Source organism: Helcococcus sueciensis DSM 17243, from assembly GCF_000423145.1.
Classification (GTDB): domain Bacteria; phylum Bacillota; class Clostridia; order Tissierellales; family Peptoniphilaceae; genus Helcococcus; species Helcococcus sueciensis.
This window is the reverse complement of sequence record NZ_AUHK01000006.1, coordinates 1-57,671: the sequence shown is the minus strand read 5'-3', so window position 1 is coordinate 57,671 and position 57,671 is coordinate 1. Positions and strand designations below refer to the sequence as shown.

Here is a 57,671-nt window from a genome sequence, read left to right as displayed (position 1 = left end):
TACTTCTTAAATCTTCTGGTTCTAAATTTGAAGAAATAAGTATAGGAACTCTATTTACAAGTCTATTGTTTATAGTCTCAAATATTGCAGTTCTAGATTGATCATTCATATTTACTGTTCCCATGTCATCAATAATCAACAAATCTGCATCATATATCATATCTACCTTATCTTTAAGTTTTTCCTTATTTTCAGAAAATGCAAATCTATGATCTAATATTATATCTACAAGTTCAGATTCAGTTAAATATACTACTGAATGACCTCCATCCATAACTTCTTTTGCAATAGAATTTAATAAAAATGTTTTTCCTGTACCAACAGGACCATAAATAAATAAATTAATCGAATCTCTTTCAAAATTTTCTGCATATGCTTGAAGCTCTTCTTTAACTTCTTTCATATTTTCATATGGACTCACTTCTTCATCATCCATTTTTGATTTTCTAAATAAATTAATATTGAAATTATCAAAATTTTCTTGTTGTATTACATATTGAATTCTACTATTTTTATATGCTTCATCAGTCATTAACTTTTTCTTACATCTGCATATACGAGTTTTATCGATTCCAGTATCTTTACAAATATCACAATGATATTTTTTTTCCATATAATCAATTGTAAACCCATTTGAAATCAATAAATCATCCTTTTCTTTATAGAGTTTGTTAATTCCTATTTCAATATTTGAAATATCTCCCCCTACAATACCTTTTTGAATCATTTCTATATTAAGTTGTCTTATTTCTTTGTCTATTTCTGAAATTCTAGGTACTTTTTGATATACTTCGTGAATTCTCTCTTGCTGAAGTCTATCATTTTCTCTACGTCTTTCTTCTAATATTTGTTCAACTTTTAGCATTAATTACCTCTTTTCTTTATTGGTAATTTTTGATTCAATTTTTTCTCTATAAAACTATTTCTTTCTTCCTTAGTCATTCTATTATCTTTTTTATATAATTCTTGTTTCGAAGATTTATTTGATTTATTAGATTTTTCTTCAGAATTCTTTGATTTTTTACTTGTATTATCTTTATCTTCTAGATATTTATCCAGACTTTCCATATCTTTTGCACCATCTATTATCCAATTTCTAATAGTTGCAACAATAGTATCTACTGATTTTTTACCCCTTACACTGCTTGCCATCATATATGCATAAGATATAAAATTAGGATCAGAATCAAAATCATTTCTTAATTCTATTAATTTTCTTATTTCTCTGGCATCAAGTTTTACAGGTAATGTCGTGTCTTGGGAAATAAATGCTTCGATTGAATCTATCATTTGTTTTGTATCTGGCTCATCAGAAATAGAAAAATCTTGTTCAAAACTAGCTGGTAATTCAGTGTTTGATTTATTTTCATTGATATTAACTGAACTCAAATCATCTTCTTCTACTCCAAATAATTGAGCTCTCATAGATTTAAATATATATCCATTATTCGATTTTTCGACGATCCCTTGTTCAACCCAATAATTCCACGCATCATGAACTTGTCCTTCACTCATATTCATTTCTCTTGCAATATTCTCATTTGTTATATCTTCAATATTCGAATAAGCAAGCGAAAGCGCATATAGATAAACCTTTATTTGACTTTCGTTAGCATTTGCCATAAGAGTATTTATAAACATATTTTCGACCGGTGTAGTACCAAGATCTAATTTACTTCTTTCTAGTTCTACTCTCATTTCTATACTCCTGTCTGTTTAAACTCATATGAATTACTTTAGAATAAATAACTCCATCTTCTATAATAAAGCTATCTCTTATATCTTCATATCTTTCATCATTTAAATCCAATAACTGATTTTCAAATTCTTGATAATCATATTTATATTCTTTGAAATTGAATCTTTTATATAGATTAATTGCTCTAGTATTCCACTCATTAACTTCCAAATTTATTTTTCTAAATTTAAATTCATCAAAGCACATAGCGATAAATTCTTCCATCACGCTGGTACCTAATCCATTTGAAACAAAACTTGGAGCTATTACAATTCCAAGTTTCGCAGTATTTAATATATTATTTATTTCTTTTAGACCTATAAATCCAAGCAAATTACCTTCTTCATCTTTTATAGAAAAATAACTAGATCTGTATTTTTTTTGTTTCATTAAAAACCAAATTTCTTCTTGATTTTCATTTAGATTATTATAATTATATCCATAAAAAATTGGATCTGAAAATTCATCCCAGGATTTTAATAATTTAGCATCTTCTCTTACTAAAGGTTCTAATCTATATGACATTTTCATCTTCTTTACCAAAATCGTGGAAACTTGTATTTTCTTTTTTGAAATATAATTTATTAGTTCCAGTTGGACCATTTCTATGTTTTGCTGTAATTACTTCAATTATATTTTGTTCTTCTGAATCTTCATCATAATAGTCTTCTCTATATAACATCATTACAACATCGGCATCTTGTTCTATGGCCCCAGATTCTCTTAAATCTGAAAGCATTGGTCTTTTATTTGATCTCTCTTCAGATTTTCTTGAAAGCTGAGATAATGCTAGCACCGGAATGTTTAACTCTTTAGCAAGAGCCTTTAATCCTCTAGAAATATTTGATATTTCTTGCTGTCTATTATCATTTCTTCCCATATCTGCAGTCATCAACTGCAAGTAGTCAATAACTATTAAGTCTAATCCTTTTTCTATTTTCATTCTCTTAGACTTAGCTCTAAGTTCTGTAATTGAGATACTTGCTGTATCATCAATATACATATCTAATTCCTGGAACTTAGAAATACTCTTATATAATAATGGCCAGTCTTCTTTTTTAATATTTCCTGAAATTATATCTTGAAGTTCTACTCTGGTAATTATAGATAGAATTCTTTGAAATATTTGTCTTCTACTCATTTCTAGTGAAAAAACTGCAACTTTTTTACCTACAAGTGCTGCATTTAGTCCCATATTAATACCTAATGCTGTTTTCCCTACAGATGGTCTTGCTGCAAGTAATAAGAAATCTGAATTTTGGAATCCTGATAACTGTCTATCTATATCTCTAAACCCGGTAGTAATCCCTGTAATATCAGATTGATTACTTGCCATTTCAGTCATATAATTAAACGCTTCTTCTATTGTGTCACTTAATCTAACAAGACCTTCTTTATTGTCATATTCACTTAGATTAAATAATTGAGTTGAAAAATTGGCTATAAGTTCTTCAGATTTCTCTTGTGAAGTTGAAACTTTATTTAATACATCATCACCAAATTTTAATAACTTTCTTCTCATAGACTTTTCTTTTACTATTTCAAGATAGCTATCGTAATTGGCTCTAAAATATGTTGGATCTGTAAGTTCCATCACATAAGTTTCTCCACCTATATCTGAAAGTTTGCCCATCAATTCTAATTGATTATTCACCATATTAAAATCAATAGAATCATGATCCATATTTAATTGTGTTATAGCATTAAACACCAAGGCATTTCTTAAATCTTGAAAATCTTCACTCTTAATTTTTTCCATAAGATTATTTATTAAGTCATTGTGAACTATTGCAAGTCCTAAAATCGCCTTTTCTGTTTTAATATCACTTGTGGAGAAATTATTTTCCATTATATCCTCTTTATTGTGGTTTTACTTCTACTTTTAGTTTAGCTACCATTTCTGGGAATACTCTAATATTTACTGTATAAACTCCTTGAGTTTTTAAATTATCTGAAAGTTCAACTTTCTTCTTATCTATGTCGAAACCTTTTTCACTTAAAGCATCTGCTATATCTCCACTTGTCACTGAACCAAATAATTTCCCATCAGCTCCAGCTTTCTTCTCTACAACAACAGAAGATTCTTCAAGTTTATTTTTTAATTCTTCTGCTTCTTTTTTATTTTGTTCGAATTCTTCTTTTTGTCTTTTCTTTTCAGCTTCCCACTGCTTTTTATTTGCTGGTGTAGCTTCTATTGCATGTCCATTTGGTAATAGGAAATTTCTAGCATATCCTGTCTTTGCATTTACTAAATCTCCCTCTTTACCTAAACCTTTAACATCTGTTTTTAAAATTACTTTCACTTTTCATCCTCCGATTCATATTCTTTTATAGCTTTCTTCAATAAATCTATAGCTTCTGGTATACTAACATCTAACTGTGTAGCTGCCATATTTTGATGACCACCACCATCTAGCTTTTCCATTATAAGTTGTACCGATATCTCACCGTAAGACCTTGCTGAAATATGTGTCTTATTTTTTGATTTTGTTAGCACAAATGAAGCTTTAATATTTTCAATATTCATCATCTCATCTGCAGACTGCGATGCAATCAATGTCGATTCTTCAATATCTTTATCAAAAGTCCCAATAATATATTTGTCTTTATAAATAATTGAGTCCGAAATAATTTGAGATCTGAATTTTAACGTTTGAAAATCATCTCTAAATAATTTTGTAACTACAGTTGAATCTGCACCATTTTGCTTTAATATTGCTGCTGCTTCAAATGTTCTTATACCTGTTTGTTGATTAAAGTTCTTTGTATCAACTGTTATACCAGCAAGTAAGGCATCTGATATAAACTTATTAATACTTACTTTTTCATCCATATACATAAGCATCTCTGTTACAAGTTCTGAAGCTGATGATGAAGATGGTTCTACATAACTTAATATCGCATTTTCAATATAGTCATTTCCTCTTCTATGATGATCAATGACTACTATTGAATCCGTTTTTTCAAATAATCTTGGTTCTTCAATAGATTGCTTTCTATGATTATCTGTAACTATTACTAAAGATGAAGCTTTAGCTCTTTCATACGCTTCTTCTGGTGATATTATACAATCTTTAAGTTCTTTTATATTAGTTGTTGAATAATTGTATATATTTTTAATTGCAGGAGTTACCTCATTTAATACAATATATGCCGATTTATTTTTCTTTTTAACAGCATACCAAAGTCCAAGAGCAGACCCAAATGAGTCCATATCAGGATTTATATGTCCTGATATATAAACATCCGTTGATTTTTCTATTAATTGAGAAAGTGCATGTGCAATTACCCTTGCTTTAACCTTTGTTCTCTTTTCTGTGGCTTGACTCTTACCACCGAAATATTGTAAATTATCTTTTGCTTTTAATACAATCTGATCTCCACCTCTACCAAGAGCTATATCTAAAGCGGCATTTGCTGATTTTTCATTATCTCTAACACTTTCCTCATCTATACCTATACCTATTGATAAAGTAGGCACAATCGTATTGCCGGTATTAATATTTCTTACTTTATCTATAAATGAAAATTTTTCAATTATCATTTGATTAAGTGTAGCTTTATATAAAACTGCAAAATATCTACCATTTTCATTTTTCTTAATAAATGATCCATGCTCATGGAAATATGAAGTTATAGTACTATCTATTTCCGCATATAAAATAGGTCTTTTTTCCGATGAAACATCTGAATTTAACTCTTCATAATTATCAATTCTAATATTCATAAGTGCTAGACGCTCTTCTTGATATTTCTTTCGAGTTTGTTCCCTATCAGTAGAATCAATAAAGTAAAGAAGAGTCATTTTTTGATCATCTAATGTAGTTTTATGAACTTCATAATCTTTAAATAGGTAGTTTATCATAAATGAATCTTGTTCAATCTTCAAGAGTTCATCAGTTATCTCAGGAAAAACTTCATGTATATTATCATCTACTACTGATTCCTTTTCATTTATCAATTGTTTGAATTTTGAATTATACCAAACAATGTCTTTTTTATTATCAATCACAACAATTGAAAATGGCATATTAAATATAGTTTTTTTTGAAAATCCATCAAGAGCTAAATCTAGACTATCAGCATATTTTTTAAATTGTTCATTTTTATTTTGAATTGTATCATATGCATTATATATAGAAATAATAGTTAAAATTAAAGCTCCAATTCCTATATATACATTCAACACCATTAAGATAATGGTCAACACAATATTTATTAATGGGCTAATTAATATTGGCATATTTTCTTTTCTAAAAATTTTATTCATTATTAACCTTACCTTTTCTAATGTTATATCTCATATTGGTAAACAAATCTAAAAATCCAAAAAACATTATAAATATATACATTCTTAATATCACAAGTAAAATTATCCAATATATTACTCTTGTAATTTTTCCAAATCTCATTTCTAAAAAATAATCTATATATGATAATCCATTGAAAAAAAGAAGAGCTTTAGATACTGTAGAAATATTTTCTGCCGCAAGTTCAAGTCCAGAACCTGGTATATAAGCTATTACGATAAATATTATATAAATCAGTAATAGATATCTAAAATTTTTATTTAATGTTAATCTATTAATTTTTGTGCTATAAAATATATTAACACCTGTTTTTTTCATAATAAATATTGAAATTATTAAATTTGTAAAACTAATCACTAATGAATATATTAAAAAAATTGCTGGAAGGACTCTAAATAAATCATTTACCGTCTTTTTAAAATATACTATATATTCTTTAACCATCTCTGGTGTAAAATTGATATCATTTGAAATAACTTTTTCAATATTATCGATAGAGGCCATAATAGTATTGTTCATTGCTTGAATTGGATTTTCATTTGTTATTAAATAATAAGCTAATAAGCTGAGCAATATAATCCCAAAACTTACAAGTCCACTAATACCAACTATCTTTCCTATTGGCATTCTTTTCTTCATACAATAAGCTGAAATAGAAGAAATTGCCACTATCATAATCATTTGTAAAATTAAACCTTCTAGTCCAACTATAAAATAAGCTGGAATAGCGGTAATTATTAAAGATAAAATATATTCTTTAATTCCATACTTATATAGCACTACGATAAACGGCGCCGCAATCAATATATTTTCAAATCCTGACATTTTAAAAAAGAAAAGTATAATATTTGCTATAACCGCTGTCATAACTATATTTAGTATATCTTCAATCTTTTGTTTATTAAACATACTTACTCCATTCTATTAGATTATTATATCAAAACTGGAGCAAAAATTCATTATAACACGCCATTATCATCACTTTTTTTAATATTTTCTTCTATATATCTATTCATGAAAAATGATAGCAATGATTTATTTTCACAATTTTTAATTTCAAAATTATTAGATTCTATATTCTTAACAATTTCATCAATCATATCTAAAACTTTTTTATTAATTTCTTCATCAAACTTATAAGTAAATATCCTTTGTTTAGCATCCAAATCCGTAAAATATAAGCTCATAGTATCTATCTCTTCTCCTTTTGTTATATTATACAAATATGCATACAAATTAATTTGATTAAAATAATCATTCAATGATGGATGCTTTCCATCTTCATCAGGTGGATTTCCTGTTTTAAAGTCCATTATATGAGTTTTCCCATCTTTTTCATAAATCATATCGATATTACCATTTATTAGATAGTCTTTTGTAGCAAAAGTAATAGCAAGTTCAGACTCTTTTGGCATACCGATATCACGAAGATTTTCAATATAAAGATTAACTTCTTTTATAGCTCTATCTACATCTTCTTGTGTAAATTCAATAGCACCTTCTCTAAACTTTTGTCTAGCTTTTACCGTCACCAAATCCCTAATATCTTCTATTTCTATATTTTCAATTTTATTTTTATTTATAGATTCAATACTTTCATGAACCAAACTACCATAAAACAACGCCTTTGTCTTAGGAAATGTAAATTTTAATCTTCTTCTATAATAGTAGTCCATTGGACATTTATTATATACTGAAATATCAGTCGTATATGAATATTGTGATTTTACAGTATTTTCTTTTTCCTCGTCTGCTTCAATATTTAATTCACTTATTTTAGTTTCATTGACATCATCTAACAAATATTCTAAATAATTTTCTTTATTTTTATTAAATTTCGCACTCTTATCATTAGTGAGTATCAACAAATCTTTAGCTCTTGAAAAGCCTGTATAAAATTTTCTAGAAAAATCTAAAATATTAATTAATTTCACTGGTTCATAATCACTATTTATACCAAACTCTTCACTCAAATTATTTAATATTCTATCTAGTGGACTAATATATTGCTTATATGGTTCATCTCCCATAGAGCCCATAAATACAATGGGATATTCCATACCCTTTGAAGCATGAATAGTCAACATAGAAATACTATTAGTATCCGGAATCTTTGTTTCCTCTTCAAATTCGGATATTTTTTGATTCCTTATAAAATCTATAAAATCGTAGAAAAATGTATTTATAAAATTTTCTATATTTAATTTGTTAATCTCAAATATTTGATTTGATATTTGATACTTTTGAAGTAATTCCAAATATCTAGAAATATTTTTTGCCCTATGTCCATCTTTCATATATGCATAAAATGGATCATAGGCAAAAAGTCTATAATAAATATCGTATATATTTAATGAAAAATCATCACCTAAAATATATCTACTCATTCTATTTACAAAATCTTGAAGATCATCATTTTTAAGCATTATTTTATATACTTTTTCATACTCTCTATCTAAAAAAGCTTGAATATCAAATCCTCTTGATATTTTCATTCTATCGATTGCCGGTTTAAATATTGAATAAATAATTCCAATAAGTTCTAAAACTTCTTTCTTAGATAAAAGTGTTTTTGTGGTTGGTGTATAAACCCCAATCCCTCTTTGTTTTAAATAAGTCTTTAATTTACTAGCTTGCGGTGAATTTATTGAATTAAATAGAATTGCTACTTCATTGTAATTATTTATAGCTTTGTTTCTTTTTAAATCTTGAATAGTTTGAAATATTTCTTCTTTCCACTCATCTTCATTGTTTGAAACTCTTTTTATTACTCTATCTTCACCAGATACTTTTGCAGAATAGAGTAATTTACTAAATCTATATGGCTTTAATTCTGGATGTTTTTCAATTAAATCTTGCATGTATTTTGAATAAAACTTTATTATGCTATCTTCTGATCTATAATTTTGTTGAAGTTTAATAATCTTAACGTCTGGAAACAACTTATCAAATTGTAATATATTCTTTACACTTGCTCCTCTAAATCTATATAGACTTTGATCATCGTCCCCTACTACACATATATTTTGATTTTCATTTAATAAATCTAAAATTATTTTTTCTTGAACAGTATTTGTATCTTGGTATTCGTCAATTAAAATATAATTAATTTGTTCTTGTAGTTTTCTTCTCACTTGTTCATTCTCATGAATCAACTTATATGTATAGAAAAGTTTATGAGAAAAATCAATCATGTTATATGCTTCAAGTATAGTTTCATATTGCTTAGTTATATTTAATAATATCTGATTGATAGGATTACTAGATTTTCTTTCTAAAATACCTTCCTCACAAACTTTGTCTACTATTTTAGCAATATCTTTAATTTCCGTATTTTGATTTATTACTTTTGAATATCCCGGTATTTTTCTAAAATAGCTTATATTTTTTCTGATTAAATATTTTTGTTCTACATCATCTATCTGGGTATAACCTTCTTTTAGAGGTAAACGTATTAAATTGTCTCTTAAAATTTTATCGCAAATCGTATGAAAATTACCTATATGCATATCATTGACATCTTTTTGAATTCCATATTCTTTAAATTTTATAGAGAGTCTATCTATCAATTCATATGCCGCTTTATTAGTAAATGTTGAAATCATTATTTCACTTGGATCAATATTCTTTTCGCCAACCATATACAAGACTCTTTCAACTAAAGTGAAAGTCTTCCCCGTACCAGGACCTGCGATTATTAGAAGTGGTCCATCTATTGTTTTTATTGCTTGTTCTTGTTGAAAATTATATTTCATACTACCAACCTTTATTAAACTGCATTTGAAGATTTTCTTATATTTTCTATTAAATTATTATATTATTTTCGAAAATATCTGCAGTCATCTATGCTTCTTATAACTTTATTTAATAAGATAGGATTGATTCGTAAAAACGATTCAATCCTATTATATATTTCTTATTTATTCATTCTCTTAATAAATTCTAAAACTAAATCTATAAAGTACTCTGACGCCGCTTCACCTGCATCTATTACTTCTTGTTCTGATAATTCAACATCAGAAATTCCTGCTGCTAGATTTGTAACCAATGTAATACCAGCTACTTTCATTCCCATATGTCTCGCTGCTAAAGATTCAATTCCTGTAGACATTCCAACAGCGTCTCCTCCTAAAAGTCCAACCATTTTTACTTCTGCTGGAGTTTCATATTGAGGTCCAGAAAATTGACAATATACTCCATTATGTATAGGAAGTCCTTTTTCCTTAGCAATCTCTTCAATTAAATCACCATACTCTTTACTATACACTTCTGTCATATCAGGGAATCTTGTACCCAACTCTTTAATATTTTGTCCCATTAATGGTGATTCCACAAATTGAACTATATGATCTCTTATAATCATTAAATCACCAATATTAAAGTTTTTATTCACACCACCAGCTGCGTTTGTAACAATTAGAGTTTTGGCACCCATAAGACCCATTAATCTTGTTGGTAATACTGTATCTTGTGCTGTATATCCTTCATATCTATGAACTCTTCCTTGCATAATTACAGTCGGAACACCATGTATGTGAGTAAATACAAATCTACCCTTATGTCCTGGTGCTGTGGATATTGGGAAACCCTTAATTTCGCTATATGATATTTCTGCTTCCACTTCCACTACATCTGCAAGTTTGCCTAATCCTGACCCAAGAGTAATTGCAAGCTCTGGTTTAAAATCAATCTTAGATTTCAAATCTTCATATGCTGTCATCAATCTTTCATATGCTTTATTTTCCATATTTTCTCCATTAAACTAATTCTTTAATATCAGTATATTCTAATCCTAAATCCTTAGCAACTTGTTTAGCAGTCATCTTTCCTTTAAATGTATTAAATCCATTTCTAAGATCTTCATCTTTTTCAATTATTTTCTTAAAATCACCACTAGCTATTTTAATCGCATATCTTATAGTGGAATTTGTAAGTGCGTGAGTTGAAGTGTGTGGTACTGCGCCCGGAATATTAGCTACAGCATAATGAATAATACCTTCTTCCACATATACTGGATCACTATGTGTAGTAACTCTGTCAATAGTTTCAAATATACCACCTTGGTCTACTGCAACGTCAACTATTACAGATCCTGGTTTCATAGATTTAACCATTTCTCTAGTTACAAGAGTAGGAGCCTTAGCACCTCCTGGTAATAAAACTGCACCAATTACCATATCAGACATAGCAACTGCTTCCGCTATATTTTTTTTGTTAGAAACTAAAGTTTGAACATCAAGCCCAAATAAATCGTCTAACGCTCCCAATTTTTCAGGATTTCTACCCATAAGTATAACTTTTGCACCTAAACCAATAGCCATTTTAGTTGCATTTTGACCTACATTACCACCACCGATAATAGTAACTGTACCTCTTTCAACTCCTGGTACACCACCTAAAAGCACTCCGGAGCCGCCATTTTGTTTTTGTAAATATTGAGCACCTAAAATCGTAGCCATACGACCAGCTACTTGTGACATAGGCATTAGAAGTGGTAAACGTCCATGAGTTCCAATTGTTTCATAAGCTATTGCAGTAACTTTTTTATCTAAAAGTTCTTGCGCTAATTCTAAATCTGCAGCTAAATGGAAATACGCATATATGATTAAACCTTCTCTAAAATATTTAAACTCTTCCTTCAATGGTTGCTTAACTTTTATAACCATATCACATTCCCAAACTTTATCTACATCACAGATAATAGCCCCTTCATCTTCGTATTCTTTATCTAAAATACCAGAGTCTACACCCGCTCCTTTTTCGATATATACTTCGTGACCTTCATGAACTAGAGTTGTAACCCCTGCAGGGTTAATTGATACTCTATGCTCTTGATTCATTATTTCTCTAGGAATTCCTATTTTCATAATTATCCTTTCTTTATTTTAAAAACATTGTACATATCTATTGTATAGTAAAATATTGGAAACACAAAATTTTTAAAACTTTTTGTATAATACTAGAGTAATTAATTTAAATATAAAAAAGGGTTAGAAATTTTACTTTCTAACCTTGATTCTAATTATTTTAATTTTGCCTTATACATTTCTACTTCTTCTGGAGTACAGAATACATAGTGATGCGGTGCAACCTCTCTCAATTGATGATTTTCTGTATATTCTCCTGCAATTGAGGGATCATATACATGAACTTCTTTTTGTTTCTCTATAATCGGATCCGGAATTGGAACTGATTGTAGAAGAGATTGAGTATAAGGATGAAGAGGATTTGCAAATAAATCTTCTGTTAATGCAATCTCCACTATTCTACCTTCCGTAATAACACCTATTCTATCTGAGAAATATCTTACTACTGATAAATCGTGAGCTATGAATAGATAAGTTAAATTGTTTTCATTCTTAAATTTATTTAACAAATTCAGAACTTGTGCACGAATTGAAACGTCAAGTGCTGATGTAGGTTCGTCAGCAACTATTAAATCTGGTTGCATAACAATAGCTCTTGCAATACCTACCCTTTGTCTTTGTCCACCTGAAAATTCGTGTGGATATCTAGATTTATGTTCTGGAAGAAGTCCAACTGAGTTAATTGCTTCATCAATTTTTCTAGTTCTTTCTTCTTTACTATCATAAAGTTTGAAATTATCTAAACCTTCACCTATACAATAATCTATAGTTGCTCTTTCATTTAATGAAGCAGCCGGGTCTTGGAAAATCATTTGAATTTGTCTTTTTAATTCTCTATTTTCCTTGCTAGACATATCTCCATTTATTTTTTTACCCTTAAAATAAATATCTCCCTTAGAAGTTTTATTTAATCTAACAATAGCTCTTGCAATAGTTGTCTTACCTGATCCTGATTCTCCTACAAGTGAAAAAGTTTCCCCTTTGTAAATTTTAAAGTTTACATCTTTAACAGCAACAAATTTTCTTCTACCATTTGTAAATGTGATTTCTAAATCTTGAACATCAACAAGGACTTCTCTATCTTTATCCAACATAGTCTCCTCCTTTTGTTGTTATTTTATCCATCTTATTGTGTAGATCTCTAATTTGTTCTGGTGGCAATACTTTTGGAGCCTTTTCGTGTAATAACCATGTTTTAGCATAATGAGTATCACTAACCTTAAACATTGGTGGTTCTTTTTCGAAATCTATTTTCATAGCATAGTCACTTCTTAAAGCAAATGCATCACCTTTAATCTCTTCAAATAATGAAGGTGGTGTACCTTTAATCGATAACAATTCACCTTTTTTATCTTCTAATTGTGGAAGTGATGATAATAGCCCCCATGTATATGGATGTCTAGGATCATAAAATACTTCTTCAGCTGTTCCATATTCTATAACTTGACCAGCATACATTACAGCAACCATATCAGCAACCTTAGCCACAACACCTAAGTCGTGAGTAATATATATTGTTGTAAAACCATATTCTTCAGACAAATCTCTAATAAGTTGTATGATTTGCGCTTGAATTGTAACGTCTAAAGCTGTTGTTGGTTCATCACAAATTAAAATTTTAGGTCTACAAGCTAAAGCAATTGCAATAACTATTCTTTGTCTCATACCACCAGAATACATGAATGGATATTCATCAAATCTTTTTTCTGGTTCTGGTATACCTACTCTTCTCATTAATTCGATAGCAATATCTTTAGCTTCTTTTTTCGATTTGCCTTGATGTTTTACAATAACTTCTGAAATTTGATATCCAATTGTTCTAACAGGGTTTAAAGATGTCATAGGGTCTTGGAAAATTGTTGCAATTTTCTTCCCTCTAATTCCTAACCATTCTTTATCTTTGGTAAATTTAGAAATATCTTGACCTTCAAACCAAATTTCACCATTAGTTATTGTCCCATTTTCATCTAACATACCTGTAAAAGTCTTTGTAAATACAGACTTCCCAGATCCTGATTCACCTACTATGGCTACTACTTTTCCTTCTTCAAAATCTAAGCTAACTCTTCTAATAGCAGTAAGTTGTCTATCACGTACTTGGAATTTTACTTCTAAGTCTTTTACAGATAATATTGTATTATTCTTTTCCATAATTCCTCCTATATTCCGTGATTTCTAGGGTCACTAGCATCCGCTAATTTTTGACCTACTATATAAAATGACACTGTAATTACTGCTAATACAGCAACTGGTATTATAAATAAATAAGTAGCTGATTGCATGTATTGTGAATGATCTTGTATAGTTCTACCTAAAGATGCTGTAGATTGAGTTAAACCTAATCCTATATATCCTAAGAATACTTCTGTAGATACATAAGCTGGCATACGTGTTGAAGCTGATGTAACTATGATAGAAATAAGTTGAGGTAAGATATTGTGAGTAATTATCTTCATTGTAGAAGAACCCAATACCTTTGAAGCCATATTATATTCTCTATCACGGATTATCATTACTTGAACTCTCATGAAATATGCTACCCCAATCCAAGATGTAGCAGATAACGCAAATATAAGTTGTGGAACACCTGCACCCAATGTATATGATAGAATCATTACAATTAAAGTATAAGGAATATTAGACACAATATTATAAATGTCCATTAAATAAAAGTCTAATTTCTTGTTAAATCCCCAAACTGTACCTACAATAATACCAAGTGTCATAGTGATAAATGTAGTTATAAATGAAATTGATAGTGAAGTACGAGCTCCTGCCCATACTAAATCAAATACTGGTCTACCAACATCGTCTGTACCAAATGGATGTTCCCAATTTGGTCTTATAAATCTCATTTTTGGATTGTTAATATTTGATGTATTTAAATTATCAAATCCTGAAAACATAGGCTGTATAAAAGCAAATGCAAGAACCGCTATTAAAACCACTAACATAAACACAGCAACTTTTGAAGAAAAGAATTTTCTAAATACTGATCCCCAATAAGAATATTCAGGAGTAGCTATTTTTTCAGAAGCTTTTTCATCAACTTTGACAAATTCAAATAAGTCGTCAGACAGTACAATGTCTTTTTCTAATTTTTCTTCTGTCATTAGATATCTCCTTTCTTAGCATTAAGTGAGATACGTGGATCCACCCATGTAAGCAATAAGTCACCAGCAAATAGTGAGAATATTGATAATGCTGTAAATATAAATGTCAATGTAATAATCATATTGTTGTTAACTGATTTAATCGCATCTGGTAACATCTTACCCATACCAGGTATAGCAAATATAGTTTCAGTATATATAGCACCACTGATTTGAAGTACTATTGACGCTGGTATACCATTAACTATTGGTATAATAGCATTCTTTAATATATGATTTTTTGAAATTTCTGCTCTTGATAAACCTTTTGCCTTTGCAAATTTTACATAGTCAGAAGAAGATTGATCTATCATATATCTTCTAATCCATGTCATTAATCCAGGCATACTGATAATTGTCATAACTATAATTGGCATAATATAAGATTTAATATTTCCTGCTCCAAATTGTGGGAATTTATCTGGTAGTCCAAATAGTGACCCAATATATTTTAAGAAGAAAATTAAAGCCAATGATGGTATCGCTATAGATAGATTGATAAACAATATACCTATCTTATCAGTCAATTTATCTTTATTTCTTGCCATAGCAACACCCCAAGGTAATGCTAATACATAAGCAAATACTAATGAAATAATACCAAACAGATATGATGTACCAATCATTGAAGGCGCATCAGTTTTTAAATCTACTGTGGCATAATTATCTACATATTTTCTTTGATCTAAATGATCTGGCATAAATTTATATCTCAATGTATGTCTATTATCTGCAGAATTTATAACTTCTCCAGTTTCATATTTTTGTTCTGTACGAACTTGAGCCCCTTGTCCTTTAGAAATAACATCAATAGTTGGAATCCCTGGACTTGTAGGATATGAATTACCAAAATTTAACTTCAACATATTACCATGTATAAATGGGAATTTACCATTAAAATATATTTGATATTTGTATTCACAACCATTACACATTAAAGCTGGAACACCATTAAAATCTGTACCAAAATAATATCCTCTATTATTATCTAAATCAGGATTATTAGCATCTTTTATCTTATTTGGATAATCAAAGTCAAACATTTTACTAAAGTATTTATATACTAATTCTACTACTGAATAATCTCTAGTAGCATACTTCGAACCTGTTAATGGATCACCAGTAGCACTATAAGTACCTATTGTATATCCTTTGTCTTTCCAATACGCTTCTGCTTTTGCATAATCATCTGATTCTACATCTAGACAAGAAGCTCTATCTACGTCTTCTATAGAACACATTTCTCCTAAGCTCAGTTTATCTAAATACCCCAAACTCTCGAGAGTATTGTATCTATATTCTGTCTTAGTGTTACCTCTTAGTTTTCTATAAGTTTGATCATTTTGGAAAACATCATCTCTATTAATCATTGTAAATACCATAGCGATTACTATAGCTGTTACAAGAAAAATAGAAATTATTGACTTTATAACTCTAAGCCATATATATTTTTTCATCTCGTTCTCTCCTTCTATATCGTAGTAAAGATATAATTATAGCTTTAATTATATTATAATTTTACTCTGTAATCAAATAAAAATTATTGATAACTTTTACAATTTTGCAAATATTTGAGAAATTGTAAAAGTTATCAATTTTCTCTTTAACTATATTTAATAAAATAGAGGTTGAAATTACTTTCAACCTCTACCTCAAATACTTTCTAATTTGAAGCTGCTTCTGCTCTTTTTTCCATCCAAGCTTCATATGCTTTATTATATTCTTCAGCTGTTACTAGAGAGTCTCTTAATTTTCTCTTCTTGTATGATTCTGTTCTGATACCTACTTGTGAGTACATACCTGTAAATGGTTCCATCTTAGATACCATTTCAACTCTTGTTTGCATTTGAGTTGGTATATATAATACATTTTCTATTGTCTTAGCATCAGCTCTTGCGAATAAATCATATCTCTTGTCAAAGTCAGATGTTTCTTTTTGAGCTGCTTGATATAATTCTTCGTATTCCATTAAACCAAGTTTTTTCTTGATTTCTAAATCTTCAACATTTCCTTCTTTATCAACTCTACCCAATCCTAAACTTGTCATCAATGAACCAACTGTTGGTGACATTGTTTCAGTAAATGATTTTGGATCTGAGTAGTCTGTACCCCAACCTGTAAATGTTGAAATATCATAATCTGCTTCGGAAGGTTCTTCGTTGTAGTATGTTACTCCATAAACTACATCTTTTGGAGCAAGTACTACGTGTACAATAATTTGTCCATCAGTATTAGCTTCAACTGATTGCTTAAATGAATTTGCTTGTTTAACTAATCTTTCATTTGTTTCGATAGTAATCAAGTCCAAGTTAATTGGGAATTGTATACCTTCTTTTTTAGCTGCTTCGATATATTCTAAAGCTTTTTCTTTACTGAAGAATGGTTCTTGGCCATCATTTAGGTCTACATTTTCACCTGTATCTTCATTATAGTGAGCTGTTACTGAATCAAAGTACATTGTTCCATCAGATTTAGTACCTGCATCTGGATAGTTATAAATATTTCTCTTTGATTCCATAGCAATTTGCTCAGGAGCTGATATTTCTAAGTAAGCTTGTCTATCAAACGCTGCTCTTAAAGCTTTTCTAAAGTTTAAGTTTTGAAGTGCAGCTTTTGTTTGTTCTCTTAAAGTTTCATCATTTGCATAACCTGTTTCATTAAATGATTGTCTATTAAAGTTCATTGTTATACCATATGTTGTTGGTGTTGGCAATGAAGCTCTTATATATTCTTCATATTCTGCTCTAATTTTTGTATAATCTTCCCATGTAGGTCTAAATGACATTGATGGGTATGTTCCTTGTTCAAATCCTGTCTTGATTGAATATGGATCTGCACCTTCATCATATACTTCTGTTACAGTTTTTAAGAATACATTTTCTGCATCCCAGTATAATTCGTTTGCTGTTAAAACGATTGATGATTTTTGGTCATATGTTGAAAGTACATATGCACCATTATAAAGAATTGAGTCTGGTGTTGTTGAACCAAATGTACAATCATCTTTGTTTGGAGCACCTAATGCACATCCGCTACCTTTAGATTCAAGGAAGTCTTTATTAATAGGTAATAATAAATTATATGTTGCATAGTCACCAAAGAAAGGTGTTGGAGCTTCTAATGTATATTCTAATGTATAATCATCTAAAGCTTTAATTCCTACTTTTTCAAATTCTGCATCTGAGAAATCTGAAGCTAAATATTCAGCATAGCCTTTGATTACACCTTGTCCTAACCATGATACACCTGATTCAAATTCTGCAGCATGTCTTAAACCTGTTAAGAAGTCTTGTGCAGTTACTTCAGCGTATTCTTGTCCATCATATGTAGCCCATTTAATACCTTGTTTTAATTTAAATGTCCAAACTGTAGAATCTTCATTTGTTTCCCAAGATTCTGCAATAGATGGTACCAAGTTACCATATTCGTCATTTTCGATAAGTCCATCGATAAAGTTAGCATTAAAAGCGTGGTCTGCTTGTTTGTTTGTAACAACATAATCCATTGTTTCTAATGCGTTTGTACCTGCTACTGTTAAAGAATCTAGATATGTAACATCTGATGGTGTTTCAGCACCTGATTCTCCCCCAGTTTCCTTGCCTGTACTTCCACCATTGTTTGATGGTCCACAAGCTACTAAAAATACCATTACTAATGCTAGTAATAATGATAGTAATCTTTTAGAATTTCTCATAATTCCTCCTATTTTTTAGAGAATCCATATTTGAATTTTCTATATTGTTTAGATTATATGGAAATCATTTTAAATTGTCAATTTTTTTTATTTTATTTATCAAAAAAATTTTATAAATTACAATCAAATTTAAAATATACATTAAATATTATTTCGTAACCTTTTTGTAATCTTTGATTTAATCAGCATAATTGCAAATTTCTTTAATTAACAATCATTTGGTTATATAAAAAACGAATAATAATATACTGTATTATTATTCGTTTTTTGAATATAAGTCTTTTTTTTAATAATTCAATTTTTCAATAATTTCTTCGTACTTGATACTAATATTTTCTTTTTCTTTCCTTGTAGAATATTCCACAAGACCATCTTTAGCATCACGTCCTACGGTAATTCTATGAGGTATTCCTATTAAATCTCTGTCTTTAAATTTAACACCTGGTCTTTCTTTTCTATTATCTAATAAAACCTCTACACCTTTATCCATAAGTTCTTCATATATTTTATTAGCTAATTCTTCTTGATCTTTATCTCCAGTCTTTACTATAGTTATTATAACTTTATATGGAGCTATTGATTCAGGCCAGATGATTCCATCTTCATCATAGTTTTGTTCTATAACTGCAGTAACAGTTCTTGTAATACCAATACCATAAGAACCCATTACAAAATATTGTTCCTTACCATTCTCGTCTAAGAATTTTGCATTTAATGTTTCAGAGTATTTTGTACCTAGTTGGAATATATTTCCTACTTCAACTCCTCTTGCGAATTTTAACTCTTCGCCATTTGGACCTTTATCACCCTCTTCTATCATTAATAAATCTTCGACAACTTCACCTTCAAAGTCTCTCCCATAATTTACATTTTTATAGTGTTTATCTATTTGATTTGCTCCAGTATAGAAATTACTCATTTGAGTAATTCTTTCATCCACTATAACTCTTACATCTTTAAGTCCTATTGGAGACATAAATCCAGGATGTGATCCTAAAGCAATAATTTCATCATCAGTCATCATTTCAATTTCATTTTCAGCAATTTTGAAATGTGAAAGGAATTTTAATATATTTAATTCTCTATGACCCGGAATTACAATCATGAAGTTTTCATCTTCTGTCTTCATCGCAATAACTTTTGCAAATTTAGACTTATCTTCACCTGTAAATTGTGATAATTCTTCAATGGTCTTAGCATTTGGAGTGTCTATAAGCTCTAGTTCTAAAGCATCTTCTTTTTCCGATATAGATAATGTTACTTTAGCTTTTTCATCAGTAGCTGCATAATCAGTTTCATCACTATATACAACTACACCCTCTCCTGTTTCAGCCATAGCGATAAATTCATGAGAAACTCCGCTTCCCATTATTCCACTATCACCTTCTACAATTCTATAATCAAGACCTATTTTATCAAATATATATTCATATGCATCCCACATATTTTGATATGATTCTTCAAGCCCTTGTTGATCTTTATCAAATGTATAAGCATCTTTCATTGTAAATTCACGAGCTCTATTTATACCAAATCTTGGCCTTTTTTCATCTCTATATTTTGTTTGGATTTGATAAATATTTAGGGGTAATTGTTTATAAGATTTTAACTCATCTCTTACTAATGTTGTAAAATACTCTTCTGCTGTAGGTCCAAGACAAAACTCTCTATTGTTTCTATCTTTTAGTCTAAACATTTCTTCACCAAATTTAGACCATCTTCCTGATTCTTCCCAAATTTCTTGTGGTTGGAGAGCGGACATCAATACTTCTTGAGCACCATATTTATCCATACCTTCTCTAACAATATTCTCAATTTTTCTAATCACTCTATATCCAAGTGGTAAATACGAATATATTCCTGATGCTGATTTTCTTATCATACCTGCTCTTAAAAGAAGTCTATGTGATGCAATTTCTGCATCTTGTGGATCTTCTTTTAATGTTGGCATATAAAATTTATCCATTTTCATATCTAAATACCTTTCATGCTAAGCGCTACTTTATTTCTATTTTTATCTATATCTATTATCTTAACCTTTACTATATCGGAAACTTTTACAATATCTGAAGGATTCTTTACATATTTATCAGAAAGTTCAGAAATATGAACTAATCCATCATTTTTTAATCCAATATCTACAAAAGCTCCAAAATCAACTACATTTCTAACAGTTCCAGTAAGTACCATACCAATCTCTAAATCATCTATACTTACTACATCTGCTCTAAGTATAGGTTTTGGCATATCTTCTCTAGGGTCTCTTCCCGGCTTTCTAAGTTCAGCTATAATATCAGTCAATGTAGGTTCTCCTACTTCTAATCTTTCAGCTGTTTCTTTAATATCAATTTTATCCAATTCCAAATCCATTATTTGTTCTGCTATTTTGTATGACTCGGGATGAACAGCTGTATTATCTAATGGATTTTCACTATTTGGTATACGTAAAAATCCTGCTGCTTGTGTAAAGGTCTTAGGTCCTAAACCTTTAACATCTTTTAATTCTTTTCTTGACTTAAACATACCATTTTCTTGTCTATATTCAACAATATTCTTTGAAACGCTTGAATTAATCCCTGATACATAAGCTAAAAGTGAAGCTGATGCAGTATTAAGATTTACACCTACTGTATTTACACTATCTTCCACCACATTATTCAATGTTTCAGTTAATAATTTTTGATTTACATCGTGTTGATATTGACCAACACCAATATGTTTTGGTTCAATTTTTACAAGTTCAGCAAGTGGATCTTGTATTCTTCTCGCAATTGAAACCGCTCCTCTAACTGTAACATCCTTGTCTGGAAACTCTTCAATACCAACTTTTGAAGCTGAATATATGGATGCTCCAGACTCATTTACTATTGTATAGTAAACTTTATGACTAAACTCATTTTCAGACAACATTTTAGATACTACAGCTTCTGTCTCTCTTGAAGCCGTTCCATTTCCTATAGCAATAAGACCCACATTATATTCTTCAATTAATTTTTTCATTATTTTAATTGAACCTTCAATATCTTCCTTTGGTTTTGCAGGGAATATTATTGTATCGTGCAATAAAGATCCAGTCTCAGATACAACTACCGTCTTACATCCTGTTCTATATCCAGGATCAAGTCCCATAACAACAGTACCTTTTATGGGAGCCTGCATTAAATATGGTTTTAAATTAGTTGCAAACACATCAATCGCTTGACTATCTGCAGCTTCTGTAAGCTCTGATCTAATTTCATTTTCAACAGACGGGAATAAAAGTCTCTTATATCCATCTTCTGCAGCTTCATAAATATATTTGTAAGACTCAGAACTTCTATCTTTATTAATACTCATTGCTATTAAAAATATATTATCTTCGTCATTTAATTTTACAGATACTTTTAAATATCCTAATTTCTCTCCTCTATTGATAGCTAGTATTCTATGTGATGGAATTTTAGATATTTCTTCTTCAAAATCAAAATAGATTTCAAATGTTTTAGCTTCTTCTGCATCTTTTTCATCATAATTAGCTTCAATAGAGACAATTTTCCCATCTCTTTTAGCATCTTTTCTCAAGATATTTCTAAATACTGTAGTGTCAGAAATTAATTCAGCTAAAATATCTTTAGCCCCTTGAATAGCTTCTTCTCTAGTTTCAACTTCTTCTGTAATATATTTATCAGCTTCTTCTTCTATAGATCCATTTCCTTCTTTCCAAGTAAGTATAAAGTTTGATAATGGTTCTAAACCTTTTTCCTTCGCCTTTGTAGCCCTAGTTTGTTTCTTTTGTTTGTAAGGACGATAAATATCTTCTACTTCTTTTAGAGTTTCTGCTTTTTGTATCGCTTCCATCAATTGATCGGTCATTTTTTCTTGATTTTCAATAGAAGTAATCACTTCTTCTTTTCTTTTTTCCAAATTTCTTAAATAATTTAACTTTTCTTCTAATTGTCTTAAAACTTCATCCGTTAAATTACCAGTAACTTCTTTTCTATATCTAGCAATAAAAGGAATAGTGTTTCCTTCATCAATTAATTCGATTGTTTTTTGAACTTGAATTTCTTTAACATCAAGATGTTGAGCAATATTTTTTACTATATCCATTATTCTTCCTTCATATTTAAATAGGCGTTGATGAAATCATCTATATCGCCATCCATTACTTTTTCTATATTACCGACTTCATAATTCGTTCTATGATCTTTCACCATAGTATATGGTTGAAATACATAAGACCTTATCTGTGATCCCCAGGAAATCTGATTATATTTACCTTGGATATCTTCTATTCTTTCCTTATGTTCTTCTTCTTTTATTTGAACAAGTTTAGCCATAAGCATTTTCATAGCAGTTTCTCTATTTTTAATTTGAGATCTCTCATTTTGACTCGTAACTGTTACACCTGTTGGAATATGAGTGATTCTAACAGCACTATCAGTTGTGTTTACGTGTTGACCACCAGCACCAGATGATCTATATGTATCAATTCTTAAATCTTTATCTTCAATATCTATCTTTACATTATCATCAAGTTCAGGATAAACATCTACTGAAGCAAATGATGTATGTCTTCTAGCATTTGAATCAAATGGTGAAATTCTAACAAGTCTATGAACACCTTTTTCACCTTTTAGATATCCATATGCATTTCTACCCTTTACTATAAATGTAACAGATTTTATTCCGCCACCCTCTTCATTATTAAACTCTGTCATTTCATATTTATACTTTTTATTATCAAAATATCTAGTATACATACGCATAAGCATTTGAGCCCAGTCTGTTGCCTCAAGCCCACCACTTCCAGCATGTATTGAAAATATGGCATTGTTTCTATCATATTCTCCAGATAGTAAAGTTTGAATTTTTAACTTAGATACTTTATTTTTAGTTTCTAAAAGTTCATTTGTTAAATCATCTTGCATTTCAATAAATTCTTCAACACTTAAAATCTCTATCATTTCACTTATTGAATTTACTGACATTTCTTGTTTTGCATATGTTTCAATAGTATCATTCAAAGAATTTATCTCAATCATAGTTTCTTGTGCCTTATCTGAATCATCCCAAAAGTCAGACTCAAAACTTTTAGCCTGTAGTTTTTTTAAATTTTCTTTTAAATTAGCAATGTCAAAGAGAGCTCCCAAGACTTTTTATCGTCTTTTTTAACTCTTCTATTTCATTTTGCATTTCAAAACGTTCGATAATATCACCTCTTAAATCATTTTTTTATTTTTCTTGCCTGCAATTTTTTCTAAATTTCCAAATATTATGGAAAATGCAAAACCTATAACAAACATTAAAATTGAAACTATTATCTGCCCAGTATTTTGGAAGTTTACATGTCCTTTAATTACAGTTGGTATAATCGCTAAAAATAGCCCCAATATAACCGAAAATGTTCCTGTATAAAATTTTCCTATAAGTCTACTCATAATAAATGAAATAATTAGAACTCCTAATCCAAGACCAATTACAGCCGGTATCAGAACTTGGAAATTTAACTCTGCTACTGATTTGACATAAATTTCATATAAACCAATTGAAGATAATATCGCCGCACTATCAACTCCTGGTACTATTGATGATCCTGCAACTGCAAAACCAAGTATCATCGATTGTAAAAGTGTAGGATTTGTAACAGGTTCAAAAATTCTTTGATTTCCATAGAATAAAAATATTCCAAACGCTAAAGCTATTGCAGTAAAAGCATAATATTTATTGTTCCAACCTTCTTTTCTAACTTCTCTCCAAAACAGTGGAATAGTACCTACAATTAAACCTAAAAAAGCAAATCTTGTATATAACTCATAATTTGCTAATAAATAATTTACAAGCTTTGAAAATAGAACAATACCTATTCCAATCCCTGCAAATAAAGGTATTAGAAACATTAAATTCTTTTTAAAATCTTTAAATATATTTCCTATAGTATCTACAACTTTTTGATAAAGTCCAAATATTACCATTAATACTGAACCTGAAAGACCTGGTGCAATTCCACCTATTCCAATTATTATTCCTTTTAAAAATAATTTCATAATTAATTTCTCTCCAATTTATTTTATTATGTTATATTGAATTTATCAATATTTCATTGCAATCATCGCAATGTTTCTACCTGAGTTTAATCCATCTCCTCTATGTGAATGAATAATATCTTTATTTTTTAGTGAATCAATTTCAGATAAATGAATATTCTCTTCTTTAACACCTAATTCTTTAAGTATCTTTACATTAATTGCAATAGTATCTATAAAATATTTTTGCTTACCTTCTTTGATATCTCCAATTTTTATAAATTCATCGATATTTTCAAAATTATCTAAAAACATATCTTTTACATCTTCATCTACTTCAAATGAATCTTTTAATATACTTGGAAATATAGCTATTTCTAAATCACTAGTTTTTGTACCGAATTCATTTATCATAATTTCAATTGTGTTTTTTATAATTTTATTTAATGTACCTTTCCATCCACTATGAACATTGGCGATTACTTCATTTTTTTTGTCATAAAAGATTACTGATTGACAATCCGCTGAGCTTGTAACTAATCCAACTCCTTTTAATTTGGTAATTAGACCATCCACATCCATAAAATCATCATTAAAATTTTCTTCATCTAAAATCTTTACAATATTTGTATGAGTTTGTATAGGATTCTTAAATCTAATATCAAAGCCTATAATTCCTCTTAATTTTTTATATTGTTCGTCAACTTTATCAAGACTTATCAATCTTTTATTAAAATTATATGGTCTTAAAGTAAATAAATTTACAATTTTTTCATCACCAAAATTCTTAAATTTCAATAATCTTTGATTTTCATCTACAAATATTTTATTTTTTTCATATTCTAAAATTCTCATCATTACCTCAACTTAAGATTATATCATAAATTGTCACCATCTTTTAATCCTATTTAATAAAAAAATAAGTTAGCTCTTTTCTAACTTATTTTTTATATTTCATATATTTTTCAATTTAGGTTCTAAAATTTGCACAAATAATTTTAAGAAAAAGTTAAATACAAAAACACCGAAGATTGTGGCTTCTCTAACATTCAATGGTCCTTTAAATACAAATGTAACTAGTAAACTCAACACAACAGCTAATATATCTAAGAAAAATCTCACTCTAAAAAATGATATTCCAGTCTTTATTGAAATAGCTTCTGAAAGTCCTTCAGCCGGCATGTTTACAATATCCAATGATACAAGTATAGCTATAGCAAAAGCCGATAATATAGATCCTATTAACCACATAATCAATCTTGAAATATATAAATCAAATTCAATTAATATTGTAACAAATTTAGATTCTATTGGCTATATAATCAACTAAAATCTATATTATAATTCAAAACTCTTTAATATTTATTTTCATATACATTCAAAAAAACTACTGAAATTAATTTCAGTAGTTTTCTATTTTTATCTATTAATTGATCTTGACATACTAGTAATTGTATGTCTTCTACCTCTGATTGCAACACTTAAATCATAGATATTTTCAGGTATTGACATACCATGATACCCAGCATCTCCAATATGTTGTATATCTACTCCCGCAATCTTGTTATCTATAGCCATTCTTTTAATAGTTTCAGAATCACTTGTTTCTTGACTTGTACCTATTGCTGACATAACTAAAATATCTTTTGAATGAGCATAGTCTACAACTTCATAGACTTGTTCAGGTCTCAATCCTGGAACAGATCCTATAGATGGAACCAATATAATATCTGCACCTGCATCTATAATTTCTTTAGCTATTTCTACAGTAATTACAGGTTCATTTACACCTGCTCCATGCATTTTCCCAGCAATTATTAAACCATCAAAGTTTTCTTTACCTATTTTTACCGCATTAATTACCGCTTCATTTGAAACTCCAACACCTGGATTTCCTGTTAAACAAACAAAATCTAATCCTACTTCATTCGCTCTTAAAAAAGTTTCTTTAGATGCTTGTCTACCTTTTGATATTACAACTCTATCTTCCAGCATATCAGCTTCAGTATCCACTGGCTCAAGATTTAAACCAATTGGTCTTCCAGTATATTTCTTTAATAATTCAACAAAGTTGTTATCATCATATTGACCCAATCCTTCTATAACTGGTGAAAAAATATCTACACCATTCAATAGAACCATATTCGATCCGAAAGCACATGCAATCTCTGCTCCAGTAATTCCAGGCTCATACGCTTCTCTAGTAGCAACTATTTCTGTCAGAACTACTCTTCCCTCACTAGCTTTAATACTATTTTTCAACTCTTCTGCATTCATCTTTATAATATCAGATGCATTTGCACTTACTAATCTTTTAGCCATATGTTCTCCTTTATTGTTTATATTAATTTACATTTATATATTAGCACAATGCTATTATTTGTACAATTTGTAAACAAATATTCAAATTAATTCGCATAAAAAAACTTCAAAATCCATATTTAGGATTTTGAAGTGAAATAAAAAAAGAGCGTTTCCGCTCTTTTTTATTTTCTATAGTAATTTTTCAAACTCATCATGTACGAATTGTACTTGTGGTCCAACTACAACTTGAACATTTCCTTTACCTGGTCTTACTATACCAGCTATTTGAGCTTGTCTAATAACTTCTTCTTTAACTAAGTTATCATCTTTAACTGTTAATCTAAGTCTTGTTGTACAGTATGTTGATCCTGTAACATTATCTTTTCCACCAAGACCTTCTAAGATTTTCTTAGCCATAGCTGTGAAGTTAGTGTCAGCTGATAATTCTACATTTTCACCTGCTACTACATCTTCTCTACCTGGAGTCTTTAAGTTTAGTTTAACAACACCAAATCTAAATACTAAGAAGTAAACTACTGCATATACTAAACCTAATACTATTAGCATATACCAGTTTTCAGCCATTGGGTTTCGTGCACTTAAGAACATGTCAACAAATCCTGCTGAGAATCCAAATCCTGCATACCATCCTAATTGAGCTGCTAAGAATACTGAAATACCTGTTAACACTGCGTGTACTAAGTATAATTGTGGTGCAATAAACATAAATGCAAATTCAATTGGTTCTGTAACCCCTGTTAAGAATGATGCTAATGCAGCTGCGATAAATACAGATTTAGCATAGCTCTTTCTTTCAGGTTTAGCTACTGAGAACATTGCTATAGCAGCTGCTGGTAAACCAAACATCATAACTGGGAAGAATCCAGCTTGATACATACCTGGGTGATATGTAGCTGTTATTGTGTCTTGAGCATTTTTCAAGAAGTTGTTAATGTCATTGATACCTACTAAGTCAAACCAGAATACTTGGTTTAATGCATGGTGAAGTCCTGTTGGTATTAATAATCTATTGAAGAATCCGTAAATACCTGCTCCTACTGGTCCCATACCTGTTAATGTTTGACCAAATGATACTAATCCTTGGTAAACTGCTGGCCAGATGAACATTAAGATTAATGATGCTACCATAGCCATAAATGATGACATAATAGGTGTTAATCTTCTACCACTGAAGAATGCAAGTGCATCTGGTAATTTTACACCATGGAATTTATTGTAAGCAGTAGCTCCTAAAATACCAGATAAAATACCTATAAATGCATTCCCATTATTAATTTTTGTAAAACCTTGATAAATAAAGTTATCAACATTACCTGCTTCTGCCCATTCTGGATCAAAGTTTCTCATTTGAGATACAGCACCAGGGCTTAACAATGTAATCATTGTTAAGAATGCTACTAAACCTGATAAAGCGGCAGCACCATGAGAGTCTTTTGACATACCAAAAGCTACCCCTACTGCGAAAATAATACCTAAATTATCTAAAACAGCCCCACCAGCTTTTATTAAGAATGCTGCAACAACACTGTTAGCACCCCAATCTGTTGGGTCTATAAAGTAACCAAGACCTAGTAAAAGAGCTGCTAAAGGCATAACCGCAACTGGTTGCATAAGAGCTCTACCTAATCTTTGTAATGAACTTTTCATTAGTTCCCTCCTATATATTTTTTTAGCTATATCCTATATATAGCCTCTGAGAAGTTCCACATTGCCAAATAAAAAAAATAAAAAAGCAATTATGAAAACGACTACATTACCTTTAGATTATACCAGCTTATCTTAAATGTCAATATATAATTTATATCTTTTGAGTAAATTATAGATATTTTCTAAGTAGTTTCTAATGTTTTACATTCATTTTTAATAAAACTAAATTTTATTAATTCTCTTAACTTGTGTCTTTCAGGGAGTTTCATCACAAAAAAACACAGAAATCAATTGATGATTAATTTCTGTGTTTTATTTATATAATAAATAATATTTTTATATCATTTATTTAAATGTTTTTCATAATTAAATGTATTTTTTAAATAATTCTGCTATTATCTCCCATGACAATTCTTGTATTTCTTACCTGAACCACATGGACATAAATCGTTTCTTCCTACTTTTTTATCAACCTTTCTTTGAGTTGGAGTCTCTTGACCACCTTCAAGTTTTGCCTCTTCAACTTTAGCAACTTTCTCTCTTTGAATGTCAGTCTTAGGAACTACATGGAACATGTTTCTAACAGTGTCTTCACGAATTGAATGATTCATTTCCATGAACATTTCATAACCATCATTAGTATATGCTCTAACTGGATCTTCATTACCTATCGCTCTAGCTCCAATATTTTGTTTCAATTGGTCCATTGCATCAATGTGATCAACCCATTTTGAATCTACAACACGAAGCATAATTATTCTTTCAAGCTCTCTCATTTGTTCAGACCCTATCGCTTCTTCTCTTTCATCATATATGTTTTTCGCAATATCTGTAAGATCATTTTTCAAATTCTCTTGTGTTGTAATTTCTACATTTTCCCAAGATTCAATAGGGATACAAATACTAGCTAAGTAGTTTTGTAATGCACCAATCTCCCATGATTCTTTTGGTAGATGTGGACTTGCAAATTGATCTACAGTTTCATCAATTAAAATTTCTATCATGGTCATTATGTTTTGCTTCATGTCTTCACCATTTAGAACGGAATTTCTTTCACCATAGATTACTTCTCTTTGCTTGTTCATTACATTATCATATTCTAAAACTCTTTTTCTCATTGCAAAATGATCTGATTCTACTCTAGTTTGTGCTCTTTGAATAACTTTTGAAAGCATACCTGATTCAATCGCTTCATCTTCAGAAAATGATTGGAATCTATTTAAAGCTTGACCACCAAATAATCTCATTAAATCATCTTCTAAAGAAACATAAAATCTTGATTTACCTGGGTCACCTTGACGACCAGCTCTACCTCTTAACTGATTATCAATACGTCTAGACTCGTGTCTTTCAGTACCTATAATCATAAGTCCGCCAGCTTCAATAACTTTTCTAGCATTTTCATCAGTTTCTTTCTTAAATTCTGATTTAAGTCTTTGGAAAGTTTCTCTAGCTTTTATTATTTCTTCATCATCAGTTTCTGCAAAACCATCAGCTTCTTCGATTAGATAATCCTCAAATCCTTCTTTTTTCATTTGTGTTTTTGCCATATATTCAGGATTACCACCTAAAACAATGTCGGTCCCTCTCCCTGCCATATTTGTAGCAATAGTAATCTTACCAAACTCCCCAGCTTGAGCAACTATTTCAGCTTCTCTTTGGTGTTGTTTAGCATTAAGTACTTCATGTTTAATTCTCTTTTTCTTTAATAAGCTTGAAAGATATTCAGATTTATCTATTGAAACAGTACCTACAAGTACCGGTTGTCCAGTCGCATGAACCTCTTCTATCTCTTCAACTATAGCTCTATATTTCGCTTCTTGATTTACAAAAACTCTATCATGTTCATCAATTCTAATTACAGGTTTATTTGTAGGTGCTTCAATTACATCTACATTGTATATTTCAGCAAATTCATCTTTTTCAGTCATCGCTGTACCAGTCATACCGGATAATTTGTCATACATTCTAAAGTAATTTTGGAAAGTAATAGTTGCAAGTGTTTTTTGTTCACTTTTAACAGATACACCTTCTTTTGCTTCTAAAGCTTGATGAAGACCATCAGAATATCTTCTTCCTTGCATAATACGACCTGTAAATTCATCAACTATTAGAATTTCTCCATCTTTAACTACATAGTCAACATCAAGATGCATAGTATTTCTAGCTTTTAAAGCTTGATTAATATGATGAATAAGTTCCATATTTGAAGGATCTGATAAATTTTCAAGATTAAAGAATTTTTCAGCTTTTTCAGTACCTACTTCAGTCAATGTTGCTGACTTTCTCTTTTCATCTACTACAAAATCAACAGTTTCTAATTTTCTTTCTTCTAATAAATTATCAAGCTTATTCTTTTCAGTTTCTTCCGGATCTAATATTCTACCAGTAAGTCCTTTTACAAAAGTATCAGCTTTGTAGTATAAGTCAGTAGATTCATCACCTTTACCAGAAATAATAAGAGGAGTACGTGCCTCATCAATCAAAATTGAGTCCACTTCGTCGACTATAGCAAAATGAAGATCTCTTTGAACCGTATCTTCTTTATAAATTTCCATATTATCTCTTAAGTAGTCAAATCCAAATTGATTATTTGTACCATAAGTAATATCTGAATTATAGGCTTCCTGTCTTTCTCTCGGTGTTAATCCATAAACTACACATCCTACAGAAAGTCCTAAGAATTTATATAATTTACCCATCCAGTCCTTATCTCTTTGTGCTAAATAATCATTTACTGTAACTACATGAACACCCTTTCCTGATAATGCGTTTAAATAAGCTGGGAGAGTTGCTACAAGCGTCTTACCTTCACCTGTTTTCATTTCTGAAATTCTTCCTTGATGAAGTATAATCCCCCCTACTAATTGAACTGGATAATGTTTCATTCCTAAAACTCTACTTGAAGCTTCTCTAACTGTAGCAAAAGCTTCAACTAATAAATCATCAACTGTTTCTCCATTTTTTAATCTTTCTTTAAACTCTTTAGTTTTATTTTGTAATTCTTTATCACTAAGTTTTGAATACTCTTCCTCTAGGTCTAAAATTTGATCAACTATCGGCTGTAATTTTTTTATTTCTTTTTCACTAAAGGATTTAAATAATCCTGAAAATATGCCCATATCTCTTAACTCCTATCTTTTCGATTTCTTTGCATACATCACCATTTTACCACATATATATCTATAATTAAACATTTTGACACATTTAATTTTAGTTCATATATTCATAGATTTAAATATATTATTTTTAATTATAAAGAGGCATCAAAAAATTGATTTAATCCTCAATTTTTGATGCCTTTCTCAATCTATTTATTTAACATTAATTAATTTTATTCTTGTTCTATTACACCAAAATCTCCATCTTTTCTCTTGTATACAACTGATATTTTAGAAGTTTCAGCATCTTCATATACAAAGAAATCATGGTTTAATAGATTCATCTGCATAATTGCATCTTCTATAAACATTGGTTTCAAACCAATTTTTTTATATTTAACTACTTTTTCTTTAGTGCCTTCTTCGATGGTAGTTTCATCTTGAGGAACTTCTTCAAATCTTATTGATTCCCCATTTTTTCTAGTTTGCAATTTTGTCTTATATTTTCTTATTTGTCTATCAAGTGAATCTATAACCCTATCAACTGAAGATAACATATCATCTGTAGTTTCTTCTGCTCTTAATATAGTTCCTTTCTTAAGCCAAATAGTTACTTCTACTGTTTTAAAATTTCCATATGATGAGAAAGTTGCTCTCGCTTCAACATCTTCGTCGAAGTATCGATCCAGTCTTGATAATTTCTTTTCAACTTCTTCTTTGAAATTATCTCTTAATGTTATATTTTTTCCAACATATTCAATTCTCATATCATACCTCCCAATTATCTGTTAATTATTTATTACCCATTTTACAGTTTTTTAACAAAAAAAATAACACAAATTAAATTTTTTCTAAATTTGTATTATTTTTTTATATTTATTAACTAAAGTTATCAACATTATCCACATTATCCACGGTTAATTTTGATAATGTGGATAGATCATGATTTTTACATTCTATATTTCGGAGGAATATTGTTGATAACTAAACTCTTGAATTTTAATTCACTAAATTAAATATTTGGTTGTTCTCCTTCAAATTTAATATTTATCTCTTTTTCTTGACCATCTCTATAAACAGTTATCTTAGCTTCATCACCAATATTGTGAGTTATAAGTACTTGTTTCAACTCATTCATTGAACTAATCGGTCTATCTTCTATTTTTGTGATTATATCTCCTGGCTTAATTCCAGCTTTATCAGCTGATGAATTCTTTACAACATCTGATACGATAACACCATTATCAATATCTAAATTTGGATTTTGATACATTTGTTTATAGATACTTAAATCTGTTCCTCTAATACCTAGAACTATAGGTGTATAACTTCCTTTTTCAATAATTTGATTAACTATTTCTTTCGCTGTATTTGAAGGTATTGCAAACCCTATACCATCAGTATTTCCTGCCTTAGCTGTATTTATTCCTATTAAATCTCCATTTTTATTTAGTAACGCTCCACCACTATTACCTCTGTTAATCGATGCATCAGTTTGAATCAATCCTGTCATATCCTGACCTGATTCCATTTTTATCGTTCTATTAAGTCCTGAAATATAACCTGATGTCAATGTTGATTGAAGATTAAATCCAGTTGGATTACCAATGGCTATAGCCTTATCTCCTATTTCTACTTTATCACTATCAGCAAATTGAATAGCTGGTAGTCCTGTCTTTTCAACTTTTATTACAGCTAAATCTAACGACTCATCATAGTATACAAGCTTAGCGTCTGCAGTCGCACCATCTGAAAATATTACTTGTAGGTGGCTTCCTTGACCTTGAACAACATGAGCATTTGTGAGTATATATCCATCTTGACTAACTATTACACCAGATCCAATACCTACTTTATCTCTGGTATTTAAAAATGGATTACTTTCTCCTTGTACTGTTGATTGAATACCAACTACTGATTTGATAGATTTTTTTGCAACAGCATTTTCAATATTATTTTCATCTGTAGCATTTATATTGATAGCTTGATTACTATTAAGATTTGAAGATGTATATTCGGTACCATTTATTAATCCATTTGCATATGGCCCAACAAAAGATCCGATAATAGCTCCTACTAAAATCATTGCCATAGATTTCAAAAATCTAAATCTTGGTTTACTTTTTTTAATTTGTTCATCTACATAATCTTTATCTACATAAACTTTTCTTTGTCCTTCGTAACTATCATTACTATAGTTTTCAAAATTATTATTGGATTCAAAATTGTTATTAGTTTCGAAATTATCATTGGATTCAAAATTATTATTAGTTTCGAAATTATCATTTACATAATCTTCATTTCTATCATTAACTCTTGATGTATTAAATATTGGAGTTTGATAATTATGATTTTCATTATTTTGAGTTTCATAATTTTGATTTTTATCTATATTATTTTGATTCATATCATCGTTATTTTTATTAATGTAATTATTATTTTCTATATTATTATTTTCTGTATTATTATTTTCTGTATTATTATTTTTTAATTCACTATTTCCTGATTCTAAATCATTTAACCATTGAGTGAATTCATCATTATTTCTGTCTGTCATAATGTCCTCCTGTCTATCTGATGTTTATATAATACTTTCCATATATATATTAATTATGAAAAATATGTTGAAAATGTGAATTTTAAAAATATTCTTAAAACTTTATCTTCCTTTTATTTATTATTATTGTAAATTACAGCATTTTTTTACTATTTATTCATAAAAAAATACCTTTTGCATAATAAACAAAAGGCATTTTATATTTATTTTTCTAATAAATTTTCTATTTTATCTCTTACTTCTTCAATACTTTCATCATATATTATAAACATAGAAAGATTGTATCCTGGCATTGCATGTGATGGAAGATAATCGTAATAGCCGTCAAGTTCTTCATTTTCAATATCAAAACCTAAATTAAATACATATGAACTTGCTATATTAAATAGCTTGTTTGTAGGAATATTTGTACTTATCGATTCTGAAACCGCTCTTGTAATTTCTTTTATATTTAATAAACTTGAAGGTCTAGCCATTTTGCTAAATATCGCTTTTAATACTTTTTCTTGATTTCTACCTCTATCTAGATCCCCGTCTTCTAAACCATATCTTTCTCTTACAAAATCTAGAGCTCCAGCTCCATCTAAATAAACTTTTCCTTTTTCATAGAATTTTCCAGAAACATTTGAAGTAAATTCTTGAGTATTCTCAACTTCAATTCCACCTAATATATCTACAATTTTTACAAATGAGGTAAAATTAACTTTTGCATAATAAGGTAATTCAATTGAAAGAGCATTTGCAATTGTATCCATAGAAGACTTCACACCATAATTCCCAGCATGAGTTAGTTTATCAAGTTGATTATTTCCTTCTCCTGCTATTGGTAAATAACTATCTCTAGGAACTGAGGTTAATATCGCTTCACCACTTTTTAGATTCATACTTGCAACTATATTTACATCGGATCTTGATATAGTTGAAATATCTCCATCTACATCTAGACCAGACATATATACATTGAAAGAATCTTTCTTTTTAAATTCACTAGGCACCGTAACATTATCTCGATTTGCATTTTCCATTTCTACTTCTACAATTCCATATAGATAGACAAATGCCAATTCTACAACCCCTAAAAATATCATAATCAATATTGACAAAGTTTTTAGTAAAGTTTTTCGTTTAGCATTTATAATCAATAAAACAAGAATATAAAAAACTATAACTATTGCTGTTAATATTATTCTATGTCTAAATATAAGCAAAGACTTAATATATAAAAATCCTAGGAAAATTACACTAAATATAAAACTTATTAAAAATATAATTTTTAATTTATTATATCTTTTTTGTCTACCATATGAATTGAATGATTCATTATTTGAATTTGGATACCTTGAATTATTATATCTATCGCCTGTATCTAAAACTCTTCTTTCTCTATTATCTTTCATATCATCTCCAAGAAAGACCTATTTTAATAAATTTGTAATATCGTCTTTCATCATTTTATTATATGAGATTGATGCAAAAAAGTAAATTAAAGCAATAGAAACTATGGAAGCTAAAGCCCATGCTTTCAATGGAATTACATATATTTTAACGTATTCTGAATATATTAAGTCACCCACATCTCCTAGTGTTAGAGTATATAGAAGATAGGTAATAGCTACAGATAAAATAAATGAAAGTATTACCGAAATCACTACTGAAAGCATATTCTCATACATGACTATTCTCTTTAATCTCTTATTTTCTATTCCTACAGTCTTAATTAAAGCTAGTTCATGTCTTCTTGTATACATATTTGTATAACTTACATTCATAATATTAGTTGCAGCAATTGACATTATTAAAATGATAAAACCATATATGAATAATTTTAATATCTTAAATATGGGTGCTATTTTAAGTTCAATCCCTGTTGTAGGATATTTTTTTAGTATAGAATTTAATTCATAACCTATCTTATAGTCATAATCAGTTCTTTCAATTAGCAATCTAGATTTTGACTCTAATTCCTTAATTTCAGGATTTTCAAGTAATTTTTTATAATTATCTTCATTCATAAATAAGACATTTGAATATCCATATACTCCAAAACTTTCAAGCTCCGTAAACTCTTTTTTAATTACATCTAATTTAATTTCATTATCTTCTTTAACTTTTGAAAAAAAATCACTTTCATATCCATCAACTTTACCATAAAGTGGCAATAAACTTATTTCATATTTTTCACCTATTTTATGATTGTCATTATCTGAAGTGAAATATATATTGTATTTTGACCCAAACATTTCTTCAAACTCTAAATTTTTCATTATAGCAACTTGAATTTCCGGAAGAATATATCCACTTTCAATTATATCTTTTGTTAAATCACTTTTTTGAACTAAATTCAACATATTTATTTTTTGAGTTGATAATATATTTATTCCATCTAAACCATTTAAATCTGATTTTAATTTATTGAAATATTTGTCAAGAGTTACCACACTACCATAAACATCTTCTTTCTTTTTAGACAAATCATAATAGTCATTCTCAACATATATTGAAATATTTGAAACAACTGTAAACATCGTGATACTCATTGTAATACTAAGTATAGTCATTACAAATCGTTTTCTATTTCTATCTATATTTCTAGATGCTATAAAACCATCATATCCTAAAATTTTTCTTAGTAATCTTCGTTTTTTAGGTTTATAATTATTTGTAATATAATTATTTGCTTTAAATGCCTCAATTGGAGTTTTCTTAAACACGAATATCGCAGACATTATATTCGAAGCAAATATGATTAAAAATCCAAATATAGCAGAAATCAGAGGAATTACATACCCCACAGATATCGTCAATGTATATGGACTTATTACAGAAAATTCAATCAAAGCCTTATTTACATAATTAAAGACTAATTTCATAGAAATCATTCCAAATAAATATCCTAAAGGTACTGATATTATAAAGTAAATAAAGGAATCTAATAATATCATTTTCAATAATTGCTTATTTGTAAGTCCCGCTACTTTTAGTAATCCTAAATCTTTTAAGCGTTCAACATAAGTTGTAGTAAATATATTGTATACAAATATTACTATTGATATAAGAATTACTAATCCTAAAACTCCACTAAATGAAAGCAAAAATAGTCCAATATCAGATTTAAAAATATTTTTAAAGTTTATTAAGTTTGTATTAATCCAAAATTCATTTTCTTTTTCTACTTCTTGGAGTATTTTTGTAATTTTATATTCATCCGATTTTATATTGTCATATTTAGAAAAAACACCATAAAGATTATAATTATCTGAAATATTATTGTTTACCGTATAAAAATCACCACTAAATATTAAATTATTTGTGTTTTTTACATACTCTTCTCTCTTTTCCCACGAAACACTATTTTTACTAGGTATGAACTCTTCATTTCTTGTATTATCTTCACTATCTCCATAATGATATCCGACTATAGTGTAAGTCCTAGTTTCATCAAATTTATTTACTAAAGATTCAAGATCATCTTGTGAAACATAAAAACTTCTTATATTTTCTTCAAATTCTTTAATAATAGAATTATTTTTCTCGCCCTCTATATAATCGTTGTCTCTTATTTCGTAGATATATCTAATTTTTTGACTGTAATCTGATTCAGTTAATAATTTTTCCCCATTTAATTCTCTTAAATAATTAATAGAAAAAGGATTAGAGAAACTATATTCTCCTTCAAGTGCTTTAGTAATTCCTACTGAAATCTTATTTCCTAATTTGTTAAATCCATCATCCATATATTTCATATCATATGGAATAAGAATTTCTGTATTATCCTTAGGCATCCTTCCTTCTATTAGAAATTTTTTTGAAGTAAATTCATCATAAAAAGCGTCACTCGCTTCTAAGATATTCAATCCCATAAAATAATTTAGATCTAACTTTTCATCTCTATGCTCAATTCTTGCAATACTTTCTTTTTTTAATTTATAAGAAGCTTTAACATTTTTAATATTATTTATTTTCGCATCAATTTTAGAGTCAGAATTAGTTATCCTAAAATCATATGCTCCTTCTCCACTTATATAATCTTCCTTTAAATTATCTATAAATGATAAAACAATTGAACACAAGCTTGAAACGGTTACTATTGATATAGCGATTCCTATAATAGTCAGTATCGTCCTTACTTTATTTTGTTTTAAATATCTAAATGTAATTTTAGAAATTATATTCATATTAATCACTCACTATCTTTCCATCTTCAATTTTTATAATCCTATCTGCAGCACTTGCAATATTCAAATCATGAGTAATCATTACAACTGTAATACCATATTTTTTTGCAAATAATTTTAATAAATCTATTATAATTTCTGAATTTTTCTTATCTAAATTTCCAGTTGGTTCATCAGCAAGTATAATTTCAGGTTTGTATGCTAAAGCTCTACCTATTGAAACTCTCTGTTGCTCTCCACCGGACAATTGATTTGGAAAATGATTTAATCTTTCTTTTAATCCTAAAACTTTCACAAGTTCTTCAACCATTTTACTATCGACTTCAGCACCATCTAAAGATGCTGCTAGCTCAATATTTTCTTTAGCAGTTAGAATAGGGAGTAAATTAAAAAATTGAAATATAAATCCAATACTTCTTCTCCTAAAAATAGATCTTTCTTCATCAGACATTTTATAAATATCTTTTCCATTTATTAGAACTTTACCACTAGTAGGAATATCTAGTCCTCCCAACATATGTAATAAAGTAGATTTTCCACCACCACTAGCTCCAACTATAGCGACAAATTCTCCTTCTTCTATTTCAAGATTAACATTATTCACAGCATAGACTGGATTAGTGCCTTCATATATTTTATTTAGATTTTCCGTTCTTATTATATTCATTTTCTTCCCCCTAAATACATAGTACTAGACTAGAATTACAATTCGATTACATCTATTTTACAATTTTGTAATATTACTAAGGTAAAAATAAAATATTGAATTGAACACCATCTTCATTATTTTGTACAGAAATGGTTCCACCCTGACTATCTATTATATTTTTACTTAGATTTAGTCCAATTCCTATAGATTGGGAATTTGTGTTTTTATTTGATTTATAAAATCTTGTAAATATTTTTGTTAATTCATCAGGATCGATTAGATTTCCTTTATTTATAATTTCTATCTTTGTCATTGCCACATTTACAGAATATTTAATTTCAATATCTGTATTTTCAAAAGCATGTTCAGTAGCATTTTTTACTATATTTAAAAGAGCTTCACTAGTCCATTTATAATCTAAATTAACCTCACCATCTAAATCCCCAGTATTTATAATTCTCAAGTTCTTATTCGTTAAATTAGCCTTTAATATATCTTCAAAATCTTGGGATAACTTAGAGATAGGGAAATTTTCTTTGTTTAATTGTATTGATTTAGATTCAAATTTAGCTATTTTTAATAATGATGAAATTAGCCAATTAAGTCTTTCAATTTGACTTTGACTTAATTCTAAAAACTCTCTATTATCTTCCTCTAAATTTTCAGAGTCAATCATTATTTCATTGTACATATTTAAGGCTGCAAGCGGAGTTTTTATCTGATGAGAAATATCTTGTAATGCTTTTTGCATTTTTTCTTGTTCTTTCTCAAGATTTTCATAATTTCTTCTAACAGATAATCCAAGCTTATTAAATCTATTATTTAAATTAGAAATAATATTTTCATCATTTTCTTTTAATCTAATATTAAATTTCCTATTAGTAATAGAATCAATAAAAACGTCAACAGATTTAATATATTTCTTCTGTTGCTGTCTCAAATATAGATAATTTATTAATTGTAAAAAAATTACAAAAGAAATTATTATAAATGTAAATCCAATAGAAATTTTGTTATTATCTTCGTTAGAAACATTTATTTCTTTTGCAATGTTTTTTAATCTTGTATTATCCGCTGTTATTATTTCTTTCGCTAAATTTTCATCATCATTTAGTTTTAATCTTAAATCAAATAATACTTCTTCTTTTATTTCATTTTGTTTTTGATTTATTTTATTGTCAATTATTCCATTTATAAAAAAAGTGAATAATAATATAAATAATAAATTAAAAAGAAATACTTTAAAGTATTTCTTTACTTGTATTAAAACCATTATTTAACCTCCGATACCCACATATATCCAAAACCTCTTTTTGTTGCGATATATTTTGGTGGGGTTGAATGATCACCCAATTTATCTCTTAATCTATTTACATATACGGCGATTGTAGAATATGATTGAAAATCAGCATCTGAATCCCATAAAAACTCTAACAATTTATCACGACTCAAAGCTACATTATAGTTGTCCATAAAATAGTTAAGAAGTTTGTATTCAGTTTGTGTAAGATCTATAAGTTTCCCTTTTTTATATACTTTTACTGCTGGAATATCTACAACTAAATCTCCAGATTCTCTAGTATTTGAAAACTCTTCTTCATTTCTTTTCAATATCAATTTTATTCTTGCATTTAAAACCTTTAGATGGAAAGGTTTAGTAATATAATCCTCTGCACCCAAATCAAATCCTTTTAATATATCTTTCTCTTCATCTAAAGCAGTCAAAAATACAACCGGAGTACGGCGACTATTTAAATCCGGAACCAATTCATATGAATTACCATCTGGCAAAGTTACGTCTAGTATTGCAATGTCAAAATCATTATCAGTCAATACTTCTCTAGTTTCTTTAATTGTTTCAGTATGAATCACATGATATCCTTCTTTGTTTAAATAATAAACTAGACCTACACTCAATGATTTATCATCTTCTACTAACAAAATTTTATGCATAACCCCTCCGTAACTTATATAAATCTTTAATAATAATATATCATATTTTTGACATACAAATCTTAAATAAAAAACCAAAAATAAACATTTAACTGTTCATTTTTGGTTTTAATATACTAATATATAAATTATATAAATATGAAATATCCATAAATAAGTAGTTTTATATTACTTATAATTATATTTCACTTCTTTATTTTTTATTAATGGTTCAAATAATTTAATAAATATCTTTATTGAAATATTAAATACAATTATACTTACTATTGTTCCTTCTCTTATTTGCAATATAGTTGATAATAGCCAATATGACAATAGACATATAATTACTGACACTATATCTAATGCTAATCTAATATTTGAAAATTCAAATCCGGTTACTTTTGCTACTGCAGATGAAAATATTTCCGGAGGCATAGCTATAATATCTATAATCACTAAAAATGAAATTGCAAAAGCTGCCACCATATTTCCAAAAGCAAATAATAGCATTCTTATCCAATAATCTGTCAAATTAAATTGAAGTACTTGATATAAAAAGAAATTTATTACATAACCAAAACTAAATACTATTGGAACTTGTATCCAGTATGATAGCTTGAATCTTTTTCTTAAAATAATTAATTGTAAAAAAATCATAACTATATTCGAAACAATAGAAGCCGTACCAAATTTCAACCCGGTCAATTCGGAAATAGTTGCTGTTAAAGCATCCCAAGGTCCAAGACCTACCTCTGGCTTTACCATAAGTGCTACTCCAAATGCTAGAACTATGAGTGCTAAAATTGATATTACAATATTCTTTATATTTTGATTATTATTTAGATCCATATTCTGTTTTTCCATTAATTACCTCACTATGCTGCAATTAATATTATACTATAGAATTAATAAAAAACTAACTCCATCAATAAATCTCCTATATTTCTCTTCCCCAAATAACTTTTTATATGATATCCATATGGAGAAATTTTTATCTCAATATTTCCATCTATGTCTGTCCTTAAGATATTTATATTCTTAGAATTTAATCTCGATAAAACTTCTTGACTTGGATGTCCATATCTATTTTTACCTACAGAAATTACAGCATTTTTAATTTTATTATTAGACAAAAATAATTCTCTCGTAGAATACTTTGAGCCATGATGCGCAACTTTTAAGAAATCTATATTCTCTTTTATCATTAATTCATCTTCACTCTCTTCTATGTCTCCAGTCAATAAAAAATTAGAATTAAAGACTTTCAATAATAAAACTACAGAAGAATCATTAGAACTCAAACCGTCCTTTCCATCTAATATTACTTGGATAGAGTAATTCCTTCCCTTAAATATTTCTCCTCTATGCACTTCCTGAGTTTTGTATTTTTTTGAATTTCCATATATCTCATCAACTTTAATATTTTCTAAAATTTTATCTAAATTACCTATATGATCTAAATCATCATGAGATAAAAATATTTTGTTTATTTTTTTGATACCATTTTTACGCAAATAATTGACATATTTTACACCGCTTGATTCTGTATTCAATGGATTTCCACCTGTATCATAAAGTATAGTTTCATCTGCTCTAATCATAAGTGAATCTCCCTGACCAACATCTATAAAATTAATTGTTACCACTTGGAAAAATAAAGATTTTACTAAAATTAAAATAAACAAAAAGAAAACAATAGTATATTTTTTTGCATTTTGCAACAAATATCTATAATTAAATAAGCAAATTAAAAATATAAAATATAGAAAAATTGAAATAAATGTAAATGAGTAAAACTTAATTTCAAATATATTTGATATTGAACTTATCCCATCTACAATATATTTAATTAATTCAAATACTGCATCAATTATATATCCAAGAGGTAAAAAAGGAATTGCTAAATAAACAAATCCTGATATTAAAACATACGACATGATGGGGATAATAATTAGATTTGCGACCAAGGATAATAAATTATAAGTATTAAAATAGTAAAGAACAAATGGAAGTGTACCAAATTGCACAGAAAATAAAGTTAATAACCATTTTGGAATATTTGGAAATATATTTTCCATCTTTTCATTAATATAATAAATAGAAAAAATTGCACCAAATGATAAATAAAATCCAACAGAATAAATAAAAAAAGGATTGGTTAAAAGCACTATTAGAATACCAAAAAGTATTGTATTTATATTATCCTTAGGCTTATAAAGATATATATTCAAATAATTAAATATATACATTGAAATCACCCTAACTATTGACACGGGAAAAGATATTATATATCCATAAAAAGCTAAAAATATCATTATAAATATTCCATAGTATTTTTTGTTTGCACCGATATTTTTGCCAATAAAATCTAAGAACATCACCAGTATATTCACATGAAGCCCAGATATAGCCAATATATGTGAAAGACCAAGATCTCTAAAATCTTCAAATAATTCATCTTCTTCATCTATTCCAATAATCATAGATTTCATAAATTTCGAAGCAGTAATTCCCAAATTATTAGAGAAAAATGAATCAATGTATTCTCTTATTTTAAATTTTATAGAGCTTTCATGAGATATAAACTCTACTTTATCAGCCATAAATTCATAAAATATTTTTTTAGTTTTTAGATATTTTTTATAATTAAAAGTATTGAAGTTATCCAATGAATCAAAATTCTTAAAATTTCCATAAATATTTATTCTATCCATAATTTCATAATTTCCTTTATCGGATAGAATACTTTTCATATTATATTTTTTACTATCTATATTTTTAATTTCTAAAGTATATGTATTTCCATATTCATAAGTTTTTTTATCTATAATTATCGCCTCTAATTCAACCTTTTTGCCCATTTCAATATTTGGATATGAAAGACTTGTAAATATATATCCAATTAGAAAAAATAACAAAGATACAATGGCAATATTTCTATCTTTAATATAAAATAGTATTAATATAGTTATAAATATTAGTATGAAATAAATATCGATTATTAAAAATTCATAAGATAAAATTCCAGATAATAAAGATAAAATTAAATAAATTATCGGTCTTTTCATACACACCTCGGAGGCAAAATGAATCCATATATTAGTGATATAAATTCAAATATTATTAAACGAAAATATGTAAATAATAAAACCCATATAGTTCTTAAAGATGATATACTTTTAGATTATGAAAAATATAATATAGAACCGGAAACTATATTTATAAATAATGAAATTCCTGAAGAGATTTATAATTCAAGTTTAGGAAAAGCTTATGTAATAAATAAAAAACCACAAACTGATTTGATTTCATTATATATAAACTTCGATATAAGACTTTCAATCTTGAAATCAATCACTTCAAGACTACTTATTAAATCAGTTTTAAATAAATATTTTGTACTTGAACCATTAAATTTCAAAACAAATAAAGACCAATCTTCATTTGAAATCAATGCAATCTATTTCGAAAACGAAGTAAAAGAAATTGTAAAATATCTGGAAGATAATATAAATACTTATATTAAATATGGCCTAGATATATATTCAAATAAAGAAAATAATAAAACTTGGATAGACGGTCTATATGAAACAGAATATATTCCATATACTGTAGGTAATTTAAGTGAATTAAAGAAATTCACAATTCTAGATTACTCTTTCAATAATCAAGGTGTAAAATTTACATATTCTATAATTTAATTATATAAAAGGGGGCTGCATAAAAAACGCCAATAAAATTACATTTTATTAACAAGTTTTCCTGGATCCTCCTTTTATTATTTTATTTCAAATATTTCCTTAAATTCATCTACATATCTATCCAACTTATCCATAATAGCCTTTTGTTTTCTAAAAAACTGTCGATTCGATATAAATAGCTCCTCAGACACCTTATGAACATTCATATTTTTAAGATATTTTAAATTTAATAAGAGTTTCTCATCTTCTTCTAACTGCAAAAAAAGCAAGTTTCTAAGTTCTACCTCTCTACTTGCTCTTCTAAACTCACTTTCTTCAATTTTAATATATGCTTCGCTTTCTTCTCGCATAATTATTTCATTTGAATTATGCTTTTTAATTATTTCAATATTTTTATTATAATTAGATAAAATTTTCTTTATTAATTTTATATTTTCTCTCATTGATATATACCAGGGCATTACCCCCTATATATGTATATATAATAAGATAAAGAAAACGATTGCATAATATACAATGATGATTTTAGCACATAAAAAGCATAAAACAGCCTAATTTCTTTGATTTTATTACTTTTATTTAACAACCGGATGATTTTAATAGATTTATTAGATATATTGTCAGTTTTTGTTTTTTAGTTTTTGGATGTTGTATGATGTAAAATTTGAAGATTTTTTTATTTGTTCAACAATTTCTGTTGGGGAAGGATAATTTCTTCTGCAACATTTTTTAAATTGATCGCTTTTCTTGACTTTCTAAAGCTTAAAAATGTTAAAGCTGAGAATTATGTATTTGAAAATCTTTCATTTGAAATTGATAAATGTGAAAAAATTGCACTCGTTGGGGTAAATGGTGCCGGTAAGACAACTATAGTTAAGCTTATGACTGGACTATTTGTGAACCTTTTGAATCAATTGAATTTAGAAATGTTTCTTTCACGTATCCAAATTCTACAAAGCTTATGCTTGATGATATTAGCTTTAAGATTGAAAAAAGCGAAAGAATCTCAATTGTCGGCCTAAATAATGCTGGAAAATCTACAATTGTAAAACTTATTTCAAGATTTTGCAATCCTGATAGTGGTACAATTTTATGGAATGGAGTCGATATAAATGAATATGAAATTTCTTCATATTTCGACCAAATTTCACCAGTATTCCAAGATTTTACGCTTATGCCATATACCATTAGAGAATTGTTTGAAACTCAGGCAAGTAATTATGATTGGTTTCATTTTGGACTATAATAAATATAATATATTTTAATTTTCATGGTTTACTGGAGCAAATTAGTATAATGTAAATTATTGATTGAAGCTAGAATGTCTTTTTTAAAAATGTACTTATATATTGAATCGTTTATGAAGATAAAATCTCTTTTTAAAATTGAATTTTATCTTTTTTACTATACAATCTTAATTATTTAAAATATCTCCAACACAATAATCGGTTGGTCTTTTTGATTCAAATTATAACAAGCAATTTTTTTACTCAAACTATTCAAACACCACTTTCCCATTTCTAAATTCTTTGATTGTAGCTTGGCTGTATAGGTCAATGCCTAGTTTTCTGAATGCTTCGCCTCCGCCTTGGAATTTCTTTTCTATTGCAATTCCAATGCCGACAACTTCGGCACCGGCTTGGTCGCATAGTTCTTTGATTCCTGAAAGAGCTTGACCTTTTGCAAGGAAGTCGTCAATTATAAGGACTTTATCATCAGAAGTAAGATATTTTTTGGAAACTCTGATTGTGTAAGTTTTATTTTTTGTAAATGAATGAACTTCTGCTTCCCACATATCATCGACCAAGGTCTTTGATTCGATTTTCTTTGCAAATACCATCGGTGCTCCAAATTCTAGCGCTGTTGTAAGGGCCATTGCGATTCCTGAAACTTCCAGAGTTAAAACTTTAGTGACTTTTTTATCCTTAAAATGTTCATAAAAATCCTTCCCCATTTCCATCATTAGATTTGGATCAACTTGATGGTTTAGGAAATTATCTACTTTTAATATATCTCCAGAAAGAATTATTCCTTCTTGTAAAATTTTGTCTTCTAGTAATTTCATTTTTCGCCCTCTCTTATAAATGTTCTATTAATTCAATATATCTGTTCTTACTTTATTATTAAATTCGCACTATTTGCAAAAGTTAAACTAATTCTCATCATTTGCAAAATTTAAACTAATTCGCACCATCTGAAAAACTTAAGCAATTTACACAAATTCTCAAACTCAAAAAAACCATTATTTCTTTCTCTTATCAACTAACACCAAATTTAAGATTAGTGCAGCAAGTGTACCTGTTGAAATACCTGATGAAAGTATCATTTTTAATGCTTCAGGTAATGCATCTAAAATTTCTGGTTTTACTGTTACACCAATTCCAAGTGCAAATGCTACTGAAATGATTAAAAGTTCTCTATCTCCAAGTTTGATGCTTGCAAGTGTTTTGATACCTTGAGCTGCTACAAGTCCAAACATTATAACTCCAACTCCACCTAAAACTGGTTGTGGCATGATTGAAATTAGAGCAGATAATTTTGGAAATACTCCAAGTAATGTAAGTATGATTCCTGCAAGAACCATCACATATCTTGAAGCAACTTTTGTAAAAGTGACAAGACCAACGTTTTGTGAGAATGAAGTATTTGGACCTGATCCAAATATACCTGAAATCATTGATCCGACACCATCAGCTAACACCCCAGAAGCTACTCTTTCACTTGATAACTTTGTATGTGAAGCTTCTCCAATTGCCATCATAATTCCTGTTGTTCCAATTGTTGAAACCACGAATGCTGGAACAAATGACAATGTAGAAGCTAAATCAAATTTGAAACCATAAGCTAAAATATTTGGAATTGCAATCCATTTTACTTCCTTAACTGGAGTTAAATCTACCATCTTTAAAGCAATACAGACAATGTATCCAAATACCATTCCAATAAATACAGCTCCGCTTGACCAAATTCCTTTGCCATAGTGATTTAAAAATAATGTAAATACCATAATTGCAAATGATACACCTAAATTAAGCAAAGAACCATAGTCGCTAGCGCCTGCTCCACCAGCCGCCCAGTCAATACTTACTGGAAGTAATGTGATACCGATTAATGAAACAACTGTACCTGTTATGAGTGGTGGAAAGAATTTCATCAATGGTTTGATAAATCTTGATAAAATTATTTCTACAAAAGAACCTGTAATTGTTGCAGCAACAATTCCTGCTATTCCAAATTTTGCCCCAACGCTAATTGAAGGATTTACAAATGTAAAGTCAGTACCCATCATTGCTGAAACTCTTGAACCTATTGGACCTAAACCATTTGACTGAAGAATGGTTGTAATTCCGGAAGCAAAAATGGTTGCTGAAACCATAATTGAAGTTGTTGCAACATCAAAATTTAGAGCATTACATACAACAAGTGGAACTGCTACAATCCCTGCAAATGCTGCTAAAATATGTTGAAGTGCAAGTATTAAACTCATTCCAAATCTTGGCTTTGAATCAATGCCATAAATCAATTCGTCTTGTTTATTTTCCATATTCCCTCCTATTTTTAAATACAAAAAAAGACCTCTACTCATAAAAGAGCTAGAAATCTTTTAAGAAGGATTATTAAAAAGTTTTCTAGCACATAGTAAATAATTTACGGTTATTTGTAGAAACGCTTCACCATATTTGAAGCATATATGAGCATGATATTTTTTTGTTTAATATTAGATAAATATAGCATAAATCACTAAAATATTCAAATGATTCTCGAAACACATATTAATAGATTTAGAGATTATTCAAAATCATTTAAACTATACAAATCTCTAAATAGCATATTTCCATTATCAATTCCATATTCAGTGAATTTCACTGAATTTTCGGATATTTCTAAAATTCCATTTTTGCTGTGTTTTTCAACTATATCTTTGTATTTTTTCATAAAGTCAATATTAAATTTTGAATTAATATCGGAAATTTCAAAACCTTTAAGCATTCTAAGATTTAGCATTAAATATTCTTTTTCTCTCATTTCCGTATTTAATTCTTCTCTTTCAACAATTGGAAATTCCCCATTATCTATCGATTCAAAATATTCATCAAAACTTCTAGTATTTGTAGTACGTACAAGATTTATATTTGCAGAAGCTCCCATACCCACACCAAGATAATTTTTAAGATTCCAATACTTTTGATTGTGAACCGATTCAAATCCTGGTTTTGAAAATGATGAAATTTCATATTGATTAAAACCTTTTTCTTTCAAAGTATTCGTAACTAAATGATACATATCTCTTTCTTCTTTTGGGTCGTAAAGATTTATCTTTCCTTCATTGAACCACATTTCAAAATGTGTATGCTCTTTTAGTATTAATGAATAATAGGAAATATGATTTATATCTAGACTTGAAGCTATTTCTAAATCCTTCTTTAATATTTCAATATCTTGTTTCGGATTTGCCATCATCATATCAATAGAAATATTTTGGCATCCCTTTTTTTTCATAATATCTAATTTTTCAATTACGGTCTTTCTATTGTGTATTCTTCCCATAATTTTCAATACTTCATCATCAAAGCTCTGAACACCCATTGAAAATCTATTAATTCCAGATTTTAAATAAGATTGTATCTTCTTTTCTGTAACCGATTCGGGATTCATTTCTATTGTAATTTCACATTTATCATCAATAGTAAATATTTTTTTTACTTTGTCTAATATGCTAGTCATCAACTCATCTTCTAGATATGAAGGCGTGCCACCACCTATATAAATGGTATCTAGAATATAGTCATTATCCCTATACATTTCTATTTCTTTATTTAAATATTTTACATATTTTTCTATCATTTCATCATGACCTATAAATGTTAGAAAATCACAATAGTGGCACTTTTTCTGACAAAAAGGTATGTGTATATATAATCCTAATTTTTCTTTCATATTTTACCTAAATAAAATGGTAGATTAAATCTACCATTTTACTTTCCATTATTTTGTATTTAATGAAGTTTCTTCTAAACTTTCACCAATAGCATTTAGTCTTTCTTCCCATTCTTCTCTAGTAAGTCCATGTTCTTTAACATATCTATTTTTTTCGTGCTTTCTACATTCTTCACAGCATCCTCTTAGATATTTATCTTCATTTTCTTCACTTACAAGAATTTGTTTGTTGCATTCTGGATTAGCACAATTTTTATATCTGTCGCATGGAGTGCCATCAAAATAGTCCTTACCTACAACTGTTGGATTTACGTGATTTATAGGTACAGAAATTCTGTCATCAAATACATACATACTTCCTTCCCATAATTCACCTTTAACTTCAGGATCTTTACCATAAGTGTCAATTCCACCATGTAATTGTGAAACATCATCTGAAATACCTTCTCTAATCATCCAACCTGAGAATTTTTCACAACGTACACCACCTGTACAATACATAGCTACTTTCTTATCTTTGAATTTTTCTTCATTTTCTTTTATCCACTCAGGTAAATCTCTGAAATTATCTATATCTGGTCTAATTGCACCTTTAAAATGACCTAAGTCATATTCATATACATTTCTAGTATCTAAAATCACTGTATCTTCATCTAAAATCGCTTCCTTAAATTCTTTAGGATTTAGATATTTACCTGTGGTTTCATTTGGTGAAAAATCATTTTCTAATTTTAGTGAAACTATTTCGTCTCTTACTTTTACAGACATTCTTGGATGATGAAAGTCATTAGTTTCATCTTCTTTGAACCAAACATCTTCAAAACCTTCAATTGAATGTAAAAACTCTTTATATTTTTCAGTTTGTTCAACAGTTCCTGAAACTGTTCCATTTATTCCTTCATGTCCTACTATGATTCTTCCCTTTAATCCCATTTTATTACAAAAGTTTAAATGATCTTCTTTAAACTGTTCGGGATTTTCAATATTTTGATATTTGTAATATAACAAAACTCTATAAGTATTTGACATTTTTTCCCCCTATCGAAAGTGTCTTGAATTATTATATCACGAAATCATATATTTTTTTTGAAATCTATAATTTAGACTTAATTTTTCATTGAAATTTGAATCTTTTTTATTTAGATTTATCTCTTCTTTTAGAGTTTTAGATATTTCTTTATTAAAATCAAGTTTTTCTATTTCTTTAGTAAATTCCTTATTTGTTTCCTCAATTTCCAATTCCTCTCTGGTGGTTTCATTAGAATTTTTAGGATTTTCATCAGATTCTATACTTTCATCTTTTTCTATCTTTTCTGGAGCTTCATCAGTTTCTGTTACTTCTGGAACTTTGTCGGTTTCTGTTGCTTCTGAATCTTCATCAGTTTCTATCTTTTCTGGAGCTTCATCAGTTTTGTTTTCTTCTAAATCTTCTATTTCTACCTCTCCATCATATGCCCTATAGATATATACAGTTTTTGTCGTAACTTTACCTGATAAATCCCTTGCACTAAATACTATTTTATTTTGACCATATTCCAAATCGAGTTCTACTTCTTTTGTTACTTCTACACCTGTATCTGTTTCAAAAGAAATTGCGGTCTTATTTACTTTTTCAATTAATGAATCTCCCTTATATAAACTTAATTCTATGGAATCATCTTTAGATTTCAATCTTACTTTAGCCTTATCAGACTCTAACGCTCTTGGTTCAACCATATATTCTACAGTTGGAAGAACTCTATCATAAAGTACACGTCTTACTATACTAGCTTCTATTCCGTTATCAGTGACAATATCAAATTTAATATTTATATTAAATCTATCCACTAAATCTAATTCAGCAGTAAATAAGTCTGCTCTTCCTGCGTAGGTTGACCCGTAATGAAGATCTGGGTCAATTGTAAAATCTCCATAACCTAGAGTCACTCCTTCAGATATTTTATTGCCATGATTATCAACTAAATATATATTCATAGATTTCACAGTATCTAGCGAATTCATATATCCGACAAAACCATTCAATCTAATTTTATTATTATTAGTATTGAAATCATCAAGTATTGATAATAATGATGGAGTACTTACAAATATCGCTGGATATGGATTTTCGTCATCATGTACATGATCTGCATCTCCATGGCCAGGATGCATTTTTTCAGGATAATCATCATTAGAAAGATTTCCTTGATTTGAATTTGTACCATCTGAATAATTAATAATTATTTTAGAATCTTCTGTAAAATTATAATTAATATTTATTGAATAAGGAGAAGATGAGTAACCTTGCTTACCACCAATGATATCGAAATATTGTCCTCTAGCAAGTTTTGTTTCACCGTTCTTTGTCTTTACTACAATCGAAGAAACATTTCTTTCAGTATCTCTTTTTGCATTCTCTCCAAATATTAATTCAATTAATTTTTGCCCAGCTTTAACCTCGATACCATTTTTTAAATCGTCTAAATTTTGTTCCTTATTAGATATAGATATTTTTTCAAATCTTCTTAAATCAACACCTGAAAAATCGATTTTTATATCTTCATTATTCCCATCATATGGCATCTTTCCATCTTTTGAATTTGTAATTACTTCAAAGCTAGAATTAATATCTTTTATTATAAATTCAATATATTTTTCAGCTTCATTATATTTAAAACTATATTTTTCAACCGAACTATCTTGAATTACACTATCTTTAATTATATTTTCGATATTTTTACCTTTTCTAATTGCTAGATTGGATAAATGAGAATTATCTCCATCATATTGAATTTTTATTTTCACTTCTTTTTTATCAGTAAAATATGGAAATTCACTTGAATCTTTTATTTGATAATCATCTATAAATACTTTCATATTGTTTTTATCAATAGAATTATTATATGATGAGAAATTAATAGCATAGAAATCATTTGTAAATCCAGTAGCTATTCTAAATGTTTCCGAATTACTCAAATGATCTTTTGCTGCTATTTCTAAATGTGTTTTATCAGCTAAAACCAGAACTTCTACTTCTATTTTCCCCTCATGTCCATTTATAAATACAGGTATATTTAGTGCATATTGATTAAAGTCATAGTCATCTGGATTAATTTTTAATTTTCCATTTTCAACTGTAGCAAATTTACCTGACTTTGGCTTTTCTTTTAAGAATTTAAGAGAAACAAATCGACCATATTCTGGCTTACCTTCACCAGTAGAAATAACCGCTTTATTTAATGATTTCTCCCCATCAGTTTCTGTCAATTTATTTAATTTATCAAAAGATTGATTTTCAATTAAATTTGTTTCAACATTCCCTTGAGATGTAGTGTTAATTGGTTGTCTCTTTCTAGGTGGACTATTGTCAAAAGGAGGTTTTACCCCAGGAGGTGTATTGTCAAATCCAGGTCCTTGTGAATCATTGTTTTGTTTTATAAATCCTACAGTTTGAATATATAAATCCTCAAGACCGGAACCCCTATCTTCAAGTGTAAGTTTTAATTTAATCATTCTATCTTCAAGTTTTGTGATATCTATATTGTCCTTATCAACAGTAGGCTTCTTATTATCAATAACTACTGGATATTGATAAATCTGTTCATTATTACCATATCCACCATTGTTTAGTTTTACTTTCATCTGATAAATATATACTTTTTCAGGTTCAGCTGGTTTTCCATTAATCATTCCATCCCAAAATGATTCAGGCATAACTCTAAATGTATTTTGTGTACTTAATCTACTTAGCTTTCTTACATTTAAGGATTTACCAAATACTCTAAGTGTTTTTTTAGTATTTCCATCAAGTATAGAATATTCTATCTCTTCCATATTTCTCAATGGAGAAATACTTACTCCAATTTCAGGGAAATATTCACTATCAGGTGAGAAAAATACTTTATTATCTATGAGTGGCAAGCTTAGTGCATGCTTTGTAATAAATCTTGATGAATATGCATTTATATCAGGATTTATTATAAATTGTGCATTTCTAGATTCCTTATTGTATTCTGGAATTGCAAAAGCATCAATTGCTCTTTGATTACCCCAATCTCCATAAAAGCCTAAAAATGGTACACTTAAATCTGAACCTGATTTTTCATTCGCTTTTAAAACTATAAAACCTTCTATAAAATTATCTTTACTTAAGTTTGAATTTGAAAAATCAAATTCCATTTCTACTGTTTTAGTTTCTTTTGGAGCTATTTCTATTGTTTTATGAGAGTTTAGGCTTCCATTTATAGAAACAGGAACTTCCTTTCTAAATCCATCTACAATTAATTCCTTGAAAGCTACAAAATCTGGATTAAACATTAATTTTTCATTTGTAATATTTGTAATTTTAAGACTAGCTTTAAATTTTAGACTATCTATTTGTCTAAGTTCTAATTTTCCATCATAAATGTCGTCATTTGTTCCTATAGCTTCCACATATGCCTTAGCTTTTAATGCATTTTCTAAATTCAATACTCCAGCTCCTTGTCTTCTCACAAAATATGGAACTTTTCCATTTTCTGAATTAGGATCTGATAGTTGATTTGCTGTATTCATAAGCATAGTTTTGATTAAATCAGATTTATTGGTTTCTCCAATTTTCTTTTCATCAAGATACTGTTTCAATATCAATGAAGCTCCTGCAACTTGAGGTGATGCCATTGATGTACCAGACATATTTCTATAATCATCATTTTCAATAGTTGAATAAATATTTCCACCTACACCTGTAATTTCAGGTTTAATTCTTAAATCTGGAGTTGGTCCCCATGTTGAAAAGTCGGACATTCTTCCTGCTAATGGATTATCAACCTCTTTTTGTTTTACATTAATAGTTACATTGGTATCATAAATTTTAAGTCTTTCTAGCATTGGTAATGTTGCCAGACTTCTATATGTGCTATTTTTAATAATTCCATATACTAAATTTCCTGCTTCACCATCTAATACAAGTCTTCCATGTATTCTATCGTCAGGTCTTCCAAGTAATATCGCTTTAGGTTTTTTAAGTGCAATATTGTTTAATGTTGTTTCAAATATTTCTTTTCTTTCAGTTGATTCTGGCCATTGCACCAATACTATCTTATCTTTTACATCAGGTAATTTATCACCTTCGCTCACTTTATCAAATTCTTTAGCTTCTTTTAAATCAATTACTTTTCCTACAACATTTTCTTTAACTTTTTGCGGAATATATAGATTAACATCTTCACTTTTTTCATCAGGAGCTTTCCAAGAAATTGCATAAACATGTTTTTTTAGATTTTCCATTGAAGCAACGGCAAGTGAATCTTTATTAATTGCTGGGTTTGCAACTAATCCTGTATCATAATTTTCTGCTCTTGATTCTTCACCAAAAATTGAACCATGTGTTAAGCTGGCGTCATTTCCGACAGCTACAGAAATAACTATTCCTGCTTTTCTCGCTTTACTAAATATTTGAATTTCAGGATGAGCTTTATCTTCATCAATATTAAATCCAGCCGCTGAACCAAGACTCATATTTACTACATCTGCTTTTAATTTAATAGCATCATCAAGCGCTTTTAACCATACATCTGTAAATGTAGTTGAAAATTGTAAATCATCTGAAAACACCTTCATAGCTAATATTTGAGTATTAGGAGCAACACCATAAGTTTTAGTGTCTTTTGAATTTGATCCTACAATACCCGCAACATGCATTCCATGCATATTTCCATAACTATCTTTCAAATTAGTACTGAAGTCGTAGTAATTATATCCATAAGGAACTTTTTCAGTAAAATATTTTCCTTTAAGATTATTTTCATTTATAGCATCTTGCATTTGATTTTTTGTATATTTAACTCTTGAATTATCATCTAATGCTAAAGCTTTATGACTTACATCAATCCCACTATCAATAACAGCAACAACAGTACCTTCTCCTTTATATTTGAAGTTTTTCCAAGCCTGATTAGCCCCAATTATTTCTTGCTGACTTTTTAATAATGGTCTTTCAAATTCTTGTGAATAATAAACATTTCTTACATTTGAGCTATTTTCAATAGTCTTTATATCTTTTTGTTTAACAGTAATTCCAACCCCATTTATCGCTGTATCATAATTCACTGTCCCACTTTTGCTCAAATCAATCTTTTTATTTTCAAGATTTTTAATTAATTTATCTTGTTCTTTTTTTAATTTTTTTGACTTTTTCTCTTTAAAATTTTCTGAAAGTTCTTGATAAGTCTTTCCTTGAGAAATAGCTTCTTCTACCAAAGACTTAGAATTAAGCTCAACTATAATTCTTACATCTTTTTCTTCATTATCTACATTATCTTCACTATCTACATCTTTTTTATTATTTACGCTAACTTTATTTTCTACTTTTTTTTCTGAGGCATCAGAATTAGCCATGGAAACGCCACTAAATTGTCCTAGTATTAATATAAAAGCTAGTAAAAATGAAATTATTTTCTTCTTAAAACCCATTTTTTCTCCTATTTAATCACTATATCTACATAAAAATTAATATTTTCAAAGTTTTTTTCCGCTATTGAAATTTCATCTTCAACTTCAACTTTTAACTGATACTTGCCTGGTTTATTAGATTTTACATCTTCTAATTGATCTCCAGACCAGTTTATTTTATGTAGTTTTCCGTCATTTTCTCCAGTAGCTTTAAATCCTATATAAGCTTCATCTGGAAGCTTATTTTTATTTTTTGAATTAAATACTAAACCCTCATTAACACGATAATTTTTAGTAAAAATTGTAAGCAATTTACTTAATTTTTCTTTTTCTAATTCTTCTTGTTCTATTACTCCTTCTTCAGGATTATCTGGTTTAGGATTTTTTGGTTTTTCTGGAGTTTGTGTCCCTGGCCTATCCGGTTTAGAAATTTCCGGTTTTTTTGTATCTGGATTTTCTGGCTTAGAAACTTCTGGTTTTTTAGTATCTGGATTTACTGGTTTAGAAATTTCTGGTTTTTTATTTCCCGATTTATCTGGTTTTTGAGTATTTTGTTCTTGACTTCCTTTACCTGGATTATTCGTTCCTGTTTTGTCTTTTTGATTTCCACCATTTTGATTGTCATTTATATTACCATCATGCTCAATTGGAAACTCTCCAGGTTTAATAGGTCTAACCTCTGTTCTTCTATCTACATTATCTCTAGTAAAATTATTATTAAATTTATTATTTGATTTTTTATCTTTCATATTATTTAAATCTTTTTTTTTATCTTTTCTTTCTTTTTCATTTTTAGAAATCTTATTCTTATTTTCTTTTTGTTTTTCTTCTTTAGTCTCTTCAATAGTTATATTCTTATCTTTATTTGACATCCACTTATTTTTTAAACATTTGAATACAAATAAAACTAATAAAAGGATAACTATAATAGCTATTATTTTCTTCTTTTTCATTCATCCTCCAATTTATATAATGATAATCATTCTCATATACTTTACATTTTTTTCCCGTTTTTGTCAATATTTTTTTTTAAAATTGACTATATAAAATCTCTTAAAAGTAATAAAAAATACTTTGATTATATAAATGCTTTACATGAGAAATTAAAATATTTTTAAATACAAAAAAACCGGTCTTTTGACCGGTTTTTCAGACTATCTTTTTTCATTTATAAAACTCTATTTTACAAATTCTTTGTAAATATATGCTTTTTGGCCATTGTATTGGATTTCTAACCAATTTGGATTACTTACAGATACTTTACCTTTTATTATAGAACCGTTATTCAATCTTCCTAATATTTTTCCATTTGGTGTTTGTCTAACGTTTAATGTACCTGTGACTATTCCGCTTGCTGATACTGAATCTACTATTAAACTTCTATATACATATCCATCTCTATTTTGGTATCTTATTCTTACCCAGTTTGGATTTGTTATATTTAATGTTCCTTCTACATATTCAGC

At 28.4% G+C, this 57,671-nt stretch carries 44 protein-coding genes and 1 riboswitch (1 of these 45 running past the window's edge); of the genes, 3 read left to right on the top strand and 41 right to left on the bottom strand.

Annotated elements, in window-relative coordinates; all coding sequences use genetic code 11:
- The 33 genes from G534_RS0102855 to G534_RS0102695 form a co-directional block, all read right to left on the bottom strand.
- On the bottom strand, positions 1-865 hold the 5' portion of the coding sequence (locus G534_RS0102855; RefSeq protein ID WP_027347781.1) for an ATP-binding protein. 92 nt of this gene lie to the left of the window's left edge; 865 of the gene's 957 nt are visible here — the first part of the coding sequence; it begins with the start codon at positions 863-865; its stop codon lies off the left edge, out of view.
- Entirely contained in the window at positions 865-1,698 is an 834-nt protein-coding gene (locus G534_RS08370; protein WP_027347780.1) for a hypothetical protein, read from the bottom strand. The genes G534_RS0102855 and G534_RS08370 overlap by 1 nt, the downstream gene beginning before the upstream one ends.
- Positions 1,673-2,263, bottom strand: a complete 591-nt coding sequence (locus G534_RS0102845) for a GNAT family N-acetyltransferase (protein ID WP_027347779.1) — start codon at positions 2,261-2,263, stop codon at positions 1,673-1,675. The genes G534_RS08370 and G534_RS0102845 overlap by 26 nt, the downstream gene beginning before the upstream one ends.
- A complete protein-coding gene (dnaB, locus tag G534_RS0102840) occupies positions 2,253-3,587 on the bottom strand; it encodes a replicative DNA helicase (RefSeq protein WP_027347778.1) in 1,335 nt (444 codons plus the stop codon). The genes G534_RS0102845 and dnaB overlap by 11 nt, the downstream gene beginning before the upstream one ends.
- Positions 3,588-3,597: 10 nt before the next feature.
- Positions 3,598-4,041 carry a 50S ribosomal protein L9 gene (gene rplI, locus G534_RS0102835; protein WP_027347777.1) on the bottom strand — a complete coding sequence of 148 codons (444 nt, stop codon included), beginning with the start codon at positions 4,039-4,041 and terminating at the stop codon, positions 3,598-3,600.
- A complete protein-coding gene (locus tag G534_RS0102830) occupies positions 4,038-6,008 on the bottom strand; it encodes a DHH family phosphoesterase (protein WP_027347776.1) in 1,971 nt (656 codons plus the stop codon). The genes rplI and G534_RS0102830 overlap by 4 nt, the downstream gene beginning before the upstream one ends.
- Positions 6,001-6,957, bottom strand: coding sequence for a DUF2232 domain-containing protein (locus G534_RS0102825; RefSeq protein WP_027347775.1), 957 nt, complete (start codon positions 6,955-6,957; stop codon positions 6,001-6,003). The genes G534_RS0102830 and G534_RS0102825 overlap by 8 nt, the downstream gene beginning before the upstream one ends.
- Positions 6,958-7,007: 50 nt before the next feature.
- On the bottom strand, positions 7,008-9,803 hold the full coding sequence (locus G534_RS0102820) for an ATP-dependent helicase (RefSeq protein WP_027347774.1): 2,796 nt from the start codon (positions 9,801-9,803) through the stop codon (positions 7,008-7,010).
- Positions 9,804-9,964: 161 nt separating this feature from the next.
- Entirely contained in the window at positions 9,965-10,795 is an 831-nt protein-coding gene (locus tag G534_RS0102815) for a purine-nucleoside phosphorylase (RefSeq protein WP_027347773.1), read from the bottom strand.
- A 10-nt stretch (positions 10,796-10,805) separates the two neighbouring features.
- The gene (ald, locus tag G534_RS0102810; protein ID WP_027347772.1) at positions 10,806-11,915 is read right to left on the bottom strand and encodes an alanine dehydrogenase; all 1,110 of its coding nucleotides are present in this window, start codon (positions 11,913-11,915) and stop codon (positions 10,806-10,808) included.
- A gap of 155 nt (positions 11,916-12,070) precedes the next feature.
- On the bottom strand, positions 12,071-13,009 hold the full coding sequence (locus G534_RS0102805) for an ATP-binding cassette domain-containing protein (RefSeq protein WP_027347771.1): 939 nt from the start codon (positions 13,007-13,009) through the stop codon (positions 12,071-12,073).
- Entirely contained in the window at positions 12,999-14,066 is a 1,068-nt protein-coding gene (locus tag G534_RS0102800) for an oligopeptide/dipeptide ABC transporter ATP-binding protein (RefSeq protein ID WP_034595902.1), read from the bottom strand. The genes G534_RS0102805 and G534_RS0102800 overlap by 11 nt, the downstream gene beginning before the upstream one ends.
- Positions 14,067-14,074: 8 nt before the next feature.
- On the bottom strand, positions 14,075-15,028 hold the full coding sequence (gene oppC / locus G534_RS0102795; RefSeq protein WP_034595901.1) for an oligopeptide ABC transporter permease OppC: 954 nt from the start codon (positions 15,026-15,028) through the stop codon (positions 14,075-14,077).
- Positions 15,028-16,524, bottom strand: coding sequence for an ABC transporter permease (locus G534_RS0102790; protein ID WP_027347768.1), 1,497 nt, complete (start codon positions 16,522-16,524; stop codon positions 15,028-15,030). Before G534_RS0102790 ends, oppC begins: the two co-directional genes overlap by 1 nt.
- Before the next feature lie 206 nt (positions 16,525-16,730).
- On the bottom strand, positions 16,731-18,761 hold the full coding sequence (locus G534_RS0102785) for an ABC transporter substrate-binding protein (protein WP_027347767.1): 2,031 nt from the start codon (positions 18,759-18,761) through the stop codon (positions 16,731-16,733).
- A gap of 286 nt (positions 18,762-19,047) precedes the next feature.
- Positions 19,048-20,733 (bottom strand): proline--tRNA ligase, encoded by a 1,686-nt coding sequence (locus tag G534_RS0102780; RefSeq protein ID WP_027347766.1) that lies wholly within the window; start codon positions 20,731-20,733, stop codon positions 19,048-19,050.
- A gap of 2 nt (positions 20,734-20,735) precedes the next feature.
- Positions 20,736-22,850: a Tex family protein gene (locus tag G534_RS0102775; protein ID WP_027347765.1), complete on the bottom strand. Its 2,115-nt coding sequence runs from the start codon at positions 22,848-22,850 to the stop codon at positions 20,736-20,738.
- A protein-coding gene (gene prfB / locus G534_RS0102770) for a peptide chain release factor 2 (protein ID WP_338032963.1) occupies positions 22,850-23,936 on the bottom strand; the annotation gives its coding sequence in 2 pieces (ribosomal slippage) (positions 22,850-23,878 and positions 23,880-23,936; 1,086 coding nt in all). Before prfB ends, G534_RS0102775 begins: the two co-directional genes overlap by 1 nt.
- Before the next feature lie 26 nt (positions 23,937-23,962).
- Positions 23,963-24,787, bottom strand: a complete 825-nt coding sequence (locus G534_RS0102765) for a DUF368 domain-containing protein (protein WP_027347763.1) — start codon at positions 24,785-24,787, stop codon at positions 23,963-23,965.
- Between the two features lie 45 nt (positions 24,788-24,832).
- Complete coding sequence (gene pgeF / locus G534_RS07740) at positions 24,833-25,621, bottom strand: peptidoglycan editing factor PgeF (RefSeq protein WP_051177396.1); 789 nt, start codon at positions 25,619-25,621, stop codon at positions 24,833-24,835.
- Between the two features lie 99 nt (positions 25,622-25,720).
- Positions 25,721-26,050, bottom strand: a complete 330-nt coding sequence (locus tag G534_RS0102755) for a DUF6198 family protein (RefSeq protein ID WP_476702728.1) — start codon at positions 26,048-26,050, stop codon at positions 25,721-25,723.
- A gap of 135 nt (positions 26,051-26,185) precedes the next feature.
- On the bottom strand, positions 26,186-27,088 hold the full coding sequence (locus tag G534_RS0102750; protein ID WP_027347761.1) for a DUF7916 family protein: 903 nt from the start codon (positions 27,086-27,088) through the stop codon (positions 26,186-26,188).
- A 171-nt stretch (positions 27,089-27,259) separates the two neighbouring features.
- Positions 27,260-28,738 carry an N-acetylglucosamine-specific PTS transporter subunit IIBC gene (nagE, locus tag G534_RS0102745; RefSeq protein WP_027347760.1) on the bottom strand — a complete coding sequence of 493 codons (1,479 nt, stop codon included), beginning with the start codon at positions 28,736-28,738 and terminating at the stop codon, positions 27,260-27,262.
- Between the two features lie 395 nt (positions 28,739-29,133).
- Positions 29,134-31,860 carry a preprotein translocase subunit SecA gene (secA, locus tag G534_RS0102740; RefSeq protein WP_027347759.1) on the bottom strand — a complete coding sequence of 909 codons (2,727 nt, stop codon included), beginning with the start codon at positions 31,858-31,860 and terminating at the stop codon, positions 29,134-29,136.
- Between the two features lie 212 nt (positions 31,861-32,072).
- Positions 32,073-32,606 (bottom strand): ribosome hibernation-promoting factor, HPF/YfiA family, encoded by a 534-nt coding sequence (hpf, locus tag G534_RS0102735; RefSeq protein WP_027347758.1) that lies wholly within the window; start codon positions 32,604-32,606, stop codon positions 32,073-32,075.
- Positions 32,607-32,851: 245 nt separating this feature from the next.
- Positions 32,852-34,396, bottom strand: a complete 1,545-nt coding sequence (locus G534_RS0102730) for a S1C family serine protease (RefSeq protein ID WP_051177395.1) — start codon at positions 34,394-34,396, stop codon at positions 32,852-32,854.
- 203 nt (positions 34,397-34,599) lie between these two features.
- A complete protein-coding gene (locus G534_RS08365; RefSeq protein ID WP_051177394.1) occupies positions 34,600-35,793 on the bottom strand; it encodes an LCP family protein in 1,194 nt (397 codons plus the stop codon).
- Between the two features lie 18 nt (positions 35,794-35,811).
- Entirely contained in the window at positions 35,812-38,571 is a 2,760-nt protein-coding gene (locus tag G534_RS0102720) for an ABC transporter permease (protein ID WP_027347756.1), read from the bottom strand.
- 1 nt (position 38,572) lies between these two features.
- On the bottom strand, positions 38,573-39,238 hold the full coding sequence (locus G534_RS0102715) for an ABC transporter ATP-binding protein (protein WP_027347755.1): 666 nt from the start codon (positions 39,236-39,238) through the stop codon (positions 38,573-38,575).
- 76 nt (positions 39,239-39,314) lie between these two features.
- Positions 39,315-40,493, bottom strand: a complete 1,179-nt coding sequence (locus G534_RS0102710) for a sensor histidine kinase (RefSeq protein WP_027347754.1) — start codon at positions 40,491-40,493, stop codon at positions 39,315-39,317.
- Complete coding sequence (locus G534_RS0102705; RefSeq protein WP_027347753.1) at positions 40,493-41,173, bottom strand: response regulator transcription factor; 681 nt, start codon at positions 41,171-41,173, stop codon at positions 40,493-40,495. Before G534_RS0102705 ends, G534_RS0102710 begins: the two co-directional genes overlap by 1 nt.
- A gap of 168 nt (positions 41,174-41,341) precedes the next feature.
- Complete coding sequence (locus tag G534_RS0102700) at positions 41,342-42,019, bottom strand: YczE/YyaS/YitT family protein (RefSeq protein ID WP_027347752.1); 678 nt, start codon at positions 42,017-42,019, stop codon at positions 41,342-41,344.
- 41 nt (positions 42,020-42,060) lie between these two features.
- On the bottom strand, positions 42,061-44,223 hold the full coding sequence (locus G534_RS0102695; RefSeq protein WP_027347751.1) for a DNA internalization-related competence protein ComEC/Rec2: 2,163 nt from the start codon (positions 44,221-44,223) through the stop codon (positions 42,061-42,063).
- Between the two features lie 18 nt (positions 44,224-44,241).
- Between G534_RS0102695 and G534_RS0102690 the strand changes: the two genes are divergently transcribed.
- Entirely contained in the window at positions 44,242-44,856 is a 615-nt protein-coding gene (locus tag G534_RS0102690) for a hypothetical protein (RefSeq protein ID WP_027347750.1), read from the top strand.
- 77 nt (positions 44,857-44,933) lie between these two features.
- On the opposite strand, the gene G534_RS0102685 is transcribed toward G534_RS0102690, so the two are convergent.
- Positions 44,934-45,299 carry a hypothetical protein gene (locus G534_RS0102685; RefSeq protein ID WP_027347749.1) on the bottom strand — a complete coding sequence of 122 codons (366 nt, stop codon included), beginning with the start codon at positions 45,297-45,299 and terminating at the stop codon, positions 44,934-44,936.
- Positions 45,300-45,536: 237 nt separating this feature from the next.
- Between G534_RS0102685 and G534_RS08910 the strand changes: the two genes are divergently transcribed.
- Entirely contained in the window at positions 45,537-45,878 is a 342-nt protein-coding gene (locus G534_RS08910; protein ID WP_084510018.1) for an ATP-binding cassette domain-containing protein, read from the top strand.
- Positions 45,818-46,102, top strand: coding sequence for an ATP-binding cassette domain-containing protein (locus G534_RS08500; protein WP_084510016.1), 285 nt, complete (start codon positions 45,818-45,820; stop codon positions 46,100-46,102). The genes G534_RS08910 and G534_RS08500 overlap by 61 nt, the downstream gene beginning before the upstream one ends.
- A gap of 249 nt (positions 46,103-46,351) precedes the next feature.
- Here the strand turns inward: G534_RS08500 and G534_RS0102675 are convergent, their stop codons facing one another.
- From G534_RS0102675 to G534_RS08745, 7 genes are all read right to left on the bottom strand, one after another.
- The gene (locus G534_RS0102675; protein ID WP_027347747.1) at positions 46,352-46,921 is read right to left on the bottom strand and encodes a xanthine phosphoribosyltransferase; all 570 of its coding nucleotides are present in this window, start codon (positions 46,919-46,921) and stop codon (positions 46,352-46,354) included.
- A 177-nt stretch (positions 46,922-47,098) separates the two neighbouring features.
- Positions 47,099-48,400, bottom strand: a complete 1,302-nt coding sequence (locus G534_RS0102670) for a nucleobase:cation symporter-2 family protein (protein WP_027347746.1) — start codon at positions 48,398-48,400, stop codon at positions 47,099-47,101.
- 73 nt (positions 48,401-48,473) lie between these two features.
- Positions 48,474-48,571, bottom strand: a riboswitch (purine riboswitch).
- 74 nt (positions 48,572-48,645) lie between these two features.
- On the bottom strand, positions 48,646-49,794 hold the full coding sequence (gene hemW, locus G534_RS0102665) for a radical SAM family heme chaperone HemW (protein WP_027347745.1): 1,149 nt from the start codon (positions 49,792-49,794) through the stop codon (positions 48,646-48,648).
- Between the two features lie 48 nt (positions 49,795-49,842).
- On the bottom strand, positions 49,843-50,823 hold the full coding sequence (trhO, locus tag G534_RS0102660; protein WP_027347744.1) for an oxygen-dependent tRNA uridine(34) hydroxylase TrhO: 981 nt from the start codon (positions 50,821-50,823) through the stop codon (positions 49,843-49,845).
- A 36-nt stretch (positions 50,824-50,859) separates the two neighbouring features.
- A complete protein-coding gene (locus tag G534_RS08360) occupies positions 50,860-56,226 on the bottom strand; it encodes a S8 family serine peptidase (RefSeq protein WP_051177393.1) in 5,367 nt (1,788 codons plus the stop codon).
- Positions 56,227-56,234: 8 nt separating this feature from the next.
- Complete coding sequence (locus G534_RS0102650; protein WP_027347743.1) at positions 56,235-57,158, bottom strand: hypothetical protein; 924 nt, start codon at positions 57,156-57,158, stop codon at positions 56,235-56,237.
- A 225-nt stretch (positions 57,159-57,383) separates the two neighbouring features.
- Positions 57,384-57,671, bottom strand: a 288-nt coding sequence (locus tag G534_RS08745) for an SH3 domain-containing protein (RefSeq protein ID WP_034595900.1), incomplete at its 5' end; no start/stop codon positions are given.

What these genes read in the sequence shown, in the direction of transcription:
- G534_RS08370 (WP_027347780.1), bottom strand. Translation starts at nt 1,698, where the DNA reads ATGAGAGTAGAACTAGAAAGAAGTAAATTAGATCTTGGTACTACACCG.
- G534_RS0102845 (WP_027347779.1), bottom strand. Translation starts at nt 2,263, where the DNA reads ATGTCATATAGATTAGAACCTTTAGTAAGAGAAGATGCTAAATTATTA.
- dnaB (WP_027347778.1), bottom strand. Translation starts at nt 3,587, where the DNA reads ATGGAAAATAATTTCTCCACAAGTGATATTAAAACAGAAAAGGCGATT.
- G534_RS0102830 (WP_027347776.1), bottom strand. Translation starts at nt 6,008, where the DNA reads ATGAATAAAATTTTTAGAAAAGAAAATATGCCAATATTAATTAGCCCA.
- G534_RS0102825 (WP_027347775.1), bottom strand. Translation starts at nt 6,957, where the DNA reads ATGTTTAATAAACAAAAGATTGAAGATATACTAAATATAGTTATGACA.
- G534_RS0102820 (WP_027347774.1), bottom strand. Translation starts at nt 9,803, where the DNA reads ATGAAATATAATTTTCAACAAGAACAAGCAATAAAAACAATAGATGGA.
- G534_RS0102815 (WP_027347773.1), bottom strand. Translation starts at nt 10,795, where the DNA reads ATGGAAAATAAAGCATATGAAAGATTGATGACAGCATATGAAGATTTG.
- ald (WP_027347772.1), bottom strand. Translation starts at nt 11,915, where the DNA reads ATGAAAATAGGAATTCCTAGAGAAATAATGAATCAAGAGCATAGAGTA.
- G534_RS0102805 (WP_027347771.1), bottom strand. Translation starts at nt 13,009, where the DNA reads ATGTTGGATAAAGATAGAGAAGTCCTTGTTGATGTTCAAGATTTAGAA.
- G534_RS0102800 (WP_034595902.1), bottom strand. Translation starts at nt 14,066, where the DNA reads ATGGAAAAGAATAATACAATATTATCTGTAAAAGACTTAGAAGTAAAA.
- oppC (WP_034595901.1), bottom strand. Translation starts at nt 15,028, where the DNA reads ATGACAGAAGAAAAATTAGAAAAAGACATTGTACTGTCTGACGACTTA.
- G534_RS0102790 (WP_027347768.1), bottom strand. Translation starts at nt 16,524, where the DNA reads ATGAAAAAATATATATGGCTTAGAGTTATAAAGTCAATAATTTCTATT.
- G534_RS0102785 (WP_027347767.1), bottom strand. Translation starts at nt 18,761, where the DNA reads ATGAGAAATTCTAAAAGATTACTATCATTATTACTAGCATTAGTAATG.
- G534_RS0102780 (WP_027347766.1), bottom strand. Translation starts at nt 20,733, where the DNA reads ATGAAAATGGATAAATTTTATATGCCAACATTAAAAGAAGATCCACAA.
- G534_RS0102775 (WP_027347765.1), bottom strand. Translation starts at nt 22,850, where the DNA reads ATGGATATAGTAAAAAATATTGCTCAACATCTTGATGTTAAAGAAATT.
- G534_RS0102765 (WP_027347763.1), bottom strand. Translation starts at nt 24,787, where the DNA reads ATGAAATTATTTTTAAAAGGAATAATAATTGGAATAGGTGGAATTGCA.
- pgeF (WP_051177396.1), bottom strand. Translation starts at nt 25,621, where the DNA reads ATGAGAATTTTAGAATATGAAAAAAATAAAATATTTGTAGATGAAAAT.
- G534_RS0102750 (WP_027347761.1), bottom strand. Translation starts at nt 27,088, where the DNA reads ATGGCTAAAAGATTAGTAAGTGCAAATGCATCTGATATTATAAAGATG.
- nagE (WP_027347760.1), bottom strand. Translation starts at nt 28,738, where the DNA reads ATGAAAAGTTCATTACAAAGATTAGGTAGAGCTCTTATGCAACCAGTT.
- secA (WP_027347759.1), bottom strand. Translation starts at nt 31,860, where the DNA reads ATGGGCATATTTTCAGGATTATTTAAATCCTTTAGTGAAAAAGAAATA.
- hpf (WP_027347758.1), bottom strand. Translation starts at nt 32,606, where the DNA reads ATGAGAATTGAATATGTTGGAAAAAATATAACATTAAGAGATAATTTC.
- G534_RS0102730 (WP_051177395.1), bottom strand. Translation starts at nt 34,396, where the DNA reads ATGACAGACAGAAATAATGATGAATTCACTCAATGGTTAAATGATTTA.
- G534_RS08365 (WP_051177394.1), bottom strand. Translation starts at nt 35,793, where the DNA reads ATGAAAGATAATAGAGAAAGAAGAGTTTTAGATACAGGCGATAGATAT.
- G534_RS0102720 (WP_027347756.1), bottom strand. Translation starts at nt 38,571, where the DNA reads ATGAATATAATTTCTAAAATTACATTTAGATATTTAAAACAAAATAAA.
- G534_RS0102715 (WP_027347755.1), bottom strand. Translation starts at nt 39,238, where the DNA reads ATGAATATAATAAGAACGGAAAATCTAAATAAAATATATGAAGGCACT.
- G534_RS0102710 (WP_027347754.1), bottom strand. Translation starts at nt 40,493, where the DNA reads ATGGTTTTAATACAAGTAAAGAAATACTTTAAAGTATTTCTTTTTAAT.
- G534_RS0102705 (WP_027347753.1), bottom strand. Translation starts at nt 41,173, where the DNA reads ATGCATAAAATTTTGTTAGTAGAAGATGATAAATCATTGAGTGTAGGT.
- G534_RS0102700 (WP_027347752.1), bottom strand. Translation starts at nt 42,019, where the DNA reads ATGGAAAAACAGAATATGGATCTAAATAATAATCAAAATATAAAGAAT.
- G534_RS0102695 (WP_027347751.1), bottom strand. Translation starts at nt 44,223, where the DNA reads ATGAAAAGACCGATAATTTATTTAATTTTATCTTTATTATCTGGAATT.
- G534_RS0102690 (WP_027347750.1), top strand. Translation starts at nt 44,242, where the DNA reads ATGAATCCATATATTAGTGATATAAATTCAAATATTATTAAACGAAAA.
- G534_RS0102685 (WP_027347749.1), bottom strand. Translation starts at nt 45,299, where the DNA reads ATGAGAGAAAATATAAAATTAATAAAGAAAATTTTATCTAATTATAAT.
- G534_RS08500 (WP_084510016.1), top strand. Translation starts at nt 45,818, where the DNA reads ATGCTTGATGATATTAGCTTTAAGATTGAAAAAAGCGAAAGAATCTCA.
- G534_RS0102675 (WP_027347747.1), bottom strand. Translation starts at nt 46,921, where the DNA reads ATGAAATTACTAGAAGACAAAATTTTACAAGAAGGAATAATTCTTTCT.
- G534_RS0102670 (WP_027347746.1), bottom strand. Translation starts at nt 48,400, where the DNA reads ATGGAAAATAAACAAGACGAATTGATTTATGGCATTGATTCAAAGCCA.
- hemW (WP_027347745.1), bottom strand. Translation starts at nt 49,794, where the DNA reads ATGAAAGAAAAATTAGGATTATATATACACATACCTTTTTGTCAGAAA.
- trhO (WP_027347744.1), bottom strand. Translation starts at nt 50,823, where the DNA reads ATGTCAAATACTTATAGAGTTTTGTTATATTACAAATATCAAAATATT.
- G534_RS08360 (WP_051177393.1), bottom strand. Translation starts at nt 56,226, where the DNA reads ATGGGTTTTAAGAAGAAAATAATTTCATTTTTACTAGCTTTTATATTA.
- G534_RS0102650 (WP_027347743.1), bottom strand. Translation starts at nt 57,158, where the DNA reads ATGAAAAAGAAGAAAATAATAGCTATTATAGTTATCCTTTTATTAGTT.